Genomic DNA, 56465 nt, shown 5'->3' with positions numbered 1-56465 from the left:
AAGGCAGAGGCCGTCAGCCTTGTGACAGCAAAACCACTCATCTTTTTCTATAAAGTCATGTACCCGTTTATTAAGGCATTAAATGGTGCAGCACGAGGCATTGTGAAATTATTTGGTTTTCATTCTGTCAAAGAACATGAAGTGGCGATCAGTGAGGAAGAATTGCGTCTCATTTTATCTGAAAGCTATGAGAAGGGTGAGATTAACCTATCTGAGTACAAATATGTGAATAAAATCTTTGAATTTGATAACCGAGTGGCGAGAGAGATCATGATTCCGCGTACAGAAATTTCAGCTATAGAGATTGAACAGACCCTGGATGATGTGACTCATTATATGCTGAACGAAAGGTACACGCGCTACCCTGTTATTAAAGAAGACAAAGATCATGTGATAGGTGTTATTAATAGCAAAGATGTATTTAAAGCGAGTTTTCTAAATCAAGATGTATCTATTGAAGACTTAATGCGTCCGGTGATCCGAGTCATTGAAAGCACCCCTGTTCAAGAATTGCTCATTTTGATGCAAAAGGAGCGAATCCATATGTCAGTGCTCGTAGACGAATACGGAGGTACAGCGGGACTTGTCACAGTGGAAGACATATTAGAGGAAATTGTTGGAGAGATTCGAGATGAATATGATCAGGATGAAACACCTCACATTGTTAAAAAAGGTGATTTCCATTATGTGATGGATGGGAAAGCATTAATTGATGAAGTAAATGATTTATTGGATTTAGCCATTGAGAATGATGATGTTGATACAATTGCAGGCTGGATGATGACGCATAAATTTGATTTTGACATTGGAGATACGATTGAAGCAGAAGGCTGTGAATTTACGATCATTGATGCTGAAGACCACCATATTCGAACCATTGAAGTCAAAAAGGTTCACTTTTCTTAAAAACCTCGTATTGCTTGACGAGGTTTTTTTGCTTGGTAAACTTTAGGTGAGAAGATTTGTTTCATTTAAAAAGGGTATGGATTTATAGAAACGTCAAAAAGGGGCAGCTCATATGAAAAAAATCAATGTACAAACAGACAGACGCGATGACATGATCGACGTCACAAACGAGGTTCTCCAATATGTCAAGGAAACAGGCATACAAAACGGAACTGTCATCGTCTATTGTCCACATACGACAGCGGGGATCACCATTAATGAAAATGCGGATCCAGATGTGAAAGGGGATATGCTTCGCCGGCTCGATGAAGTCTTTCCATGGGAACATCCAAAGGACCGCCATATGGAAGGAAATACGGCAGCACATATGAAAGCGAGTTATATGGGGGCGTCTCAGCATGTTCTCATTCATGATGGAGATCTTGTACTTGGCACGTGGCAGGGAATCTATTTCTGTGAGTTTGATGGGCCGAGACATCGTCATTTTTATGTACAAGTGTCGTCAAACGAGTAAGAGATGGGGGAAGTAAATGGGGGATATCAAAAAGTTACTGGAACATGGAATCATCCAAGCGCCAATGGCAGGAGGAGCTGTGACACCGCAGCTGGCAGCCGCTGTTTCGGAATACGGAGGGCTTGGCAGCCTGGCAAGTGGATATGTGCAGCCTGACCATTTGAGACAGCAGATTAGAGAGGTCAAACAACTGACATCTCGCCTGTTTCAGGTCAATGTGTTTGTACCAGAGCCAATTCCAGAAGTGAAAAAAGAGGATGTGGCATTTTGGGAAAAGAGACTGCCTGCACGCCCGTCAGCAGATAGGATGCCAAGCGAAGAAGAATTGTGGGATGATTTTGAACAAAAAATCAACATTCTTCTGGAAGAAGACGTTCCGATTGTTTCCTTTACCTTTGCTTGTCCAAATGAACAAACGATTCAGCGCTTAAAACAAAAGGGGATTCTTTTAATCGGAACGGCGACTACAAAAGAGGAAGCACTGCTTTTAGAGGATAAAGGAATGGATGCCATTGTTTTGCAAGGAAGTGAAGCAGGCGGGCATCGCGGCACATTTTTACGTGCAAAAGGAGACGCGCTGCTGGGACTGATCAGTCTGATCTCTGATGTCAAATCGCTCTGCCGCGTGCCATTGATTGCTGCCGGAGGTATCACGGACCGAGCAGGTGTGAAAGCAGTGCTGGCGCTTGGAGCAGATGCGGTTCAAATCGGCACAAGGTTTTTAGCCAGCAAGGAAAGTGCTGCGGCAGAGGTATACAAGCAGGCCATTTTACAGGCAGAAGGCAGTGAAACAAGGGTGACAAGGCTTTTTTCTGGGAAAAGAGCGAGAGGCATTGTGAATCAGTGGATGGAGGATGAAAGCCTGCATGAAGATAGGGTTCTTCCTTATCCGGTTCAGCATGTATGGACAACACCGATGCGAAAAGCAGCCGCTGCCGGCGGTAACCCTGAACAAATGGCTCTGTGGGCAGGACAGGGCGTTGGGCGTATTCGCTCGATTTTAACCGTTGAAGACATCATGCACGAACTGACGCAGATATAAAATCATGACGGGTGGTGTGACGGATGGACATCTTAAAACATTCCTACCGAAAAAAAGGTCAGATTGAATTTTGGTTTGATGATTTTCCTCATTCTCCTGCCGTCCTTACGCCCATTCGTCATTACTATTTTGTTCGATACGTGAATTGGAGCCGGCACGATCCACCGGTCACAAGAAAAGATTTAGAAGAAATGGAGATCCTTGCGAACACGATGCTTGGCACACTCCAAAATTATCGTAAACGCAAGGCATACAAAAGCCCCTTGTCATAACCAATAGACAAGAGGCTTTTTTTAGCTGCCAAACATTTGCCTGAGATAAATCACATCCATGCGGGTAGTCTGCGGTAATAAATAAGCGGATTGAACCGCACCTGGCCGTCTTCTCTTATTCAGTTTGTCGATAATTTCTGCCGCTGTTAAAATTCCAAGCCCATGACCGTAATATTGATCTTCTCCTAAGTAAATCACATTTTCCCCGCGCCATTGCGACTGCTGATAGCTAAACTCTGGATTTTCAAAATATAAGCAATCCCCATAGATAAAATCATTTCCGCGCTCTGTATAAATTGACAAAGTATCATAGTGCCAGTCATACAGTGTTAAACTGCGAAGTCTTCGATTAAACTTCTCCTCGCCTACTGTTTGCAAGACCCCCATATAAAACACAATGACAATCGCCGTTGCACATTCAAATGCATATTTTGAACCATTTTCAAAAATGTCTTTAATGCCTCTAGAAGGCTCCACTTGATAGCGCAGCTCTAGTGCTCCTGCTTCTGATACACGCCAAAACGCATCATTTGCACGCGATCTTTGAAAGATGGCAAATGAGGCACCGCTTTTATTCAAATCTCTTGCAGCATTCATAATGTTCGATCTTAAAGTGACTTCAAATAACAAATCAGATGCTTGCCTATAGCGGAACGTATCATTCGAGGCCTGTAACTGCATCAAAATGATCCGCTTTTGTCCTTCTAGCTGAAACGATGCCAGCTGCTCATTTGTCACTGGCTGTCCTGAAAGGATAATCATATGAAAAGCGCCCCCTTTTGTATTAGCGTATGCAGGGTGCTTGGGCAAGGAATCAATTTGTGAAAATAAACAAAAAGTCATCCTTTTTATTTGAAAAACATGAAAATAATATCAAGCCGTCCGATATATAAAATAACGTTTAAAAGGAGGAAAAACATGAAAAGTGTAATAAAATGGTTGAAAAAACCATCGATTTCTAAAAGATTGATTATTTCATTCACACTTGTTCTCGTCTTGCCCATTATTACACTCAGTACGATTTCATATCAGATTGCCAAAGAAGAACTAGATCATGAAATCATGTACGGAGCAAATGCAAGAGTCAATGAACTGAATGACATGATCGAGCAAAAGCTTTCGAATAAGGAAAATGCGGTGAAACTTTTTACTGAAACATCTACTGCTGCAGACTTTAAAAAGAAAAACCAGGACGAACTGTATGAGCATCTTGAGATATACAGCAAAATCAATGAAGAAGATGTGGTTGGTTTTTATGCAGCAAGTAAAAATCGTGATTTCATTCAGTTTCCTAATGTAGACATGCCAAAAGGCTTTGATCCAACAACACGCGATTGGTATCAGCAAGCGATGCAGAATGAAAAAGGAGAGCCAGTTGTCACCAATCCATACATCTCTGCTACAACAAACGGCATGGTAGTCACGATTGCCCAGCGCCTGAAGGACGGGTCGGGAGCGATCGGAATTGACATTGATGTGCAAGACATTGTAGATAAAATAAAAGATATTAAAATTGGACGAGAAGGGTATCCAATTATTGCAAATAAAAACAAACAAATTGTAGCCCATCCAGAAGAAAAATCAGGATCTACGGTCACAGAAAATATTTCATCTATCCTTTACAGCGGCAAAGAAGGAACATCAACTTATGAGAATAAAGGAGAACAAAAACGTATCGTTTTTGTAACAAATGATTTAACAGGTTGGAAAATTGCTGGAACGATGTTTGTATCAGAAACAGAAGAAGCAGCACAGCCAGTTTGGAATTCTGCCATTATTCTTTTAATTTCTTCATTTATCCTTGGCGGTGTCGCTATCTTCTTCATCGTTCGCTCGATCACAATTGGACTGAGAAGGCTCGTTGATTTCTCAGAAAAAGTGAGTGAAGGGGATTTAACAGAAACCCTTGAAACGAAATCGAAGGATGAGATAGGAGATCTCACAAGAAGCTTCAGCAAGATGAGTGAATCACTTCGTGACGTCATTCGTGCTGTACAGCAATCTGTCGACAATGTGGCTTCGGCTTCAGAGGAGCTGACGGCAAGTGCCAGCCAAACGAGTCAAGCAACAGAGCATATCACGATGTCGATTGAACAATTTTCAAATGGAAATGAAGCACAAAACGAGAAAGTCGAATCTAGTACGAATCAGCTTGTGGCAATGAACGAAGGATTACAAGATATGTCACAAACCTCATCTGAAGTGGCTGCCGTCTCACTTCAATCAACAGAGGCGGCTGGTCAAGGCGGACGAATTGTTGAAAGCACAGCGAGCCAAATGAAACATATTGATACATCTGTACAAGAAGCAGAACAGGTCATGAAAGAATTAGAATACAAGTCTAAAGATATTACGAGTATTTTAAATGTCATTAACGGCATTGCGGATCAAACGAATTTACTTGCGCTTAATGCAGCAATCGAAGCAGCAAGAGCAGGTGAATCGGGACGCGGCTTCTCCGTCGTTGCAGAAGAAGTGAGAAAACTAGCTGTCCAATCCGCAGATTCAGCGAAAGAAATTGAGAAGCTTATCCAAGAAATTGTGTTAGAAATTGCTAAATCTCAAGATATGTTCAAAGCAGTCAATCGAGAAGTAAACGCAGGACTCGGTATGACAGAAGAAGCAAAAGAAAGCTTCCGGCACATTTATGAGGCGGCAGAAGGAATGTCGAAAAAACTGTCTCAATTAAACGATACAGCAATTGACCTATCGAGCGGTTCAAAGCTTGTTTCACAAGCGATGCAGGAGATGCGCCAAGTCTCTAGAGAAAGCGCAGCAAACATTCAGGACATTGCGGCTTCCGCAGAAGAGCAGCTAGCATCTATGGAAGAAATCACATCTTCTTCTGTGACACTTGCCAACATGGCAGAGGAACTAAAAGAGCTCACAAGTCAATTTAAAATTAATTAAATAATGATGAAAAAATATCCAGAATTGTCTGGGTATTTTTTTTATTTTTAAACGACATTTCCAGTCTCTAAAAATAAACCTTTCATCCGATAATAACTTTAGAGAAGTAAAGGGGGAAAGTTAAAATGGGAAAAATGATCCAATGGTTCAAAAAACCATCCATTTCAAAGAAATTAATCATTGCTTTTTTGGTAGTCCTAATCCTGCCAACCGTTGCACTGACAATTAGTGCGTTTTTCACATCAAAGACAGAGCTAGACAAACAGATTATGGGCAGTGCGATGAGTCAGGTCAATGCATTTGATACTTTAATCAATGAGAATATTGGAAACAAAGCAGATGCTGTGACACTGTTTGCAGACTCACTCAAAGCGTCTAACCTTCAAGAAAAAAATAGAAATGCGACCATTAAAGAATTACAGCAATTTGGAAAAATTAATGAAAAAGATGTTTCTGCGATCTATGCAGGCTCTGAAAAGGGATTGTTTATGCAATACCCAGTTCAAAAGATGCCGGATGGCTACGATCCAAGAGAACGTCCTTGGTATCAAGAGGCATTGAAAGCAGAAAACGGCAAACAAGTCATCACAAAACCATATGTAGCAGCATCCACAGGCAAAATGGTGATCACAATTGCCCAAAAGATGAAAGATGGTTCAGGAGTCATTGGTCTTGATATGGAAATTGATAGCCTGCTCCAAAAACTTAAAGAAATCAAAATTGGGCAAAAAGGCTATGCTTTTATCATGGAGGAAGATAAAACCGTTTTAGCAGATCCAACCCAAAAGTCAGGAAGTCAGGTCAATGAGAATCTGGCCAGTATTATTTTTAAAAACAAAGAAGGAAGCGGCAGCTATACCCTCAAAGGAACAGATAAAAAGGTTGCATATGTCACCAATGAATTAACCGGCTGGAAAATTGGTGGAACGATGCTCGTATCTGAGGTAGAAGAAGCGGCAAAGCCCGTTTTCAATACAGCCATTATCGTATTCAGTGTCACACTCATTGTAGCAGGAACCCTCATTTTCTTTATCGTCCGCTCAATTTCAAAGAGATTATCCAATCTTGCCCGCTTCTCGAAAAAAGTCAGCGAAGGTGATTTACGCGATAAGCTTCAAATCCAATCAGATGACGAAATTGGACAAGTTGGTAAAGGCTTTAATACGATGATTGACTCATTGCGATCTCTCATTGGAGCCGTTCAAGCTTCAGTCGAAAATGTCGCATCTTCATCAGAAGAACTGACTGCCAGCGCAGGACAGACAAGTAAAGCAACAGAGCATATTACACTAGCCATTGAACAATTCTCCAGCGGAAATGAAAGTCAAAATGATAAAGTCGAATTGAGCTCAGTCGAGCTAGAAGAAATGAACCGTGGTCTTCAAAATATGAATGAATCGGCCGAATCTATTACTGCTTCATCGATCAAATCAACAGATATCGCAGGAGAAGGCGGACAGCTTGTTGAAAAAACGGCTTCTCAAATGAATGTCATTGATCAGTCCGTGAAAAAGGCAGAGAACGTCATCAGTGCGCTTGAAAGTAAATCTAAAGACATTACCCAAATTCTTGGTGTCATCAATGGAATTGCCGATCAAACGAATTTACTTGCACTAAATGCAGCAATTGAGGCAGCAAGAGCTGGTGAATCTGGCAGAGGCTTCTCCGTTGTAGCTGAAGAAGTAAGAAAACTGGCTGTTCAATCTGCCAACTCGGCAAAAGAAATTGAGAATTTGATCAAAGAAATCGTGCAAGATATCGACGTATCACAGGAAGTATTCACTGCGGTGAATCGAGAAGTTCAATCAGGCCTAAGCTTCACTGAACAAACGAAAGTAAGCTTCCACAATATTTTCGAAATGACAAAAGAAATTTCTAACCAGCTTCAAACAATGAATCAAACCGTTGTCCAGCTTTCAAAAGGCTCTGCACATGTGTCAGAGGCTGTTCGTGAGATCGCAGACGTATCACGTGAAAGCTCGGCAAATATTCAAGACATTGCTGCTTCAGCAGAAGAGCAGCTGGCATCAATGGAAGAAATCAGCTCGTCCTCTGCCACTCTCTCTTCGATGGCAGAAGAATTACGCGATTTAATTAGCAAATTTAAGGTTGAATAGACAGGAAGAAAAGAGCCTCCAGCTAGAGGCTCTTTTTCATTGGATAAATCAAAAGGAATGGGTAATTATACTTATTTTTTGTTTTTCTTGAACATTATTCCTTGAAAAATAATTCATATTACCTAAGAATAGAAGAGAAAGATCACAAAACATAAATCAAAAGGAGTAGAGTCATGAAAAAAATCAACTTTTTTAAGCACTTTACGATGTCGAAGAAATTAATTACTGCATTCTTAGCGATTCTCCTAGTGCCAATTCTCGTATTGGCTGCATTTTCTTATGAAGTGGCATCAAAGTCTCTTAATGATGAGATTATGTCTAGTGCTGCAAATGGTGTTCAACAATTAAACGAACTCATTAATAAAGATATACAGCCTAAAATTGACATTGTTTCATATTTATCCAGATCGGTCAAAAAGGAAGAATTGACTGCTAAAAACAAAGATTTACTCAAAGTGAAATTAGAGCAATTATCGGAAACAGATGACGATGTAGTAGAAGTATTTGTTGCAGATCAAAATGGTAAACTAACTGAATATTCCAAGATTCACAAAGGTAATGCAAAGAGCGCAAAAAATGAACCATGGTTTCAGCAATCGATGGGAGAGAAGAAACTCATCATTTCAGAACCTTTTGCCGACAAGTCATCAGATGACCTGCTCATCACAATATCAGAACAGTTAGCAGATGGATCTGGTGTGATTGGGGTGAATGTACGATTAAATACGGTTGTAAAAGATACAAACAGCATCAAAATTGGCCAAGAAGGCTATGCGTTTATCGCCACCTCAGATCAGCGTTATGTGGCCCATAAAACCGATAAGGCGGGAACAAAGCTGACTGGTGACTTCATCTCAAAACTATATGATAAAAAAGAAGGCAGCTTTGAATATGAATACAATGGCCAGCCGAAGCAAATGTTTTTTGACACAAATGAAGCAACAGGCTGGAAGCTTGCTGGAACGATGTATGTGAATGAAGTAAAAGAAGCCGCACAGCCAGTGCTCGATTTAACAATGATCATCCTTGCGGCTGCGATTGCCATTGGCGGAATCGCGATTTATTTTATTATTAAATCGATTCGAAAGCCACTGATAGAGCTCTCTGAATCGGCTGAAAAAATTAGTCAAGGTGATTTGACCCAGCATATTGAAGTTCGTACGCACGATGAAATTGGTAAACTTGCACAAAGCTTTAACGACATGTCAGCAAAGCTGAAACAAGTCATTCAAGCTGTCCAAAATTCTATTGAAAATGTGGCTGCTTCGTCTGAAGAGTTAACGGCAAGTGCAGGACAGACAGCTCAAGCAACCGAGCATATCACATCATCTATTGAACAGTTCTCAAACAGCACTGAACATCAAAATGATATGATCGAAAAAAGCTCAGTCCAGTTAAACGAAATGGATCGCAGCCTATCGCATATGGTCGACACGACCTCTCATATGATGGAATCGTCGATTGAATCGGGCAAAACCGCTCAGGCTGGAGGAGAACTCGTTCAAAAAACAGCAGGTCAAATGCAAACCATTGAGCAGGCAGTAAAAGAAGCAGAGCTTGTCATTGCAGGATTAGAGCAGAAATCAAAGGATATTACAAACATTCTGGGGGTCATCAACGGTATTGCTGATCAAACGAATCTCCTTGCTTTAAATGCTGCAATTGAAGCCGCACGAGCAGGTGAAGCAGGCAGAGGCTTCTCTGTTGTCGCAGAAGAAGTCCGCAAGCTGGCGGAGCAGTCAGGAAGCTCTTCAAAAGAGATTGAAAGTCTGACGAATGAAATTGTTGAGGAAATAGAAAAATCGCAGAAAATGTTTAAACAAGTAGCAGGTGAAGTACAATCTGGTTTAAACATTACAGATGAAACGAAAGTGAGTTTTGAGAGAATCAATGATAAAACATCAGAAATAACAGAACAAATGAAACAAATGAACGGATCAGCTAAAGAACTATCGCACGGCTCAAACGATATTTCACATGCGGTGAATCAAATCAAAGAACTCTCAAGAGAAAGCTCAGCAGGCTTCCAAGATATCGCGGCTTCAGCAGAAGAACAGCTTGCATCTATGGAAGAGATCAGCTCATCCTCTGCCACTTTATCCGAAATGGCAGAAGAACTAAGAGAGCTTATTAAACAATTTAAAATGTAAGACATTAGCGAAGCACCTGACGCCAAAACGTCAGGTGTTTTTCCATTCAATGCATATAAATTGGGTATTTTGGACTTATTTAGACTTTAATAAGTTAAAAAAGTAAAGAACATAGTAGTACTTCCGATATATATACTATCTTACTAAAAGGAGTTTTCTTTTTTATGAAATTCATACAGTATTTCAGAAAGCCATCTATATCAAAAAAGCTTGTATTCTCTTTCTTATTTATTCTTTTATGCCCAATCATCGTATTGGCATTCTCTTCATACCATACGGCAAGCACCTCCTTAAATGATCAAATTATGCAAAGTGCAAAGGAAAACGTAGAGCAGCTAGATAAAAATATTACGAAGGTTGTAAAAGTGAAAACAGACGCAGCCGATTTCTTTAGCAAATGGATCACGGAGAAAAAGCTCAAGCAAAAAGGAACGACCGATATTCAAGGACGCTTTGAGCAGTTCATGAGTATGAATGATGACACAGAAGGCATTTTTGTCGCTTCAAGTGACGGCAAAGTGTTTTCAAGATATCCTAATCAAAAAATGCCTGCCGATTATGTCGCAACTGAGCGGGATTGGTATAAAGACGGCTGGGCGAAAAACGGTGAGCTGTCTGTTTCAGCACCATATGCAACGGCTTCAACCGGTACACTTGTGGTGACCATCTCTAAAAAATTAGAGGATGGATCAGGCGTCATCGCGATGAACCTAAACATTGCGAATCTCGTAAAAGAGTCGAATAGCATTAACATTGGGAAACAAGGCTATGCCTTTATTGGAAGTCCGGACCGCACATATGTGGCACATCCAAAGAAAAAAGCAGGAACGAAATTATCTGGTGAATGGTTAGAAAAAATGTACTCACAAGATAACGGAGCTATGAGTTATATGTTTGAAGGGAAAGAAAAGCAAATGGAGTTCACGACAAACAAGGCGACTGGCTGGAAGATTGTCGGGACGATGTTTGTCAGTGAAGTAGAAGAAGCTGCACAGCCAGTTTTTAATATGGCCGCCATCATTTTAGCAGGCGCGCTTATCATTGGCGGGATTCTGATCTTCTTTATCATCCGTTCCATTACAAAACCACTTTCCACTCTTGTCTCTTCTTCGAAGAAGATCAGTCAAGGAGATTTGACAGAAAAAATTGATGTCCGCTCAAAAGATGAATTTGGACAGCTTGGCACAAGCTTTAATGAAATGAGTGAGTCCCTAAGAGACGTCATTCAAGCTGTACAAACATCTGTTGAGAATGTCGCTTCATCATCTGAAGAACTAACGGCAAGCGCAGGTCAAACAACAAAAGCAACCGAACATATTACATCATCTATTGAAACATTCTCAAACGGCAATGAAAATCAAAGCGAAATGGTGGAGCAAAGCGCAGTTCATTTAAAACAAATGAATGAAGGACTGAACGAAGTTGCCGAAACGTCTGATGTCATCACAGCGTCATCTGTTCAATCAAAAACAGTCGCAGAAACAGGCGGACAGCTTGTGGAGCAAACTGTTGGCCAAATGAAGACGATTGACCATTCAGTGAAAGAAGCAGAAGGCGTGATCAACGGACTAGAGCATAAATCAAAAGATATTACAAACATCCTAGGCGTGATAAACGGCATTGCGGATCAAACGAATTTACTTGCATTAAATGCCGCCATTGAAGCAGCACGCGCAGGCGAGTCAGGCAGAGGCTTCTCTGTTGTTGCCGAAGAAGTGCGTAAACTAGCGGTTCAATCATCGGATTCAGCAAAAGAGATTGAAAAGCTAGTGAATGAAATCGTCACTGAAATTGAAACATCTCAAAATATGTTCAAAGCAGTGAATGAAGAAGTGAAGAATGGTCTTACAATTACAGATCAAACGAAAGAAAGCTTCTCACAAATAAATGAACAAACAGCGGAAATCGCAGCAAGAATGAATGAAATGAATACAACGGTGCGCGAGCTGTCGAAAGGATCTCAGCAAATTTCTAAAGCAGTGAATGAAATTGCAGATGTATCAAGAGAGAGTTCAGCAAGCGTCCAAGATATCGCAGCATCTGCTGAAGAGCAGCTTGCTTCGATGGAAGAGATTAGTTCTTCATCCACGACTCTTTCCCAAATGGCGGAAGAATTACGCGATTTAATTAAAAAATTCAAGATCAGCGAATAAGGTCAAGTGGTTCTCTTCGAGGGGAACCGCTTTTCTTTTTAAGAGATCATCTCGTACAATAGAGGAAATTGAAAAAAGAGGAGAGATAGTATGCGTTTATCAGATAAGAAGGTCATTGCGTTTGTCAGTGATGATTTTGAAGATTTAGAGCTGTGGTATCCGGTTTTGCGTTTAAGAGAAGAAGGGGCAACAGTCCATCTTGTAGGTGAAAAAGCAAATCATGAGTACATCGGGAAGTATGGTGTGCCGGCGGTATCCGATGCAGATTTTTATTCCATTCAAGCTGATGATTATGATGCTGTGCTTGTTCCTGGCGGATGGGCGCCTGATAAACTGCGCCGTTATCCAGAAGTATTAGACATCGTCCGTACATTTGATGCGAAGTCAAAACCAATTGGGCAGATTTGTCATGCAGGCTGGGTGCTGATATCAGCAGGAATCCTAAAAGGCAGACAAGTGACAAGTACACCTGGTATTAAAGATGATATGACAAATGCTGGTGCGGACTGGTTCGATGAGGCAGTCGTCACAGATGGCCACCTCATCTCCAGCAGACGCCCGCCGGACCTTCCGCCGTATGTGAAAGCATTTGCGGATGTGTTAGCGGCAAAATAAGCGACTGACACGAAACGTAAAAAACAAAGGGCGAACAAATAAATCATTCGCCCTTTGTTCATCATTTCATGCCCTATACATTTTGTCTGTCGGCAGGATACATTACGCCCATTTGTCTTCTCGCTTCGTCCATGACGGACATGGTTTGAACAGATAGGGCAAATGTATTGACCGGAGACTGACCTATTCCTTGCTGAATACACTCAATAAAATGATTGATTTCATAAGACATAGCTGGCTGATCATCTTTGAGCGAGATGTCAGTTTGATGTCCGTCACGGTCATGTATCGTGATTCGTGAAGGACGGTGGAATTGATCAATCACCATCGTGGCATCCTCGCCTTGAATTTCAGCCGATAAATGAGACGTTGAAATTTTAGAATGAAAAAGAAGTGCTTGATGCCCGTCATACTGTAAAAGAACTGAACCGTTCCCATCCACACCAGAAGAAAGCTTATAGCCTTTCGCCGTGATTTGATTTGGCAGACCAAATAAGGATATGGCTGGGTAGACGAGGTACACCCCGATATCCATTAAAGAACCATTGGATAACTCCGGCTTAAAGGCATTTGGAAGCTCGCCGCTTCGATAGGCATCGTATCTTGAGGAATATTTACAGTAATGCGCGACCACTTGCCTGATAGGTCCAAGCTGATCAAGGTGCTGTTTGATTTGCAGAAAGTTTGGCAGAAATGTCGTTTTCATCGCTTCCATCAAACACACTTGATGTTTTTTCGCTGCGGCAATCATTTCTTCCACTTCTTTTCGATGAGAGGCGAATGGTTTTTCGCATAAAACATGCTTTTGATGCTCCATCATCAACATGGCTTGCTCTTTATGAAGGGCATTTGGACTCGCAATATACACGGCATCAAACGTATTACTTTCCGCCATTTGTTGTAAGTTCGTAAAAACCGTCTCAATTCCGTATTTTTCGGCAAAGGCCTGTCCTTTTTCAGCGGACCGTGAATAGACGGCTGTACATGTAAAGTCAGCGATTCCTTCACCAGCTTGTAAGAACCGATCTGTAATCCAGTTCGTTCCGATGACAGCAAATCGAATCATGTGATTCCCTCCTTCTACTTTCCTCTGATTATACATGCTTTGAAAGCGTTTGTATGAAAGAATATTCTTTTTATTGAAAAGCGGATGAAACCTTTATATAGGCTGATGCGTCTTACATAAAGGATATAAATGTACGAAAAGTGGGTAGTTTCTTCCTTCTTCGGGTAATACTCTGGATAGAAGGGAGAGGAGGAAACATGAAGCGCGTCCTGCATATAGGAAGTACATACACCTTTGCGCTTTTATTCATAACGGCTGGTATTTTTCATGTGATAGAGCCGAGTGGCTTTGCCCGCATGATGCCAGGCTGGCCATTTCCATATGTAATGGTCTATGCGACTGCATGTCTTGAATGGCTGCTGGCCGTGCTGCTGCTTTTGCCGAATTCCAGGATTGCAGCGGCAAAATTCATTGCTGTCTATCTTGTACTCATTTTCCCGGCAAACTTATTTGCTGCACGTGAGGGAATACCATTTCCAGGTCAAGAAAATACAGAACAAGCTTTGCTATGGATAAGACTTATTGGACAGCCGATTCTCATTGTATGGGCGATGTCTATTGCAAAATGGGAAAAAAAGCTGAAACAATGATCACCATATCATGATCAAGTAGTGTACAATTTACTCATAAAATAGCCCGTGTTTGGAGGAACGATATGAATTCTATGCAAATGTGGAGCAGTCGATTTAGAAAATTTTTTCTTGATAACAAGTTTGTTCTCTTTTTACTCGTCCTGCTATTAATCGGATTGAATATCCTTGTTTTCATGAAAACATCATTTATTTTCACACCGCTCATTGTACTCGTCAAAACCATTGCCTTACCAATTATTTTAACGGGGGTCGTGTATTATTTATTAAATCCAATTGTCAACTTGTTAGAGAAAGCAAGAATCAAGCGGATCTATTCCATTTTGCTTTTATATATTGTCATTATTGGGATTATTACAGTGACCATCGTGTCTATTATTCCTTTTTTACAAGCTCAAACCATGAGTCTATTTCATAATCTTCCGAAATACGTCGATACGGTAGAAGATCAAATTAGACAATTAACAGGAAGTAACTTTATTAATCAAGTGCAAAAAACGATGAACTTTAATGTGTCTGAATTGGTAAGTAAAGCATCTAGTCAAGCGACGAAGATTTTGGAAAGCACCTTTACCGGTGTAGGAACATTCTTAGGGGCGCTCACAGAAGTTATCATCTCGATCGTGACTGTGCCGTTCATCCTGTTTTATCTATTAAAAGACGGCAAAAAGCTGCCTGACTATTTCTTGAAATTCATTCCAAATAAAATGAGAGAACATACACATATCGTGCTTCACGAAATGAACCACCGTCTGAGCTCGTATATTCGCGGACAGATTATTGTCAGCTTCTGTATCGGTGTTCTTCTGTTAATCGGCTATATGATTATTGGACTTGACTATGCGCTGCTGCTCGCTATCATTGCGGCATGTACAAGCGTAGTGCCTTACCTTGGTCCAACAATTGCGATTACACCAGCGATTGTGATTGCACTTGTGACGTCACCAGTGATGCTGTTAAAACTCATTATTGTTTGGACAGTGGTTCAGCTCATAGAAGGGAAATTCATTTCTCCTCAGGTGATGGGGAAAAACCTTCATATTCACCCAATTACGATTATTTTTGTTCTATTAACAGCTGGTAAATTGTTCAGCGTAATCGGCATCATTGTCGCTATTCCGACGTATGCCGTTCTGAAGGTCATCACAACCCACTTGTTTGATTGGTTCAAAATGCGGTCCAATTTGTATAAAGAAGAAAAGGTTTGATGTCATAATCTTTTTTTGAAAAAAATATAGTATCATAAAGACGAGCTTTCGATAAAGGAAGCTTGTCTTTATGTGGACATAGATGTTTGGCGTGTTCAAAAGATCAGAATTGAAAGGAAAGAAAATCATGAATCTATGGGATTTATTCGTGGCACTGGTTTTAGGAATTGTCGAAGGATTAACAGAGTATGCACCTGTTTCATCTACAGGTCACATGATCATTGTCGATGATCTTTGGTTAAAATCAAAGGAAATAATTACGCCAGAAGCGGCTAACACATTTAAAGTCGTGATTCAGTTAGGCTCTATTTTAGCTGTCATGATCGTGTTTAAAGATCGTATTTTAAACTTATTGGGCTTAAAGAAAAATATCACCGAAGAACAAAAGCGCAGCGGGCATAAGCTGACCATCGCCCAAATTGCTGTTGGACTTGTTCCAGCCGTCATTTTAGGATTCTTATTTGAAGATTATATTGATAAATACTTATTTGACGTCAGAACGGTCGCTGTCGGTTTGATTTTAGGGGCAGTGCTGATGCTTGTCGCTGACTGGATCAATAAACGGAAAACAGATACAAGCTCTGTCGATAACATGACATACAGACAGGCGCTTTATATTGGACTGTTTCAATGTTTGGCATTATGGCCAGGCTTCTCGCGCTCAGGTTCGACGATCGCAGGCGGGGTTATTCTTGGTTTGAATCACCGTGCTGCGGCAGACTTTACATTTATCATGGCGATGCCGATTATGGCGGGAGCAAGCCTGTTAACCCTTTTGAAAAATGCCGAATATTTAACAACAGACATGCTGCCATTCTTTATCGTCGGTTTTGTGAGTGCGTTTGTTGTGGCTCTCTTTGTAGTTCGATTCTTCCTAAAACTGATCAATAAAATCAAACTGGTGCCTTTTGCGATATACCGAATTATCCTAGGTGTGATTTTATTTATCCTGTTCATGTAATACTGGAAACTACTCTTTTATAAAGAGTAGTTTCTTTGTTATTTCGCCTAATTAAACAGTAAAAACACCTTCTTAATTGGTAGAATAAGAATTTTTTTCATAAATTAGTGTTTAAGTGACAGATAAAGGGGTAGTACATAAACATACCAATTAAAGGAGGAGTTAGAAAATATGAGAAAAACAAGTAAAATGTTTGTTGGTTCTGTCATCGCTACGTCAATGATTGCTGCCCCTCTATCTCTTACGACTTTTGGTCAAACGGCTGAAGCTGCTACAACAACAGGTGTTGATGGAAGTGTCTCTATTGATCCAGTAGCCATTGCCGATAAAATTGAACAAGCAGTAAAATCATCTCAAAATCGTGATGGATTCGTAAAAAATGCGGCATATAGTGCGTTCTATGAAGCAGGTCAAAACTACAACGTAGTTGTCCAAAACTTAAGCCAAGATCACGACTTTAGCGGTCTGAACAATGTTGTCTACTATGATAGTGTTGAATATGACGGTATTACGTTTGGTATTTGGGTATTTGAAGATGGTACGTTTGTCAACAATGGTGACGGTGGATATATTAACTGGACGTTTGTTGGCAGCTTTGACCGAGAAGATGGAAGCGGAACTGTCGATTTTCATAAAAGATTCTAATCTTAGAAGTCTGCCGGTGAATCGGCAGACTTTTTTATAACGCACATTCTTCTATTTCAAACCCTAAATCTTCAATGATGTGATGATCCGTTTGGACTTGCTGGCCTTTTGTTGTTAAATAATCACCAACGAAAATCGAGTTTGCCGCATAAAGTGCGAGTGGCTGGAGTGTCCGTAAATTAAACTCTCTACCTCCGGATACCCGAATTTCCTTTGTTGGATTGACAAATCTCATCATTGCCAGCACTTTCAATGCTTTGATCGGATGTGTCCGTTCTTGATGTTCAAGCGGTGTTCCCTCGATGGCATGAAGAAAGTTGACTGGAATTGAATCCGCATCAAGTGCTCTGAGCGCTAAAGCCATTTCTACGATTTGCTGATTGGTTTCACCCATTCCAATAATGACCCCTGAGCAAGGTGACATGCCAGACTGTTTGACCTGCTCGATGGTCGACACGCGGTCATCGTATGTATGAGTTGTCGTAATGTGAGCATGATGATCATGATGTGTATTGATATTGTGATTATACCGATGAACACCCGCTTCCTTCAGCCGCTTCGCTTTGTCTTCGTTTAATAACCCAAGACAGGCACACACCTTCAAAGGCATCGTTTCAGTGATCTCCTTGACTGCTGCTGTGACTTCATCTAATTCCCTATGAGAAGGCGCTCTCCCGCTTGCCACAATACAATAAGTCCCGGCTTTTCTTTTGAGAGCCTCACGCGCACCAGCTACAATGGTCTTTTGATCAAGCATTGTATATCTTTCAACCGGTGCTTTTGAAATCATCGACTGTGAACAATATCCACAGTTCTCAGGGCAATATCCACTTTTTGCGTTAAAAATCATATTTAATTTCACCTTTTTTTGAAAAAAATGAAATCGCACTTGATAGGCTGCATGCATAATAGGTAACAATTCACTATCGTCAGCTTCAAGAATGTCTAAACCCTCTTGCACCGTGATCGGTTCATTTTTCATGGCCTTCTCCGCTATCGCTTCCCAAGATAAAGATATGTGTTTTATCATCATCAGCCCCTTAATATGTAAACTTATTATATTAAAAAGTTAACATATTGGTTGGTCTATAGCAAGAATTGAATGTCTAGCTGGTTTTAGAGGATTGTCCATTATTAAAGGCGATGATATGATATCATCGCCTTGAGTTTAATAAATTTAAAAGAGTTTTAGTAGGTAATTGTATAGTTGTTAACTACAAGTTCACCATCTGAATTTAGATAAGATATTTTAACAAAGCCAGGTTTTACAAAGTAAACCCAAGTGAAATTTGGAGCAGTTTGTTTCAGTTCAACAGCATCTGTACTACCGGACAAAGTTATTTTACTGATTGGAATTGAAAAAGCACCAGACCATCCTACCTTAACTTTACGGTCGATCGTAATTACTTTATTCATAATAGGAGCTTTTGCTAAGACTGGTTCTTTTGGCTGTGCAGCTGCATGAGCACCTTCAGTTTGGGAGAACGTAAGAGCACCTAAAGCAACTAAAGACAATGTACAGACTTTCATGAATTTTTTCATCGGTAACACTCCTTTTTTTGGTATATACATATATTAATATTAATAGAATTATATGTCAAATTAATTATGTGAAAAAAGAGTAATTATGGAGAAAATTGTCATATATTTGTTGGGAAAGACATGATTTTTTATTCATATGCTATTTCTTTTTTTAGGGGAAAAGAAGGTATAAAAAAAGCTGGGTTCGCCCCAGCGTAAAGCAGATGAAAAGAGATGATCAATGGTCGTCTCGCTTTTTTGGCTGACGGCCTTTTTGCTTCTCTTTCTCTCTAATGTAGTTAATAAAATCGATGGTTTGTCTTCGTGCTTCTTCGGAAAAATCTGAGGCGGCTTTAAACGCAATTTGCAAATCAGGATCGTCAGCAAGATCGTCATCGTGTCTGCCTTTGTCCTTACCTGTGAGAAGATAATCGGTTGAGACCCCATATAACTCAGCAATTTTCACAATCATTTCACCGTCAGGCTTTCTCAAGCCGTATTCCCAGTTTGCATAAGTGGACATCGCCTTTAATCCGAGTTTTTTAGCAACTGTTGACTTGCTCCATCCATGCTTCTCTCTTAATTCAGTTAAAATCTTCCCAGTCAAATTATCCATCAGAAACACCTTTTTTCATGTTATGAGTAAATTTTATCATGAATTACACGGAAAAGATAAATAAATACACAAAAAGAATAAAAATGTGGTTGACTTACTCGTTTTGTGTATATTATCATAATGAATATAACTTACACATATTGAGTAAGAGGTGGAAAGATGAAACTTGAAAATTTACGAGAAGAGCGCATATTGCAAGGAAAAACACAAACCTATATGGCGAAAAAATTAGGTTATAAGTACACAAGCGGCTATGCGAATATAGAAATGGGCAGAACGAAGCCAAGCTTAGAAATAGCAAAGCATATTGCAGATCTGCTGAATACCGGTGTTCAAGAGCTTTTTTTTGGTCAGAAGTTACACAAAAAGAGTAATTATCTAGAAGAAGATCAGTTCTTAGAAAAGGAGAGACGAGCAGAGTGAATATTGAACATCCAATGGTGACACAGATGAGTGACTTTGGTTATCCAAAAAGCTACTGGTCATATGACATGAAACGATATGGATACCAAACAGAAATTGATGACAGTTTGGAGGGATCTGAAGAAGATGAGACATCAGCTGATGTTTGATGCTAGAAAAGAAGCGCAGCTTTGTTTAGACCAAGCTGGCGGCTGGATCGCCTTTTTTCAACAGAAACCGATGTTTGTTTTTGCCACAGCAGAAGAGAAAGAGACATATATGACCCTCCTGAAAGCTAAGTCGATGACAAAAAAGGAGGAATCAGGGCGACGTGAAACGATGGAAGCAAATCATGACATTTTTGAAATGCTTGCTCAAAGCGAGTAAAAACGAACAAGACATCCGCCAGTGGGCAGAGGATGATGGGAGATCATAACATGGTCATCCATTTAATCATTGAACATGAGCATTTGTTAACAAAAGAGACATTGATGAAAAGAATACGATCAGCTGCAAAAGTACAATGCCCGCAAAAATTAGAAGGTGCACTATCACTTGAAATTCGTTTATTTGATCACATGCCGCTTGACATAGCTGACTGCCAAAAAAAGCGTACATACGCAGAAAAAGGGCTGATACGCCCGATACACGTCAGCATCTTACAGCCAAGTCTACAGCATATTCAAGAAGCACTTCATTCTATAGCCGATCAAGTCCCTCTGCAGATTGTCGATTTAAGAGTTTCCCAGTTTTATAGTATGTGTGAAAGAGTTGAAATCATTATCAATACGGTAGGTGGTGGCACGAGGCCATCACCAAAAAAGGAGACAAGCATATGAACGAGCCAAAACAACTAGTCATTCAAGATAACCAAACATTTGTCGGTGAGATGGAAAAAGGAAAAATTCAAGTCATCGTGTTAGATGGAAATGTAGGAACGGCTTATCAAATGGATGTACCTGAACATGGAAAAACCATTATTCAAACGGCAAAAGGTCATTTTGCAAGAGTAGATCACGAGATTGGTTTTAAAATCAGCTAACTGACTAAACACATCAAATCATAATATGTCCAAGACGGAAAGCCTGCGGACACTGATCAAGACCCTGTTAAAAGGGGACCTGATTGGTGTCCGTTTTTTATTTTCTTAAAAAAGGGAGAGAGCCAATATGCAAGATTTACTTATTGAATATAAAAGAGCCTTAAAGAATGCTAGAAAACAATATGAACCATTTAAAGAAAAAGAAGAACATCAGCTGTCCGTTCAAGACAAGCATGATAAAAAAATGATCGCCAGTATGGTGAGCGATCTAGAATACGTAGTAGAATGGCTACAAATCGGAAGAGAGCCAGGTGCGCGCAGAGGGTTAGACAGACGTTCAGTCTATCAGCGCACCATTCTTGCAAATCCAGAAGTGTTAGAGGCTTTATCACATGAATATACCCTTATTCAAGAGAAAGAAAGAGAAGTCAGTGAGAGAGACAAAAAACGAATTGATGAAGCTTTGTCTGTTTTAACAGATCGAGAAAAGGACGTATTCTTTATGCACACAACACAAGGATTATCGTTTAGCGAGATTGCGGTCATGCTGGATGTCAAAAAAGGAACTGTGCAAAAACATATGGAAAGAGCGCGGACGAAGATGTCCAAAAAAGTACAAGAACGCCTATTCAGAGCTGCTGAATAGGCGTTTTTTCTATCCAAAATAAATCAGCTAAAGCTTGTCTTACAGTTGCCACCTATAGTTAGAAAGACCAAACGAATGTTTGCTAGCCCTACACAAATGATTCCTTCAAAGGGAATCATTCGAATTAAAAGGAGGCGGCAGGTGAATGTAAATGAAAGACAAACGGATAGAGGCCAAGCAGGATTATATGAAGGGGATGACGTACCAGCAAATTGCTGATCATTACAATGTCTCGATCCATACCGTCAAATCGTGGAAAAGGCGATACGGATGGCAAAGACAAAAAACTTCGCCTAAGCAAGCACACTCGATCTTCAATCAATTTCTTTCAGATGAAACGATTGAAATCATGGAGAAAATGGATGGACGCACATCGCTTGATTTAATCTGGGATCAAATTCAAATTCAATATGCAGCCATTATTCGGGCGCAGCGAATCATGTATGTAGCAGATCAAGAGGACATGATCAAAGAGCTGAAAAAGGCGGCATACATGCCTTCTTCATTAGAAGAAACAGGAGAAGGCATTCAGCCAGAACTAGACATCACCTCAGAAGAATATTCGTTTCAATTTTCATGGGATCGGCATGCGACGTTTCTAAATGCACAATCCCGTGCAATGGGTGAACTCAGGCGTTTAATAAAACAGTTTGAAGAGCTCGCACATGCGAAGGATGAACGAAGATTAAGGCTGAAGCAAATTGAACTGACGATCGAAAAAACAAAAAAAGCAGTGCGTGAAGAAAAAGAGGAAGATCTTCAAATCATGATCAAGCGAAAAGAGGACGACTCATGACGCCATTGATTGAAAAAGAAGTCAATCCTCACTTTGAACACTTTCTATTCGATTGGAATCAAAAGTTTCAATTTTTAGTTGGAGGCTATGGCTCCTCTAAAAGCTATCACATTGCTTTAAAGCTCGTCTTAAAGCTGCTGGAAGAAAAGCGGACAGCACTTGTCATTCGAGAAGTGTATGATACGCACCGCGAATCAACCTTTTCTTTATTACAAGAGATCGTCAGCGACCTCGGCATCGACCATGTGGTGAAGTGCCGAAGTTCGCCGCTTGCACTGACGTTTCGAAACGGCAGCAGCATCTTATTTAAAGGGCTGGACAAACCTGAAAAATTGAAATCAATCAACAACATCTCGATCATTTGGATTGAGGAATGTTCAGAGGTTTCTTATGAAGGCTTTAAAGAGCTGCTTGGAAGGCTAAGGCATCCATCCTTACCGCTTTATATGATGTTATCGACCAATCCTGTTGGTCAGGATAATTGGACGTATAGACATTTTTTTCGAGATGAACAGCTGAAGCGTTTTGTTTTAGATGATGAAACCTTATACAAAAAGCGAACTGTTGTTATCAAGGATACGTACTATCATCACTCCACGGCAGAAGATAATCTATTCCTTCCTAAAAGCTACGTGAAGCAGCTGGATGAGCTGAAAGAGTATGACCCAGACCTGTATCGCATTGCGAGGAAGGGATATTTCGGCATTAATGGCACAAAGGTTTTTCCTCAATTTGAGGTGAGAAGCCATTCTGATGTATTAGAAGCCATTCAGCAGATTGACAGACCGCTGAAACGAGCGGGCATGGATTTTGGATTTGTTGAATCGTACAATGCGCTCATTCGGTTAGCTGTCGATCATGAAAAAAAGTACTTATATATTTATTGGGAATATTACGACCGCGGGAAAACAGATGATGAAACAGCCCTTGACTTGAAAGAGTTTATTGAATCAAAAGAACTGATTAAAGCCGATGCAGCCGAACCTAAAACCATTCACTATTTTCGGCAGTGCGGCTTTCAAATGGTGGCGGCACATAAGTTCCAAGGCTCACGTTTGCAGTATACAAAAAAGATCAAACGGTTTAAGAAGATTATTTGTTCTGATGCATGTCCATATACCATCTATGAACTTCAATCACTAACCTATAAGGCAGATAAGGATGGACGTCTAGAGGAAGATGAATTTCAAATCGATCCACACACATTATCAGCCATCTGGTATGCGCTGGATGATTATGAAGTGACAGATTTGAAACAGACTGCCTCGGAGCGTGTCCGTCCAAACAGAGAGAGGAGGTCCATACAATGAAACAATTGAAAGCAACCATTATGAAGGCAAACATGTCTGATCATACAAAACAAATGTATGCAGATGAATTTTCCTACGAAAAGGATGACATTGTTCCCCCGCCTTACAATATCAACGAATTAAAAAGTATGGCAGAATATTCAACCATTCTTCAGCAATGTATTGATGCGTATAAGACCAATATTCTAGGCTTTGGATTTGGTGTAGAATATGCCTTTGACTTTAATGCAGAAGGCGTGAAACCGGCAAAAAAGAAGGCCGCAGAGAAGGAATGGACAAGACTTGAAGAGTTTACGAAATACATGAACTATGATGAGTCTGCTGATGTGGTGCTTGGCTATGTCATCGAAGACCGGGAGAAAACAGGGAATGGTTTTTTAGAAGTTCTCCGAGATGGCCAGGGAAAGCCGGCAGGAATCGAGTATTTAGATGCGCTCCATATCCGCATTTGCAAGCTGAGTGAGCCAGTCGACGTCGAATTTCGGTATACAGAAAACGGCGAATTGAAAACAATGAATCGAAAGAAGCGATTCCGTAAATATGTGCAGGTGATCAATGAAAAGAAAGTCTTCTTCAAGGAGTACGGTGATCCGCGCATTTTACATTGTGAAACAGGTAAATACGATGACACCACCCCAGAACCGCTGCGCGCAACAGAAGTGATTCATTTTAAAATCGGCAGTGGAACGTATGGGATTCCCCGCTGGATTGGCAACATCGTCAATATGTATGGGGCACGCAAGGCAGAAGAACTGAACTACCTTTATTTTAAACAAGGGCGGCACGTACCTGGTGCCATCATTGTCGAAAATGGAATGCTGTCTGAGTCATCCTATCAGCAGCTTCAAGATTATATGGACGATATTGAAGGCTCTGATCATGCACATAAGTTTCTATTGCTTGAAGTCGAAGGTCTCCCGACGGAAAAAGGATTAACTGGAGAAGAAGATGTCTCAAATGTCAAAGTGAACTTCAAATCCCTAGCTGAGATCTTGCAAGAAGATGCACTCTTTTTAGAATACGATGAAAAAACAAGGAACAAAATCCGCTCTGCTTTTCGCCTGCCGCCGATTTACACAGGTGAGTCTCAAGACTATAACAAAGCGACAGCCGATACGGCGCGGAAAACAACAGAAGAACAGGTATTTCAGCCTGAACGGCATCTCATCACAGGGAAACTCAATACCCTTTTCCTGCCGGATCTTGATATTTGGCATGTCCGTTTCCTATTAAATGGTCCTGACTTTAGAGACCCATTAGAGATTGCCAAGGTTCTGACACCATTTATTCAGGCTGGGGCAGTGTCACCTAACGATTTACGAGATCTCGCGGGACGTATCCTTGGGAAAACGTTAGAGGAATGGCCAGAGGATCTCTATCACAGACCTTTAGAAAGCCGCATGACATCAGCTGAACTACAGCCTCAACGAGAGCCAGATCAGTTGAAAGAATAAACCGAAGCGCGTGCGCTTTCTTGAAAGGGGGTGAACATATGCCAAGAGAATTAAAAAACGCAAAAATTACGCATGTTTCCTACGTGGACAGAGCCGCGAACAAAAAGAAATTCTTTTTGATGAAGGCAAAGAAAAGCCAGCCTGTCTTTCAAAAAGAGGTCAGTGTGCTGACAAAGGCAGAAGATGCTCATCGCCTTGTGTATGGTGTCGTGTATGAACCGAATACACCTGATGCACACCAAGACTTTATGTCTGCCAAAGAAATTGAAAGAGCAGCACATGGTTTTATGAAGGATGCCCGCCACATTGACAAGCAGCATGATTTTCAACATGGTGTTGGAGAAGTGGTTGAATCATACATTGCACCAGCTGATTTTGAAGTAGGCGGTGAGCTGATTCGAAAAGGATCTTGGGTGCTTGTAACAAAGGCTTCCCAAGAGATTTGGGATCAAATTCAGAAAGGCCACATTACAGGATATTCAATGGCAGGAACGGCGGACATCGTAGCAATTGAAGAACAAGATCAGCTCCTATCTCAAAGCACGAATGAGAGAGGGCTTTTTTCTTTGCTGAAAAATTTCTTTTTGAAAGAGGAAGGTGCAAACATGTCACAACAATTTTGGAGCGTTTTAGACCACCTGCTGGAAACCTTACAGTCAAGTGATGGTGATGAGGCGGGTGTAAGATCAGCGCTTGAGCAATTGCTGCCAATCGTGCAGGAGATTTTGAAGACAGAAGATGTGCTTCAAACGATTGGTGAAAGGCCAGCCTCCGTACAAAAACAAGACGCCGCTTTGACGACGGAGCAAGTACGAGAGCTTGAAAAAGCAAAAATGGCCATCGAAAACGTCTTACAACAGGCTGAACAGCAGGAAACAGATCAAACAGGGGAAGAACCTGTCCAAAAGGTGCTTGAGCAAGTCGTTGCACCAATTCGTCATCAGCTTTCTTCCTTAGAGAAATCAGCCAGCAGAGAAAAAGCAGCGCTTGAGCAAGTGCTTCAGCAGCAGCTTTTGCCTATTTCAGAGCGGATTCACATGCTTGAAAAAGCGCGTGGTATGTCAAAACAAACAATCCATGATACACAAAACGACAGTACAAAGCCCATATGGGATGGCTTACTATAAGCCTAAATAAGGAGGAAACAGTGTGAGAAATCAAGAGTTGATTCGCAAGGCCGAAATGACACTTGCCAGCTTAAAAACCGGCGGTCTCATGAACGCAACCCAATCCAACACATTCATTAGAATGATGCAAAATACACCAACCGTTTTAAATGATGCACGTATCATTCCGATGGAAAGTGATTCACAAAAAATCGAAAAAATCGGCTTTGGCCAGCGTATTTTGCGCCCAGCAGAAGAAGGCAAAGCGCTTGATGCAAAAGACCGTGTTGTCCCAGCGACAAGCACTGTCCAGCTAAATGCGAAAGAGGTCATTGCAGAGATCCACATGACCTACGACAGCATTGAAAACAATATTGAGAAAGACGGCATTCAGCAGACGATTATGCAAATGCTCGCTGAACGAGCAGCCGTTGACATTGAAGAGCTCATCATCAATGGCGATACGACTTCAGCAGATCCATTTTTAGCTCAAATGGATGGCGTGAGAAAACAAGCAGTATCTCATATCGTAGATGCAAATGGTGCGGAAATTAGCCGCCAATTGTTTAAGCAAGCTTATAAAGCAATGCCGTCAAAATATTTACGTGTCCCTCAGGATTTCCGTTTCTACACATCCCCAAGCTTAGAAGTTGAGTGGAAGGATCAAGTAGCAAACCGTCAGACGGGCCTTGGAGATGCGGCCATTCAAGGCGGACTTTCTTCTGCATTCGGTGTGCCGGTCAAAGGTCTTGCCAATATGCAGTCATATGACGAAGCGGGAACAGACGTATCAGATATTTTGCTGACACATCCTAAAAATATTATTGTAGGTTTCTCTCGAAATATTCGAATTGAAGTAGAAAAAGATATTCGCAGCCGTAAATTTATTATTGTCCTCACAGCGAAGCTAGACAGCAAATTTGAGGAAGAGGATGCTGTAGCAAAAGTGATGAAAGTGAAAGAGTAGGTGACGGCAGACCATGATCATTTCTACTGAAGAACTGCAGGCCTATTCTGTATTTGATCGTGTGAAAAATCGATCTGTAGAAAGACTGACAGCAGATATTATCGAAGCAGAAGCTGCGGTATTTCAGATCGTAGGTCACGATTTCACAAGCGAAAAATATCAGCCTCTCCCTGAAAAAGCAAGAATCGCATTATTAAAAATGGCTCAATATTTTGCCATGCTGAATGATGACGAATCTATGATGAAAGGCTTTACGGCAGAGAAAATGGGCGATTATTCATATGCGAAGGCAGCTGATCAAGTGAAAGGCAGACCCTATGTATATGCCCTGCTTGTAGATTACATTGAACCAACATTGACTGCCGGCAGTGCCAAACTAAAGGTGAGATCATTATGAGCTATCAATCTCTATTAACAGATCGCTGTGATCTTTTTCACCTTGAACATAAGGAGTCTGCCCGCGGGAAATTTGGAATTCCAGCTGATGATTTACAAATGACACTTTCCTATCCCGACGCTCCCAGCCTGACCGATCTAGCTTGTTATGTCATAGAAAAGAACCAGTCACTTGTGCAAGAAGAGCCAAATACAGTCATTTATCAATCTTATCTCGTCCATTTTCCTTTAAAAAGTGATATTCGCCTGCATGACAAAATGGTGTGGAATGGCGTGTCACTCAAATTACAGCAGCCTAAAAAAGTGGAAAATCATCACATCGAAGTGATGGCAGTCAGGAAGGAAAATCTATGAAAATTGATGGACTTGACCGGCTGCTTTCACAGCTGCAGTCAGCGTGTGATGGCGGCTTAAAGGCAGAATATCAAGAATGGCTAGAGGACATGGGCTTACAGCTTTTAGACATCATTCAAGATGAATTGATCAAGGAGAATGCTGTTGATACAGGACGGCTTCTAAGATCCTTTACACAAGGCGACAAGGAGAATCATTTTCTCATGTCAAAAGGCGGTCTCACACTTGAAGTGGGAACGCAGCTTGAATATGCCTCCTATGTTAATGACGGACATGCCACTTCTTCAAGTGGAGAGCGAAGATGGGTGCCTGGCAGATGGACTGGCAGCCGCTTTGAATATGATCCGAATGCAAGTACAGGAATAATGCTTGCCTCTCAATGGATTGATGGCAATGGCTACTGGGATCATGCTGTCATGCTCTATGAGCAAATGTTTGAACAGTCACTGGATCGAAAGCTGCAAAGCTGGTTCGATCGACATTTTGGGAGGTGATGGAATGAATCAAGAAGTCGGGGCAATCATGCATTATATCTACACACACTTTCCTGTGACAATGTATGATCGTCTTTTGCCAGAACGCTTTCAAGTGCCATCTGTTTATGTGCCGCCTGTGACAGTGATCAGTGGTCCAGATACGGTTTCTACCTTTATGAAATCTTATTCGCTGCAAGTGAAAGTCTTTCATATTGATACAGAAAAAGCACATGATGCGGCAGAAACAATCGTTGATGCATTGCTTGCTGATCGTCAAATCATTCAGATGATGAGTGAAGACGGAGAGGTGCTTGATGATTATGTCCGCATAAAAAGAGTGGAAACAAGAATGATAGATCAAGGCGTAGCAGCGATTGTCCTGACGTGGAATAGCAGCTATTGGTACAACCGGGACAAACAGGCAAGCCTTGAAGATATCAACTTTTCAGATGGGGTGATCAAACGTGAGCAAGACTAAAAATGCACAGCCCGCTCAAACAGCCGGCGAAGAAAAAGAATTTGGCTTTTCATTTGAAGCCTTAAAGGAGCACAGTAAGGATCTTTTTGGGGTCAAACCAGAAATCCTTGAAGGTGCTCTTTTTTATATCAAACATCAACCAATTACAAAAACAGAAGCGAAAAAGCACATTGATGCTTTTTTGTCCAAGGAGGTTTAAAGGATGAACGGAGGCACATTTACACCAGGTACAGAGAAAAAGCGTCCTGGCATTTACTTTAATTTTAAAACAACAGCAGAGCAGCGAATTACTTTAGGGGATCGAGGTACGGTGGCACTTCCCCTTGTGATGAGCTGGGGAGAGCCAAAAACCTTTATTTCCGTTTCAAATATGGAAGATTTAAATAAAAAGGTTGGACTCAACATTGATGAAAAGTCACTTCTTCTTTTCCGTGAAGCAAAGAAAAAAGCGCAAACGGTCTTGCTTTACCGCCTAAATGAAGGAGAACCGGCCAAAGCCGAAATTGCTGAAAACTTTGTCGTCACAGCAAATTATGGCGGCCAAAAAGGAAATGAGATTACAGTACAAGTCGCAGAAAATGTACTTGATAGCACAAAACGCGATGTTATCACTTATCTTGGAACAGATATTGTGGATAAACAGGTCGTTACTGATGTCAAAGACCTTGTGAAAAACAAATACGTTCAATTTTCTGGTGAAGGTGCAGTCGTCATTACAGCTGGCGTGGCACTAAAAGGCGGGAAAAACGGCGTGGCAAGTGTCGCAGATTATACAGCTTTCCTAGAAGCAGCAGAAACAGAATACTTTGATGTCATTGCACTTCCAGTCAATAATAGTGAGCAATTAAAAGCAACCTTCGCTTCATTTATTGAGCGTTTACGTGATAAGCAAGGACGTAAGGTGCAAGGGGTTGTGGCGAATTATGCAGCTGACCAAGAAGGAATCATCAATGTGACAAGCGGTGTTGTACTCGAAGATGGAACAGAACTAACACCTGCTCAAACAACAGCATGGGTCGCAGGGGCAAGTGCCGGGGCAAACTTTAATCAGTCACTGACCTTTGTTGAATACGAAGGAGCAGTCGATACATTAGAACGCCTTGACAACGATCAAGTAGAATACCGATTATCACAAGGGGAGTTCCTCTTCACCTTTGATGCGAGAGATCGTACCGTGAGTGTTGAAAAAGATATTAACTCCTTGACAAGCTTCACAACTGAAAAGAACCAGCAAATGGCGAAAAACAAAATCATTCGTGTACTTGATGCGATCAACAATGATTTAACATTCGAATTAAAAAATCTGATTAAATTACGCAAAGCCAATGGAAATGACATTCCAGCATCAGATGATGGTGTGCAGCTTGTAAAAACACTGATTACCCAGTATCTCACACAGCTTCAAGATGGCAGTGGCATTACAGGCTTTAATTCAGAAACAGATATCGTGATCGGCCTCAATGAAGATCGTGATGGATTTATCATCGATTTAGCGGTTCAACCAGTAGATGCAGCAGAAAAATTCTATTTCAATGTGGAGGTGAAGTAAGATGGCTTTTAAAGCGCAAAATACAATTTCAGGTAAAGAAGGTCGTCTTTTCTTAGAAGGTGAGGAGCTTGCATTTATCAAAACCTTCGAAGCAAACGTGGAGAAAAACAAATCAGAAGTGAACGTCATGGGCCGCCGAATGACTGGCCATAAAACAACGGGAGCAAACGGAACAGGAACGGCAACCTTCTATAAAGTTACGTCCCGTTTCGTTCAATTAATGCTCAATTATGTGAAAAAAGGAGAAGATCCATATTTCACTCTTCAAGCTGTCATTGACGATAAATCATCAGGCCGTGGCACTGAGCGTGTGACATTATTTGATGTCAACTTTGATTCAGCTAAAATCGCTGGGTTAGATGTTGATTCAGAGGCGCTTGAAGAAGAAGTTCCTTTCACATTCGAGGACTTTGATCTGCCTGAAAAGCTGAAGAATACATTCTAAGAAAAGTGAAGGAAATTAGCTAATTAATTAGCAAAATAACAACTGAATATGCTATAATGCAGTTGTAATACAACCGTCTTGAAGCCGTCTTAATTTCGTCTGGTAACGTCTTGTATTCGATTAATTAAAATATGTTTACATGCAAAGCATTTTGCATAAAATAAAAAGAAGCCAGGATGCTCTAACATCCCGGCAATGTACAATGAGGCCCTTTAAGGGGCTGGCTTATCGAATAGGTACTTTAGGTAGACTTCCCTTTAACCTTCCACAGCTCAAGGGGGAGTCTATTTTTTGTCTATATACGTCAACAAAGTAAAGATAAACATCCCGAATAAAAGCATAAGGGAAATCGCTTCAAATGTTGACATATGCATCACCCCCTTCCTATTGGGGATGAGCCAGACGCCCTTGAGCAAGCCGTTCAATTGTACAATTTAAATTATACATGAAAAGATTGGAAAGCACATTCAAAAAATGGATGTGCTTTTTTGCATTCAAAAAAACATAACAAAGGGAGTTTTTAAACATGAGTGAAAAACAAACATTTGATCTTTCATTTTTTATGCCAGGACAAACAGTAGAAGCGGAAGAAGTCAAAGTACCAATTTCTAAGCGTTTTGTTGATAAAAAAGGGAATGTCATTCCTTTTGTCTTTAAAGCTATTACAACTGAACGTATTGATGAATTGGAAAAAGAAAACACAACCTTCAAAAATGTCAAAGGCAGAGGACGTGTAAAAGATTTAGACAGCCAGCGCTTCTATGCACGTATTGCGATTGAATCGACGATTTATCCAGATTTCCGTTCAAAGGAATTAAGAGAAGCCTACAGCACACAAGATCCAGTTGAAGTAGCAAAACGTGTCCTGTCAGTCGGCGGTGAATATGCGAACTGGTTAAACAAAGCGATCGAAATCAACGGATTCGAAGATGAAATTGAAGATTTAGAAGAAGAAGCAAAAAACTAATAAAAGATGGGGATAAAGAAGCCGTGTTTTTATATTACGCGATGCACGAACTTCACTACTCCCCATCTGAACTCCTTGAGTTATACGAATCACCAAGACCATTCAAAGCATTCCTTTTCGGACTCATCAGCTATAAGCTAGACATGCTAGAAAAAGAAGCAAAGAAAGGAGGTAAATAAATGGCAAAACTTACAGCGCGATTTGAATTAGAAGACCGGGTGTCGAAGAAGTTATTACGCATTCAAAAACGATTTCAAACGTTTGAGAAGCAGCTCAAACCATTCAGAAAACCAGTGAAAATAAGTCTGGAAATGGATGAAAAGAAGCTGAGAAATCTCACTTTATCACTCCGGAAAATTTCAGCTGTTTCCATGAGGCTAGATCAGGGAATCTATCGTGATCTAAAATCATTAAAAAATCAATTAAATATGTTACCGAATCATATGGTCATATCCATTCAAGCAAAGGGACTGGATGTCATTAAAACCAGCATAGATCGTTTGAAACAAGTGGGGACAAGTCCCATTATGCTGACGTTTAAATTGAACGATCAATTGTCAGGTAAAATATCATCAATCAAAAAATCAATCCTTCAGCTCATCAACAGAACGTACTATATGAGATTAAACATGGTTGACCAAGCCACCGCTGCAATTCAACGAATCAAAAAGACACTCAAAAGCTTGACGATGTCAAAACACGAAATCAGAGTGTCAGTTCAAGACAATGCCAAAAGTAAGCTGAAAAAACGAGATCAGGCAGAGTCTGTTGTGAAAGAGAAGAAAGTAAAAAAGCAACCTAATGCAACTGCTGCTACAAAAACGAATGAAAACAAACAGAGCTGGTTGGGGAATTTGGGGAATAAGGCACTAAAAGAAATTGAAAAATATGCAGGTGACGTCTCAGATAAATTGAAAGAAAAATTGAGTCCTAGAAATTTTTGGGATAATAATGCACTCCCTTGGATTGAAACGAAAATCGACGCATACAAGCAAGAAGTGATCGGACGAATTAGTGAGAAGATTAAAATTAATCCTGAGGAGTATTTAGATAAATGGTTTAACAAAGGCTTAGATTTGATCCTTGGCCCGAAAAATCCATCAAGCGAGAACAACAGTAACTCTCCAGCTCAAAGTCAAACGACTGAAGCATCAACAAATCCAACTCCTAATACGCAGCCAAATAAACAAAAAGGAAAAGGTTTGTTTCGTAATAGCTGTTGCCCTTGTTGTGCTCGAGGTTTAAGCAGGCGTGGTTCTAATAGAACTAGAAATAGAAATGGCCGTGCTCAAAGGCAGCCCACAAATCCTACCGCTACTTCTAGAGCTGAAAGAAATAGAAGATCTCCAGGTAGACTAGGAAAACTGAAAACAAATGCAGGTAAGATTTTTGAAAAAATCCCTAGTGGATTGAAGAAAACTACAGGCATCGTAGCCTCCGTTGCGGGACTTGCTGGACTGATGAAAGGTAGCGGCGGGTTAAGTAGTTTAGGCGATTCATTAAAAAATATAGGTAGAGGAAGTAGTAAGTTATTAAAAAGAGTGCCTGTATTGGGGAACTTATTAAGTGCAACAGATTTAATAGGAACAACGAAAGAAAACGTTGGGGAAAAAGTAGGTGGTTTCTCTGGAGGTCTTGCAGGAGGAGTTAGTGGAGCTGCAATTGGTCAGGCTCTAATTCCAATACCATTTGTAGGAGCTGCAATTGGTGGTGTTGCTGGAGGCATGGCTGGCACTTATGGTGGATCAAAATTAGGGGAGATATTTGATACTTCAAAACTTAAAGAGAATATTTCAAACACTTTATTTAATGGCGAATGGTGGAGTGAAAAGTGGGGGAGTGTTAAAACTTCTGCAGAAACGTCTTTAGGAAACTTAAGTGAGAAATGGGAAGATATAAAAACTACAGCATCGAATACACTGTTCAATTCAGAATGGTGGGCAGAACAAGCTGGATACGTTACAGGAGTTTTAGAATCTACTGTCTTTAATGGCGAATGGTGGAGTGAAAAATGGGATGCTATCAAGGACTGGACTCAAGAAAAGTGGGATAGTGCCGTCGAAATATGGGATTCTATTAAGGGGAAACTTAGTGAGACCGTTTTTAACGGAGATTGGTGGGGAGAGAAGTGGGATAATGTAAAGGAATGGACCAAAGAAAAATGGGATGGTGCCGTCGAAATATGGGATTCTATTAAGGGGAAACTTAGTGAGACCGTTTTCAACGGAGATTGGTGGGGAGAGAAGTGGGATAATGTAAAAAAATGGACCAGAGAAAAATGGGATGGCGCAGTCGACATATGGAATTCAATTAAAGGGAAAATTCGTGAAACGGTCTTTAACAAAGATTGGTGGGGGGAGAAGTGGGATAACGTAAAAAGTTGGTCAAAAAGTAAATGGGAACAATCAAAAACAATTTGGTCAACTGCAAAAGCAACTATTTCTTCAACTCTATTTAATAAAGACTGGTGGTCAAGAAAGTGGAGTAATGTTCAATCTTGGGGTAAAAATATTTTAGGAGATTCATGGGATTTAATCAAAAGTGAAGGCGCAAAATTCGTTGGTAGACATATTGTGAAATTTGAAAAAGGTCGAGAAAACGGGAAAAAAGATTTTAAACCTGGTAAAAAAGCCACAGGCGGCTATATCACCCAGCCAACCTTATCATGGGTCGGTGAAGCAGGTAACGAATTTGTCATTCCAACTCAAAATAACCGAGGACGCGGAAAGATGCTGCTGGCACAGGCCGCTTCTCAACTTGGAATGTCTGTTGTACCGAGCGGAGCGGCAGGAAATTCAGTGTCAAGCTCTCCAGCTCCTACAGCAGTAGCTGCATCATCTTCTGTCGGTTCAATAGACGGATCGGTCTCGATGACTGGAGACATTCAAGCCTCTAGCATTGGCGAGCAATTTAATAACGATTTTGAACAAGGGTTAAACCGCAAAGTAATCTCCCTTGATCAATGGAAACAAAAGAATATTCAGCAGCCTTTTGGTCAATTGACATCAGACTCAGGAAAGTATGGTCAACAAACGGTTTCAGCCTTTGCAAATGGTCAGCAGATGACACCAACAGGAACAGCCAGCTTCTTACAAAGTCGTGTAAAAACACCATACCAACAAGTCATGACCGCATCACCAACTTGGGGTTCTGGAACGGTGAGTGGTTTTGCAACAGGCCAAAATGCCACATCAATTGGCACGAGCCAATACGTAGATCAACACATCAAACAACCATTCCTGCAAGCAAAACAAGAATCACCAAGCTGGGGTTCAGGAATGATTGACGCCTTTAACAGCGGTATGCGTTCCAAAGGAAGCGAAGTCACGCAAGCGGCCAAAGAAATGGCGAAGAAAGTAGAACAGGCGTTTAGAGAGGAATTAGACATTCATTCCCCTTCACGCGTCATGATGAGTCTTGGGAAATTTGCATCGATTGGTGTCGTCAAAGGGCTCGATTCAGTTGATGTGAAAAAATTTGCTGAAAATCAGGCTGGTTCATTAATTGGAGCCTTCAGCGGCATGGGAGCTTCAAATCTTAATGTGAAGCAATGGCTCATGGCGGCCATCATGGCAACTGGCACATCTATGAGCTGGCTTCCAGGTCTGATGACCATCGCGCAGCATGAGTCACGTGGAAATCCGAGAGCGATCAACTTATGGGATTCCAACGCCAAAAAGGGAACACCTTCTAAAGGCTTAATGCAAACCATTGGAACGACGTTTAACGCCAATAAAGGCAAGGGCATGAATGACATTTGGAACCCAATTCATAATGCCGTTGCAGCCATTAACTACATTAAGGGCAGATATGGAACAGTCTTCAATACGCCGGGATTACGAAGTATGAGAAGAGGCGGCCCTTATAAAGGCTACGCAAATGGCGGATTGATTACTCAAGAGCAGGTGGCTAGAGTCGGTGAAGGAAACAAACGTGAATGGATTATTCCCGAGGAAAGAGGCATTCGCGGAAGGTATTTATTGACGCAGGCAGCTAAGGCACTTGGGATGCAAGTTTATGATCCATCAAATGCATCTGCTCCTTTACCAGAAGCACAGATGCATCAAGTCACCTCAGCTGAGTCTACTGGTAGTACAACATCGTCAGGTAATAAACAAATCACGATTCAATTCAATGGAGATCAGCATTTCCATAATGGACAAGATCAGCAATCGCTAGTCGAAAAAATTAAACAAATGCTTGTAGATGAACTGGAAGTAGAGCTTCATACAGGAACAAAGGGGGTCGTGATCGATGGGTAAATCAGTGTATCAATTGTGGATTTCCCAAGGAAAGGACAAGTTGCGATTCCCTGTCCTTCCATCCGAACTCGAAATCACAAATAACGTACAAAATGAAACGGTAAAGGTCGCCTCTTTTGGAGAACTGACCTTTATTGACGTACCATCGGCGAAACAAGTATCATTCACCTCATTATTTCCTAAGAAATATTCGCCGATTGCTGAATATAAAAACATTCCATCACCAGAGAATGCGATCGCGAAAATTGAACGAATGATGCGTTCAAAGAAATCCGTGCGGTTGATTGTAACTGGAACAAAAATCAATATGACGTGCAGCATTGAAAGCTTCACACACAAGGAAGGGTCATATGATATTGGAGATCGTGAATTTACGATCGAGTTAAAGGAATATAAAACCGCATCGCCTAGGAAAATCAAACGAAAGAAAAAAGCAAAACAAACGAAAAAGAAGCGGCCTTCAAAAACACCACCAAAAATGTACACCGTCAAAAAAGGGGATACGCTATGGGCCATTTCTGGCAGGTTTTATGGCGACAGTACAAAATGGCGGCGTATTTGGAATGCCAATAAATTAGCGATGATTAAACGTAGCAGACGCAATATTAAGCAGCCGGGGCATTGGATTTTCCCTGGACAAAGGTTAAAAATACCACAATAGGGGGGCTGGCATTGATTGAGCTTTTTGCCATCAGAAGCGGCACCATGTATGAGCTTGTCACAGAGAGTGTGACACTTCAGGGGCAAAGGTATCAAGCCCCTCGCTCTATTCAGGCAAATATTATCACAAAGCAAGGCAGTCAAACGTATTACCGTGTCTCGGAAGGAGACACGGTTCTTTTTAAATGGAAAGGAAAAGAGCTTTTTAGAGGCATCGTTTTTTCCCGAACTCCTGTTGAAGGGAAGATGACCTTTACCGCATACGATATGCTTCAATATTTGGTGAAAAACCAAGATGTCTATGTTTTTTCAAATCAAAGAGCAGATCAAATCTTAAGGCGGATTGGAGCTGACTTTCAAATTCCAATGACTTCTATTGCCAATACAGGACATGTCATCAAATCACTAGTCTTTAAAAATGACACGAGCCTGTATGACATGATATTGAAAGCATTGAAAGAAACGAAGCGGCAAACGGGAAGAAACTATCAAATCTATTCTGCTAAAGGCAAGATGGGACTGAGAGCCTGGCCTGACCCAGAGGACGTATGGGTCATTGAATCAGGCGTCAATCTCATCAGCTATCAATACAGCACCTCGATTGAAGAGACAGCCACTCGTGTTAAGATGCGTACGTCTGCTGATGAACAGGGGAAAAATAAGAAAAAAGGCAGTAAATCCGAGATTGTTGTGATCGAACAGGATAAAGCCGGTCAGAATAAATACGGTATTTTACAGCATGTTGAGACAGTCACAGGGCAAATCAACAAGCCACAGCTGCAAAAAAGAGCCAAAGTACGGCTGGCAGAGAAAAAAGGCGTCAAACAAGAAGTCAAAAGCATCCAAGCGCTAGGAATTCCTGAGCTGCAAAGCGGTCTTCCAATATATTTGAAAATTCCTGAAATCAACGTGAAAAAAACTTACTGGATCGATCAAGACAAACATGAATTCAGTGGGGTGAAACACACCATGACCATTGATGTTGTTGAGAAAAATTCCATGCCAAAGGGTGATCAAGCGTGAGATTAAGTGAAGCGATTAAACGATTGGCAGTGAATGCAGTAGACGCAGAATCGCCAATCGATCTTGTCATTGGAGAAGTCACGGCGGTTTCCCCGCTGAGCATCCGATTAAATGAAAATCATAAGCTGATCATTCCAGAAGAATTACTGATTTGGCCGAAGCGCTTAAATAAGGGTGAGGATGATGAGCTGAAAAGGGGAGATAGTATTATGGTGCTTGCAATGGCAGGAGGGCAGTCCTTTTACATCATCGACAAATTGTAAGGGAGGTGATGAACGTGGCACTTTCACCAGAGGAAGAAATCGAGGAAATAGAAGAAGACGAAGAGGTCGAAACCTCGACGACGTATCGAATAGATTTTGAAACTGGCAGACTGACAGGCGAAACCATTTCAGGTATTGAAGCAATCCGGCAATTTATTTATATGACACTTAGGACAGAGCGGTATGCACATCCTATCTACAGTCACGACATTGGCACAGAAATTCAGGAGCTGTTGACGGATACAGAAGCCACGGATGAATACAAAGAAATGGAGATTCCAAGGCTGCTAGAGGAGGCACTGCTCGTTGACGAGCGGATTGATCATATTGAAGAGTTAGAGGTCACAAAGCAAAATGACTCGTTTCATGTCAAATTAGCTATTGTCACAGATGAGGGCACATTAGAAATAGAGGAGGTGATGGAGGGCGATGTTTGAGGAACAGACGTACGAAGCATTAATGGAAAGAATGCTGGACAGACTGCCAGATGATATAGATAAAAGAGAAAACAGTGTGATTTGGAATGCCTTGGCACCTGCTGCTGCTGAACTGGCCCAATCCTATATTTGGCTTGATCAAGTGTTTGAGCTGGTCTTTGCAGATACAGCACAAGGAGAGTTTCTAGATCGGCGGGCTGCTGAAGTAGGGATTGAAAGAAAACCAGCCACTAAAGCGGTTTGGTCAGCGGCCATTCAGCCAGAAAATATCAATATTCCAGCTGGCTCACGTTTTTTTATTGAAGACGTTTATTTCCAATATTCGAAGGATGGCACGCTAGAATGCGAGACACCTGGTAAAGCCGGTAATGTTCAATTAACAGATCAGCCGCTGCTGTCACTTGATATAATTCCAGGACTTGAATCGATTAAGATGAAAGAACTGGTAATACCAGGTCAAGAGGAGGAAGATGACGCTTCATTATACGATCGATATTTAATACGTGCGAGGCGAGAGGCTGTCAGTGCCAACAGGGCGCATTATAAAAAATGGGCTGAGGAAGTAGCCGGTGTTGGCAGAGCGAAAGTGTTCCCGCTTTGGAACGGAGAAGGGACGGTCAAAATTGTCATCACAGATGGCAATTTTGATGTTGCATCAGACCTTCTTGTCAAAAGGGTACAGGAATATATCGACCCAGTGCCAGGTGAAGGAGAAGGACAAGCACCTATAGGCTCAAAAGCAACCGTTGAAAGCGCCAAATGGCTGGATATCGACATAGAAGTGGCTGTCGAACTTCAAATGGACTGGACCCTTGAAGGAGCTCAGAAAGAAATAGAAGAAAAGGTCAAGACGTTGTTGAAATCAATCGCATTTGAAAAGAGTACCATTCGAATGTCCGCCTTAAATGATATTCTGTATCATTCAGAAAGTGTGTCAGATTATGCAGATGTGTTATTGAATGGCGAGTCGAAAAACTTAGTATTACAGGACATTGAGATTCCGCGTCTTAGGCAGGTGAAGGTTATTGAGCAAACAGGATGAAATGAAAAACTATTTGCCGCCATATTTTACAGAAATTTATGAAGTGGATCACCTGCTCAAGACAGAGGCGCCGGAATTTGAGCAATTGGACGGATCCATTTTCGATTTAACGGATCAGTTCTTTCCTTTAACAGCGACATGGGGATTGAACAGATGGGAAAGAATGCTGAAGGTGCAGCGGGAATCAGATGATTCAATTGAACTGCGCAGGGCGCGCTTACTCAATATGATGTCAAATATTCCACCAATCACGTATCTTTCATTAGAGAAATCAGTGAATCGCTTTCTCAAGAATCCAAGTGCTGTCATCCGTCTCACAACCAATCGCTATCACTTCGCCTTACGTGTGAATCTAGATGATCTGCAAAACACGAGATATATTGTAGAAATTCTTGAAACGTTAAAGCCTGCTCACTTGGCTTATACGTTCACTGCTTTTCATCATACCGACGTACATGAAAAAAATGATCATCACGTGAGGCTCACACTGCGCAGCAGGGTGGGTTTTTTCGATCATATCCCGATTTTACTCAATGGTGAATTTGTCTTAAATGGTACGTTTTATCTCAGTGGAACACGAGGTACAACGGATGTACCTGCTCGTTTTCGGCATTCATTAAACATGAGAATGCGGCTTCAACATCAGTCAGAAACAGCACATCGCATGAACTATGTCATGACTGGAGCAGTACATGAAACGAAGCAAGGAGCGGCATTGACTTTACGCACAAAAAATCATCTTCAGCATCAAACCAAAAAGAAGATGACATTCCGTCTGCCTGTACATGTCCAAACTGAGCAGGGTGGAAGCTTACTGATCAAGGACCATTACTGGATTCTTGATGGATCTGTTCCGCTGGACGGATCAAAAATGCTCGCAGCAACTTCTAAAAAAATAGAGTTATAAGGAGGATCACAATGGCTGATCAATTAACCGTAACAACACTGTATGCACGTCAACAAATGGCAAAGGCAAGAGCAGAAGGAACAAAACTCACAAAAGTCGTCAAAATGGCATTTGGAAATGGGGGAACGAAGGATGGAAAACCGATCTCACTAGACGGCACGGAACAAAAACTTAAAAAAGAACTAGTCCAAAAAAATATTGATTCATTTACCTTCATGGAACCAGCAAAAATCCGCTACACCTGCACGATAGCCGAAGGAGAACTGGCAGGAGAAGTGATCAACGAACTAGCACTAGTCGACGAAGACGGCAAATTCACCGCCATCCGCACCATGACAGACAAACAAAAAGACGGCGACATCGAATTCGTTTTTGAGATTGATGATATTTATTAATGGAGGGATTTTAATGGAAATAAATTCACCGAAAACATTTGAAACTAGTGACAAAGCTCATGCTGATTTATTCAATGAAATGGTCCAAACCTTGCTTGAAAACGACAATGGACTGTTAGAACAGCTTACGAGTCACACTCAAGATATGAACTTACATGCATCTGAAGAAGAAAAGAAAAAATGGAATGACTCGCAAATCTATAAAATAACTGCAGATAATGGTATGCAGCTTATCAATGTCTCAGCGGATTCAAAAATATTTGATGCGATTAAGGATAAAGGAACATGTACATTTTATGCAGCTCCTGGAGTAGAAGATTCTCCATCATCTTCAAATATATCACTAAGAGGTATGCAGATAGTAGGCCAAAATAACATAGGGGCAGGCTTTGCGGTAGATATAGCAGGGAAGGCATACAGCTTTTACTACAATCATGGGCATACAACTATTACTTGGACACCTCTTCCGAGTATAAACGATTTAAATAAATGGAATGGAAGTCAATTAATTAAAATTACTAATGACACAGGTGGTGTTCGTGTATCTGTAGATGCAGCAGATAGTCTTCTAGATAAAATATCTGAAACTGGTAAAACATTCGGCACTTTTTATTCCGTGGCTGGTGCAAAAGATAATCCCTCTGAGTCTTCTGCCAGAGGATTTTATCATTTTACTTCGTCTGATAGTAATAATAAAGGAACTTATGGATGGGTCATTGCTATTGATAACAAAAACAACATGTATACGAATTACCTTGATCTAAATTTAGGCTGGCAAGGCTGGAGACGTAATTTGAGTGAGGCTGATCAACAAATTACATGGACCACACCAAGACTTTTAAACGGATGGAAAGAATATAGTTCAAGTGCGCTGCCTATTCGTTTTGGTAAAAATGCTTTGGGAGAAGTGGAGATAAATGGTGCTGTTAGAGATGGTGCCTTAGGTGAAATTCCTGTTTTTGTCCTTCCAGAGGGATACCGCCCGAAACATTCTGTTTATTATGTGGGGGTTGCTTCTAGTCTTGGTACATCTGGGATACCACAATATCATCGAACATTTATCTCAAATGACGGAAGAGTATGTGTACAATTTTCCTCTAACTCTGTCAACCCTACAGAATTCATTACGTTTTTAATTAAATTCAGTACATTATAGGAGGAACTAAAATGTGGATTTATAAATATAATGATCAATTGATTTATATGCCTGGTGAAGAAAAACTCATCAATGAACATGAAAAAATTCCTGAAGGGTTTACCGATGTACCTCCTCCTGTTGAATCGTATATTGCAAAATTTAATCCTAAAGAGCAGAAATGGGAGGAAACAGCTACGCAAGATTATATCGATAGCCTAAAAACAAAACCATTACCTAATGATCTTGAAATATTAAAGGAGCAAAATGCCTTTTTAACCAAACAAATGACACAGATATTACATGACATAAAAGAATTAAAAAATCACTTTAAAACTTTATAAGGGGGAGAAATATGGTTTTAAAAACACCGCGTTCTTTTGAGATAAATGACAAAGCGCATGCAGATTTATTTAATAAGATGATACAGATCTTGATTGAAAATGATACAGAACTATTAGCTCAAATTCATCATCATGCAGAAGATACAAACCCTCACGTCTCTAATTCAGAAAAGAAGAAATGGAATGAATCACAGCTATATAAACTAACAAATGATAACGGGTCCCAATTGATTAATATCCCTGCTGGTGGCAGTATCTATGAGGAGATTAAAGCGATAGGTGCTTGCTCATTCTATGCCCCAGGAGGTTCAGGAGTAGTTGATTCTCCTGCTATTGGGAACGCTGCATTAAGAGGCTTCCAGCTTGTAGGACAAAACAATATTGGTGTAGGAATCGCAATTGACACATTAGGCAATGCATTTTATTTTTCCTATTATGTAAAAGACATTGGAATCAACTGGGTGCAAATGCCGACTCGAAATGAAAAAAACAAATGGGATGCAGGACAATTATCTAAAATCACTGCTGATGATGGAAAAGCTTTTGAAAGAATTAATGCGGATGATCCTAGCATTTTAGATAAGCTGATAAAATTGCCGGGAGTTCACTCATGGTACATCCATGAAGCACATCCAGATCTTCCGACAAGAAGTTCCATGAGGGCTTTGTCTGTTTTTAGTGAAAATACCTACGGCTGGGTCATCGGTGCAAACAATACAGGAGATGTCTATATTAATCGTTCAACAACTGATGTAACAGGTACTCAACAAGAGTGGAGCGGTTGGAAACGTCTCAATGACCATAATCTATTAAACTCAAAGGGATTAAGACTTTCAATGCCAATAGGTACCGATATTTTAACGCTGCCATCCGGATTTTACTTTGCTGTTGGATCTAATGTTGTAAATATGCCTGTCGATAATGATTCTTCTTGGTTTAATATCGATATCTTAGAAACTGTAAATGGTAGAAAGACTATTCATATCATTAGAAGTTATGACAACACTCATTGGTTTGGTACGGTTCATACTGACGGTGTTTTCAAAGGGTGGAAAAAAATAGTAACTGATGCTGATTTTGAAAGTGTCAAGTGGCTAGATGTCACACTAGCCAATGGTTCCTCTATTGGAGACAGACCGGTCCAATATGTTAAATGGGGAAACTTATTATTGTTAAGGGGCCATCTGAAAGCAAATAGAGAAGTGATCTGTGGAAGTATTCCAAATACAGGCTTACCAGATAAAGGCATAGTAGTATCAGTCCCAGTATCAGGCACAACAGGTCATAGTAAACTATATATATATAAGACAGGAGAGCTAAAACTAACTGGTTTACATGCAGTGAACAACAGTGCAGTAACTGGCTATTATTTTGACACAGTCGTCCCATTAAATTAAGGAAGTGATAAAGATGATACAAGCCTATGAATACAATCATCAAAATGAATTGGTCAGACCTATCGAAGTGTTCGAAAGGGATGATGAAGGCAATTATGTCATTCCAGAGCAATGCACAACAATTGCACCACCCAATAATCCTTCATTTTATAAAGCAGCATTTGATGTGGAAAAACAACAATGGTATGAATCAGCGACACAGGAGTATATAGATAGCTTAAAATCAGCCCCTCTCCCACCAAGTGATATAGAACTTTTAAAGAAACAAAATGCTTTATTATCAAAACAATTAACGAAGCTATTGGCTATGCAGAAAGGGGGGACTTCAGAATGATGTTTCCAACTGTAGCAGATATCAAACAATTTTGGGACTGGCAATGTTACGGCCCAGAGGACATTGCATTTTATGTAAGCATTGGCTGGATTTCGGCAGATGACTATCAAGACATAACAGGAGACAAATACGAAGCCTAATGGCTTTATTTTTTTGCCGGAAAAAAGGTGATTCCGATGGCGTTAAAAAACTATTAAATCATAAATTATTCTCAATCTCATTGAAACAAAGGAGAGAACAAATTGGATATAAAAACTCCTCGTTCTTTTGAAACGAGTGATAAAGCTCATGCTGATCTATTCAACGATATGTTGAAAATACTGATTCATAACGACACTGGTCTATCAGAACAATTAACTAATCATATCGATAATTCGAGACAGCACTCTTCAGAACTAGAAAAAAAGAAATTGAATGAGTCGCAGCTGTATAAAATTACAGGAGATAATGGAGTACAACTTTTAAATATTCCTGCCGGCTCAAAAATCTTTGATTCAATTAAAGACAAAGGGACATGTACATTTTATGCGCCCAGTGGAATAGAGGATAGCCCTTCACAATTCGCCATTAGAGGGATACAGACAGTGGGACAAAATAACATTGGAACAGGCTTTGCGATAGATACATCAGGCAATGCATATTACTTCTACTATAATTCTAGCCATTTGTCTATCACTTGGACTCAGATTCCGACAGCAGCTGAAAAAGATAAATGGAACAACAGTCAGCTTCATAAAATAACAAGGGATAACGGTCAACCCTTTTATAAAGGTACAAGTGAGACCACCGACTATAACGAAATTACGGAAACAGGAATGTATCTCGTTTATAATGCAGGTCTAAATGGTCCACAAGGGATCAAAAGGGCATTTATGATTGTTATCAGTTATGGGAATACCCTGCTACAAGCTATCTATGATGCAGTCAATGGTCTGAACTCTTTTTATAGAATTAGGAAGACTGACTATACATGGACTGAATGGGAAAGGCAGCTCACAGCTAAAGATTTAAATGCTGTTCAATCGTTTCCTATTACTGATATTAATGGACAGGGGAAGGTTTATATCAGAAATACGGAAGATTTCCATGAAGTATTACCAAAGTATCGAGGATTCGTTCATTTTGTATCTGCAAATGCACCAACCAATGGCCCGGGTAATGCATTAAGGGGGATATGGACTTGTAATAACACAGGTACGTACGGGCAGGCAATTGGCTTTGACAACTTAAACCGCACGTGGCGTAAGACTATAGCAAATGGCGTATGGTCAAAATGGGAACGTTTGTTAACCAGCGAAGAGCAAATAGATTGGAAATCCCCCACAACAATAATAAACGGATGGAAACAATACGGTACTCAAAAAGTGCAATTTTATAAGAATCCATTTGGAGAGGTAGAGTTAATTGGTTCTATTACAGGGGGTACTATCGGTTTTGCAGTACCTGTTTTTACATTGCCAAGTGGTTATCGTCCTATACAGGGAATGCATTTCATAGGGGTAGCATCTAGTATTGGTGCTGGTTCAACACCGCAAACACACAGGACACATATTGATACTGATGGTAATGTGTATATACAAAGTGTCTCCAATTCAACAAACCCAAATGAATTTATTACTTTCGGCTTTAAATTCATGGCGGCACAGGAGGGATGAAAGTGAACTGGATATATAAATACGACGAAAAATTCAATTACCTTCCAGGGGAAGAAATAGAAATTGAAGGGGACGCAGACATTCCAAAAGGATATACAGATGTAAGACCTCAAGATGGCTTGTACAAAGGTATCTACAATGAAGCGAAAAGAGCATGGTATGAGTCGGCAACACAGGAATACATTGATAGCTTGCAGCCAAAAACGCTGCCACCAACAGAAATTGATCTATTAAAACATCAAAATGTTGACCTGCTTCAGCAGCTTACAGAGTCAGAAAAGAGAGTAGAAGAACAATCAAAAACAATATCAGAACTTATCATGTTGCTGAATGAAAAGGGGGTCATTTAATTGGATTGGTTCCGTAGTATTTCATTGTTCTATCAATGGAAGTGTTATGAAAATGAAGATGTAGCAAAATTTGTTCGTTTCGAGAAGATTACGTCGGAACAATACAAAGAAATAACAAAAGAAGAATATCCAACAAACGCTGAATAGGCGTTTTTATTTTGCCTTCTTTAAAATGGGCAAAGTGAGGGAGTAGGTGAGTGCAGTGGAAATGGATTTGACTCAATATTTAATGACACAAGGACCGTTTGCGGTGTTGTTTTGTTGGGTGCTGTTTTACGTATTAAACACAACAAAGGAACGAGAAAACAAGCTCAATGAGCAAATCGAGGCGCAAAATGATGTACTAGCAAAGTTTAGTGAAAAGTATGACGTCGTGATCGACAAGCTCGACAAAATAGAACGAAATTTAAAATAGGAGGAAAACTCATGAAAACATTCGACAAAGGCACTGTGATTCGCACAGTGCTTCTTTTTATTGCTCTGATCAATCAAACGCTTGTCATGTTTGGACAGACGGTGCTGCCGATTAGTGAGGAGCAAGTACAAACCGCAGGTGAAGCACTTTATGTGGCAGGTTCTACGATTTTTACTATGGTCACAGCGGTAATAGCTTGGTTTAAAAACAATTATGTGACCTACAAAGGCCAATTACAAAAAGATGCTCTGAAACAAAGAGGGCTAACAAAATAATACTTGAAGGAGAAACGACATGGTGAAAATCATTCAAGCATTGATCCCAAAACAACATCGCAACAGACCAGGAAACACAATGAAGCCGCTCTATATTACAGTGCATAATACGTCAAACAGTGCAAAAGGTGCTAATGCGGCCAGTCATGCAGCGTTTGTTGCACGTTCAAGTACAGGTGTCAGCTGGCATTACACTGTTGATGATCAGGTGATTTATCAGCATTTACCGTTAAACGAAAACGGCTGGCACGCAGGGGATGGCAGAGGCACCGGCAATATGAAGTCAATTGGAATTGAAATTTGTGAAAATGCAGACGGTAACTTTGAACAAGCAGTCGAAAATGCCCAATGGCTCATTCGCAAGCTGATTGGAGATTTGGGGATTCCTTTATCAAATGTAGTGCCTCATAAACATTGGAGCGGGAAAGAGTGTCCAAGGAAACTTCTTGGACGATGGGATCAGTTTAAAGCTGGCATAGCCACAGCACATACCGGCAGCAAAAGCACAAGAAAACCAGTTCAGGCAGAAAGCTTGAGCCACAAAGCACCCGCTTCCAAACAGAAATCGTCAAACCTGCCGTCGGGCATTTTAAAAGTAACCAGGCCCTTAACAAAAGGCCCTCAAGTCACAGCCGTCCAAAAAGCCTTATCTTCCCTCTATTTTTACCCAGACAAAGGGGCAAAAAACAACGGGATTGACGGCTATTATGGACCGAAAACAGCGAATGCAGTCAAGCGTTTTCAGCTTATGAACGGCTTAGCTGCAGACGGAATTTACGGACCGAAGACGAAGAACAAAATCGAACAATTGCTGAAAAAGTGATGATGTATAAAAAAACTATCAGCAAGTGAGGAAATGCCTCCTTGCTGATAGCTAACAAAAAATAACATCTTTTGTGATATAATCAACCAAATCACTATTGTGAGAGGAGAGAAAAATGAAAAAAGAACTGTTCCAGATCATCATGCTGTCAGCGTTGCTCATCTATTTCATTTATCACGGAATGACGAGTGATTTTCCTGTGTCCTATACAATCATTCTCATCGTTACTTATCTTTCTGTGATTACATACCGCATCATAAAGTTATTAAGACTAAGAAAAAACAAAGAACAAACAGAACTGTAGAAGATATGTACATAAAAAAACCATCCTTGATTTCTCAAGAATGGTTTTTCGTATGGAGCATAGCGGGATCGAACCGCTGACCTCTACGCTGCCAGCGTAGCGCTCTCCCAGCTGAGCTAATGCCCCGAGGTATGACGACATAATTTATTATAATCAATCCTCCTGTGAAATTCAAGCTGTAAAACGTAAACACATCGTCTATTTTTCCTTCTGCTCAATTGGAATATAATCAAAAATTTCACCAGAATGAACAGATTGGGCTAATCGTCTCAACCAGTCATAATAGGCTTTTGAGCTTTCAAGCTGCTCAATGAGCTGCTGAGCTTCCTCTCTTACATGTTCCTCTAGCTGATCATCATGCGCCACCTCTTGAAGCTGCTCTTGCGCTTCTTCAATTGCCGTTAAATTCACCTCAACCTCTCGTTCCCATTTTTGTGGAAAAAAGTTCGTGAAAAACTTAAAAAAGTCTTTTTCAGCAACAAAGCTGTGTTTTCTTCGGCCACGGTGAAACGTCTTTTTGACAATATTCATGTCTTGCAGCTTTTTCACACCTGTGCTCATACTCGGCTTACTCATTTGCAGCTCTTCACGCATTTCATCCAGCGTCATTTCCTCATTTAAATACATCGTCCCATATAGAATACCTGCACTTCGTGTAATGCCATAGAGATCCATCGTTTCAGCTATGGAATCAATGACTAGATCTTTAGCAGCTAAAATACGATCTTCTGCTTGCGGCTGTTCCTGCTTTTTCATTTTGTCCCTGCTTTCTATTAAGAAAATTCAATCCGTTCAAAAAAATCTTTATGGACTATATGTTAACGGAAGAATACAAAATGTCAAAATAAATGAAGCATATCTCCCTTTGACAGAAAAATTTGAACATGATAAGTTAATTATGTTCAAAACGTTAAATTTTTATTTAACAAACTTACTAAAGAGAATCAGAGGAGGTTCCTTCTATGAGTCAAACGCTATTTATAGACGGACAATGGGTTGGCGCTAAAAGTAGCGACACACGGGATATCATCAATCCGTTCAATCAAGAAGTGATCGCGACAGTCAGCGAAGGATCTAGAAATGACGCGCAGCTAGCCATTAAAGCAGCGAGAAAAGCCTTCGATCAAGGGGACTGGGCAAACCTGCCTGGACTTGAAAGAGGAAATATTGTGTTTAAGATAGCTGAATTGATTAGACGTGATCTTGATGAACTAGCCAAATTGGAATCGCTTGATACAGGCAAAACATTAGAGGAAAGCAAGGCAGATATGGACGATATTGCGAACGTGTTCCAATATTACGCAGGGCTAGCTGATAAAGAGGGCGGGGAAATCATTGCATCGCCAATTCCAAACTCGAAAAGTGAATTAGTCAGAGAGCCTGTCGGTGTATGCGGACAAATCACTCCTTGGAACTATCCATTGCTTCAAGCAAGCTGGAAAATCGCTCCTGCACTTGCGGCGGGAAATACAATCGTTCTAAAGCCAAGTGAAATCACACCACTCACCACAATAAAAGTATTTAAACTCATGGAAGAAGCGGGCGTTCCAGCAGGCGTTGCAAACCTAGTGCTTGGACCTGGGGCAACTGTTGGTGATGAGCTTGCTGTAAATGATCAAGTAGATCTGATTTCATTTACAGGCGGTATTGAAACAGGGAAGAAAATTATGCAGGGAGCCAGCGGGAATGTGAAAAAAATAGCCCTTGAGCTTGGCGGAAAGAATCCGAATATTGTGTTTCAAGATGCTGATTTAGACGTAGCGGTTGACCAGGCAATGAATGCTGTGTTTTTCCATGCAGGGCAAGTGTGTTCAGCGGGGTCACGTCTGCTGGTGGAAGAATCCATTCATGATGAATTTGTAGAAGAACTGGTGAAGCGTACGAAACAAATCAAGCTAGGCAACGGCTTTGATGAAGTGACGCAGAGCGGACCGCTCATCTCAGCTGAGCATCGTGAAAAAGTAGAAAAATACGTCAGCATCGGTTTAGAAGAAGGCGCTAAGTTAGAGACAGGTGGAAAAAGACCTGACGCAGAGGAGCTGCAAAATGGGTTCTTCTACTTGCCGACCATTTTCTCAGGCTGCACGTCAGATATGCGGATTGTGCAGGAAGAAGTCTTTGGACCTGTCCTGACAGTTGAATCCTTCCGTACAGAGGAAGAAGTCATTAAGCTGGCAAATGATACGATTTATGGATTAGCAGGAGCTGTGTGGTCTTCGGATATCAGCAAAGCCGAAAGAGTGGCTCGGCAATTAAGATTAGGCACGGTTTGGATCAATGACTTCCATCCTTATTTCGCTCAAGCACCTTGGGGTGGCTACAAGCAATCAGGCATTGGGCGTGAATTAGGACACACGGGACTTGAAGAATATACCGAGGTGAAGCATTTATATCGAAATACAAAACCTGAAGCGGTTCATTGGTTTAAATAAAAATTACGCATTTGGAGGAGATTCTATATGACACTAAATATGAAAATTGAAAGCATGCAGAAATTCCATACATTTGAAATTCCGACTGTCATCAAACACGGCATTGGTGCAGTTAAACATGTAGGGGAAGAAGTAAAAGCATACGGCGTTTCAAAGGTATTGCTTGTAACAGATCCCGGCATTTATCAAGCGGGCGTGGTGGACCCCGTAATTGCTTCATTAAAAGAAGCACAAATTGATGTCGTTCTATTTAATAAAGTAGAGCCAAATCCGCCAGTCCGTCTAGTGAACGAAGGATCTGCTTTATATGAAAAAGAAGGCTGTAATGGATTAATTGCAGTAGGCGGCGGCAGCTCAATGGATACAGCAAAGGCAATTGGAGTAGAGGCGACTCATGAAGGCTCAGTCCTTGATTACGAAGCGGCAGAGGGGAAAAAACCGCTTGAAAACAGAATCCCGCCATTAACCACTATTCCGACAACAGCTGGTACAGGTTCAGAAGTGACGCAATGGGCAGTCATTACTGATGAAGAAAGAGAATTCAAATTCAATACTGGTGGACCTCTTATTGCAGCTCATCTTACAGTGATTGACCCAGAGCTTCATGTATCCATGCCGCCTCATGTGACAGCAATGACTGGAATTGACGCGCTTGCTCACGCGATTGAATGCTATACGATGAAATTTGCTCAGCCGATTACAGATGCGGTAGCGCTCATGGCCATTGAATATGCAGCTCATTATATTCGCCGTGCCTTTGCTGATGGTGAGGACTTAGAAGCCAGATATGGAATGGCACAAGCTGCGATGCTTGCCGGGCTTTCTTATGGAAGTGAATCAGCTGGCGCTGCACATGCGATGAGTCAAACACTCGGAGGCATTATTCCTGTCGCGCACGGTCAGTGTGTTGCAGCGATGATGGGACCAGTGATGGAGTATAACTGGAAAGGGTATCCGGAAAAATTCGCTCGAATTGCGCAAGCGTTTGGGATTGATACAAGCAGAATGTCAATAGAGGAAGCAGCCAAATCAGCCGTGAACTGGATGTATGATTTAGTAGAAGATTTAGAAATTCCTTCATTAGAAGAACAAGGTGTATCAAAAGATATGATTGATCGTTTATCTAAAGAAGCGATGAAAGATCCGCAAACAGTAGGAAACCCAAGAGATCTAAACGAAAAAGCATACAAATGGATATATGCGCGCTGCTTTGAGTTAACACCTAAAACAGTGTAACAATGAAAAAAGGCTCCCAAAAGGGAGTCCTTTTTATGTTTTAAAGTTGTTCTTTAATTTCTTTGATTTGATGAATATGGCGTTTTTCATGTGCGCCGATGAAATCAAGATATTGCTTAAGGGATAGCTCTTTAAACACAGGGTGTGCAATGACACGTTTGAAATCTTCCTCAGTAAATGTTGATAAAATTTGATTGAGCTGCTCACGAGCTGTATCGAGCTCATCCTTTAAATGTGTAGGTGTCGCATGCTTGCGCTCAGGCGCAACAATACTAGGCGCAGTGGCTTTTTTTGAACGATCCTCTGCCATTTCCACCGGCTTTGGTTCATATTCTTTGATCGGTGCTTTTTTTCCCTCAGCAGCGAGATGTTTTGCTGCAACTAGGTCCATTTTCTTTAAATGATCTGCTACCTCTTGAATACTCCAAGTATCATCAGATAATTTTTGGTTCAATTGTTCTTCGCTCAAACCTTGCAGCTCGTGCCACAATTCTTGTCTTGCTTCATGTAATAAACTCATTTTCTTCATCACCTCAAGATCAAATTTTAACATAATGGTACATGACAATCATTCTTGAGCTATCCGAAAATCCCTTTGAAGAATTGTGATGAAATATGAAACCTTTACAAAAGTGGTTCGTATTACCTGTTAGAAGGAATACATTGGAGGTGGGTGAGCTCTAAATGAAACAAAAGATGTTCATTTCATGAAGAAAGGATGAGGAAGATGGATGTGTTCGGGCTGCCTCTTCAGACGCTGTATTTATACATATTAATGATATCAGGAATCCTGACACTTGTTTTCGTCTTTTTCGGCGATGTATTTGATGGATGGTTTGAAGCGATCCCTATTCCATTCCTTCAACCAACATTGATCCTCGCATTTCTTACCTTTTTCTCGGCTGGAGGGTTTATTTCTGAAAAAACAGCAATTGTAGGAAGTGGACTTGGTGCACTATTATCTGCCATTCTCGCAGTGATCCTTGTGACCTGTTTGAATGTATTTGTATTAATCCCGCTTTCCTCTGCTGAAGAATCTCTCTCATATACGGAGGCCGATTTAAAAGGAAGAACTGGGGAGATCATTGTATCTGTTCCAAAAGACGGGTTTGGAGAAGTGCTGTTAATCAGTAACAGCGGGAAAATCTCAAAGCCAGCTGTCAGTTTCGACCAAGAGGAGATTCCATACGGGACCCGTGTGCTAGTTGTCGAAGTGAACAAAGGCGTCTTATCTGTTATACCAAATGAAGAAATCTAGGAGGGAATGCAATGCCAGGAACAACTATTTTAGTGATCATTGGAATTGTGCTTGTCATTCTTATTGCACTTATTGGTGTATTTGTTTCTAAATACCGGACAGCAGGTCCAGATGAAGCATTAATCGTCACAGGAAGTTATCTAGGAAGTAAAAATGTCCACGTGGACGAAGGTGGAAACAAGATTAAGATTGTAAGAGGCGGCGGTACCTTTGTCCTTCCAGTCTTTCAACAAGCAGAGCCGCTCAGCTTACTATCTAGCAAGCTAGATGTTTCAACCCCTGAAGTCTATACCGAACAAGGTGTACCGGTCATGGCGGATGGAACGGCCATCATAAAAATTGGTGGATCAATTGAAGAAATAGCTACTGCTGCAGAGCAATTTTTAGGTAAAACAAAAGAAGACCGTGAAAACGAAGCGAGAGAAGTATTAGAAGGTCACCTTCGTTCCATCTTAGGGTCAATGACAGTTGAAGAGATTTATAAAAACAGAGAGAAATTTTCACAAGAAGTACAACGCGTTGCTTCTCAAGATTTAGCGAAAATGGGTCTAGTCATTGTTTCGTTTACGATCAAAGATGTTCGTGATAAAAATGGCTATTTAGAATCTCTAGGTAAACCAAGAATTGCCCAAGTAAAACGCGATGCAGATATTGCAACAGCTGAAGCAGATAAAGAAACACGGATCAAACGTGCCGAAGCAGATAAAGATGCGAAGAAATCTGAGCTTGAGCGCGCTACTGAAATCGCTGAAGCAGAAAAGATTAATGAGCTGAAAAGAGCAGAATTCAGACGTGAACAGGATACAGCAAAAGCAAGTGCTGACCAAGCGTACGATCTAGAAACAGCTCGTAACCGTCAGCACGTAACTGAACAAGAAATGCAAGTCAAAATCATAGAGCGTCAGAAACAAATTGAATTAGAAGAAAAAGAGATTCAGCGTCGTGAACGTCAATACGATTCTGAAGTGAAAAAGAAAGCAGATGCGGACCGTTATGCTGTTGAGCAGTCGGCTGCGGCAGAAAAAGCGAAACGTCTTGCTGAAGCAGATGCGAAGAAATACAGCATTGAAGCAATGGCAAAAGCAGAAGCTGAGAAAGTCCGAATTGATGGGCTTGCCAAAGCAGAAGCAGATCGGGCGAAAGGGGAAACAGAAGCTGAAGTCATTAGACTAAAAGGACTTGCAGAAGCAGAAGCGAAAGAGAAAATTGCGGAAGCATTCGAACAGTATGGTCAGGCAGCGATCCTTGATATGATTGTGAAAATGCTACCTGAATATGCGAAGCAAGTATCTGCACCACTTTCTAACATTGATAAAATTACTGTTGTGGATACGGGTGGTAACGGAGAAGGCAGCGGTGCCAATAAAGTTACAGGCTATGCCACAAATCTCATGTCTAGTCTTCAAGAGAGTCTGAAAGCATCCTCTGGAATTGATGTGAAAGAAATTATCGAGAACTTTTCTGGCAAAGGCAATGTCAAACAAAGCATTCAAGAGCTGACAAATGAAATCAAACAACCAAGAAAAATCGAAAAAGCTGACCATCAAATAGAAGAATAAAATCAAGAGACACCTTCCACCAGAAGGTGTCACTTTTATATAGAAGAAGATTTAACTATTGAATGATGTGCTGACAAAACGCTGGCCATTGATCTATGTAATAGAAATTTATCATAATGAAGATAAGGTGGAAAAAGCTAAAAGGAGTGGAGCGGATGAATGTAAGACATGCTGTACATCAAGATATTCCAAAAATCGCCGAGATTCATGTGAAAAGCTGGCAGACGACTTATCAAGGGATTATTTCGCAGGAATATTTAGATGGTTTAACCATTGAAGATCGGGAAGAGAGCTGGAGAAAAAGATCGCTTGAAGGCACGTTTGTCGCAGAAGATGAGGATGGCGTATTTGGTTTTGCCACTTTCGGAAAACAACGTGATGAACGTTATTCTACATATGATGGAGAGCTATATGCCATCTATTTATTCCAACAGAAACAGAAATCAGGTGCGGGTATTGCTCTAATGGAAAAAGGAGTGGAATATTTAATAGAAAAGGGTTATCAGAATATGCTGCTATGGGTGTTTGAACAAAATTCGGCGAAACAATTTTATCAAGAGCTTCAACCTAGTTTTGTCGTTACCAGCCAGTTCGAGCTGGCTGGCGAGAACCATAATGAAATAGGGTATGGATGGGAGCTGTCTAGATTGAATAACCATGTAAAACGAATTAAATCGTCAGCTTCCAGTAATAATGTGAGAAAAAAGTGAAAAGTACAGCAAGCAACATATAAGAAATAAACGGTGAAGCTTCTACTTTTCCTTTCACGCCTGCTATTTTTAAAGCTTCATAGAAACCTGCCAAAAAATAAGCAAGACTGAGAAAATAACAGCAAAGCATAATGGAGTAAGGGCTCATTGTCGTACCTCCAGCATGAAATCTTCTATTATTAATAGATTCCATAGAGCAGAAAATTATGCATAAAAAAATAACCAGCTGTCATCAGCCGGTTATTTTTGATGAGGAAAAACCAAACGGGACGCACTTGGAATGAGTATACAAAGAACAATACTGCAAATAATAAATGAAGGAACCATATATGTGCTGTTATAAATTAAAGAGTAGACCCATCCTGGTGTTCCTTTCGGTGCATAGTGAGAAAAGAAAACGACGCCAGAAATAAAGAACGTCAGTAGCCTGAAGAAACTAGCAACAAAAACAGCTAAGGTAATATAGAAAAATTGCTGCTTTCGCTTTTGATCCTGAATGGCCTTTTTGATCAATCCAGAAAACAAGCCGCTTAAAGAAATGACAACAGATGCAACGAAGTAATCGAGGAATCCTTGAACAGGTGTAGTGATGATCGGGCTATTCATCAGCTGAAGACCTGCGATTAACACACCGATGATAAATCCGGTAGATATCCCCCATCTAATAGACATGAGAATGACGGGAATCATAATCAGAGCAAGAGATCCGCCATTCGGCATTCTTAAAAAGAGACCTGATAAGTAATCTAATACAAGTGCAAGTGAAGTCATAATCGCGATTTCCATCAGTCGTACCAATTGATTTGATTGCTGCATAAAAAAATCTCCTTTTTCATGAATTGAGCAAGGAGAGACCGTGTAAGGATGAGTATGTTATTCATAGAAAAACATATCGATTTGAATACACCATATGTATCCAAGTGATTCCACATTCCTACTTCAGTATTAACTGACAGGTTCAAAGGGTCAGAACAACGAATGTTCACTCTCAGCACAAAGCTCCCCCTGCGGTTATTTAGTTTCAATCTATTATAAATATACTAAAGACCTGCAGGATCAACAATAGACAATTCCCGAGATGAGCAGCATTTGTATCGATATATAGGAAGAGATAAGGAAAAATAAATTATTTAGAAAAAATACTTGTTTCTTCTTTCAAAAGGTGTTATATTTGTATTCGCCGCTGAAACAGCGCGGTTGATAAATAACATTAAGAAAAAAGTTGTTGACTTTATCTTGATAGAATGTTATATTAATAAAGTCGCCTCTGAGAGACGACGAAAATGATCTTTGAAAACTAAACAAGACAAAACGTACCTGTTAATTCGAGTTTTTATAAAAAAATCCTATGATACTTCATAGGTAGTCAGTCAAACGCTGGCGAGGCAGGAAATGATCACATGCTAAGTTCGCTACATCGTGTAGCAACGCATGTGTGATATGCATCCTGCATACCTCGGAGAGTTTGATCCTGGCTCAGGACGAACGCTGGCGGCGTGCCTAATACATGCAAGTCGAGCGGACAGAAGGGAGCTTGCTCCCGGATGTTAGCGGCGGACGGGTGAGTAACACGTG

At 40.8% G+C, this 56465-nt stretch carries 67 protein-coding genes, 1 tRNA gene, 1 rRNA gene, 4 pseudogenes and 1 riboswitch (1 of these 74 running past the window's edge); of the genes and pseudogenes, 63 read left to right on the top strand and 10 right to left on the bottom strand.

What is annotated here, in order from left to right; genetic code table 11:
• From ACP69X_RS00365 to ACP69X_RS00350, 4 genes are all read left to right on the top strand, one after another.
• Window positions 1-906: the 3' portion of a hemolysin family protein gene (locus tag ACP69X_RS00365; protein WP_073979092.1), read on the top strand. 387 nt of this gene lie to the left of the window's left edge; 906 of the gene's 1293 nt are visible here — the last part of the coding sequence; its start codon lies beyond the left edge, outside the window; the stop codon is at window positions 904-906.
• 112 nt (window positions 907-1018) lie between these two features.
• Complete coding sequence (locus ACP69X_RS00360; RefSeq protein WP_041088521.1) at window positions 1019-1420, top strand: secondary thiamine-phosphate synthase enzyme YjbQ; 402 nt, start codon at window positions 1019-1021, stop codon at window positions 1418-1420.
• A gap of 16 nt (window positions 1421-1436) precedes the next feature.
• A complete protein-coding gene (locus ACP69X_RS00355; RefSeq protein WP_426052318.1) occupies window positions 1437-2462 on the top strand; it encodes a nitronate monooxygenase in 1026 nt (341 codons plus the stop codon).
• 23 nt (window positions 2463-2485) lie between these two features.
• Window positions 2486-2734, top strand: coding sequence for a hypothetical protein (locus tag ACP69X_RS00350; protein WP_411264041.1), 249 nt, complete (start codon window positions 2486-2488; stop codon window positions 2732-2734).
• 21 nt (window positions 2735-2755) lie between these two features.
• Here the strand turns inward: ACP69X_RS00350 and ACP69X_RS00345 are convergent, their stop codons facing one another.
• The gene (locus tag ACP69X_RS00345; RefSeq protein ID WP_034282523.1) at window positions 2756-3496 is read right to left on the bottom strand and encodes a protein-glutamine gamma-glutamyltransferase; all 741 of its coding nucleotides are present in this window, start codon (window positions 3494-3496) and stop codon (window positions 2756-2758) included.
• A gap of 99 nt (window positions 3497-3595) precedes the next feature.
• On the opposite strand from ACP69X_RS00345, the pseudogene ACP69X_RS00340 reads away from it, so the two are divergent.
• The 9 genes and pseudogenes from ACP69X_RS00340 to ACP69X_RS00300 all read left to right on the top strand — a co-directional run.
• Window positions 3596-4702 (top strand): annotated as a pseudogene (locus tag ACP69X_RS00340) (cache domain-containing protein); the annotation flags it as partial.
• Complete coding sequence (locus ACP69X_RS00335) at window positions 4694-5644, top strand: methyl-accepting chemotaxis protein (protein WP_411257656.1); 951 nt, start codon at window positions 4694-4696, stop codon at window positions 5642-5644. The pseudogene ACP69X_RS00340 and the gene ACP69X_RS00335, both read left to right, overlap by 9 nt.
• 125 nt (window positions 5645-5769) lie before the next feature.
• Window positions 5770-6816, top strand: a pseudogene (locus tag ACP69X_RS00330) (HAMP domain-containing protein); the annotation flags it as partial.
• The gene (locus ACP69X_RS00325) at window positions 6811-7761 is read left to right on the top strand and encodes a methyl-accepting chemotaxis protein (RefSeq protein WP_370333484.1); all 951 of its coding nucleotides are present in this window, start codon (window positions 6811-6813) and stop codon (window positions 7759-7761) included. The pseudogene ACP69X_RS00330 and the gene ACP69X_RS00325, both read left to right, overlap by 6 nt.
• Before the next feature lie 173 nt (window positions 7762-7934).
• Window positions 7935-8972: pseudogene (locus tag ACP69X_RS00320) on the top strand (HAMP domain-containing protein); the annotation flags it as partial.
• Window positions 8964-9911: a methyl-accepting chemotaxis protein gene (locus ACP69X_RS00315; RefSeq protein WP_370333486.1), complete on the top strand. Its 948-nt coding sequence runs from the start codon at window positions 8964-8966 to the stop codon at window positions 9909-9911. The pseudogene ACP69X_RS00320 and the gene ACP69X_RS00315, both read left to right, overlap by 9 nt.
• 164 nt (window positions 9912-10075) lie before the next feature.
• Window positions 10076-11119 (top strand): annotated as a pseudogene (locus ACP69X_RS00310) (HAMP domain-containing protein); the annotation flags it as partial.
• Window positions 11111-12064, top strand: coding sequence for a methyl-accepting chemotaxis protein (locus ACP69X_RS00305; RefSeq protein WP_426052481.1), 954 nt, complete (start codon window positions 11111-11113; stop codon window positions 12062-12064). The pseudogene ACP69X_RS00310 and the gene ACP69X_RS00305, both read left to right, overlap by 9 nt.
• 90 nt (window positions 12065-12154) lie before the next feature.
• Window positions 12155-12679 carry a type 1 glutamine amidotransferase domain-containing protein gene (locus ACP69X_RS00300; protein ID WP_073979098.1) on the top strand — a complete coding sequence of 175 codons (525 nt, stop codon included), beginning with the start codon at window positions 12155-12157 and terminating at the stop codon, window positions 12677-12679.
• A gap of 73 nt (window positions 12680-12752) precedes the next feature.
• Here the strand turns inward: ACP69X_RS00300 and ACP69X_RS00295 are convergent, their stop codons facing one another.
• Complete coding sequence (locus ACP69X_RS00295) at window positions 12753-13745, bottom strand: Gfo/Idh/MocA family protein (RefSeq protein ID WP_426052317.1); 993 nt, start codon at window positions 13743-13745, stop codon at window positions 12753-12755.
• Window positions 13746-13942: 197 nt separating this feature from the next.
• Between ACP69X_RS00295 and ACP69X_RS00290 the strand changes: the two genes are divergently transcribed.
• From ACP69X_RS00290 to ACP69X_RS00275, 4 genes are all read left to right on the top strand, one after another.
• On the top strand, window positions 13943-14335 hold the full coding sequence (locus tag ACP69X_RS00290) for a DoxX family protein (RefSeq protein WP_338527354.1): 393 nt from the start codon (window positions 13943-13945) through the stop codon (window positions 14333-14335).
• Between the two features lie 65 nt (window positions 14336-14400).
• On the top strand, window positions 14401-15543 hold the full coding sequence (locus ACP69X_RS00285; protein ID WP_041088540.1) for an AI-2E family transporter: 1143 nt from the start codon (window positions 14401-14403) through the stop codon (window positions 15541-15543).
• Window positions 15544-15670: 127 nt separating this feature from the next.
• Window positions 15671-16504 carry an undecaprenyl-diphosphate phosphatase gene (locus ACP69X_RS00280; protein WP_269102313.1) on the top strand — a complete coding sequence of 278 codons (834 nt, stop codon included), beginning with the start codon at window positions 15671-15673 and terminating at the stop codon, window positions 16502-16504.
• 171 nt (window positions 16505-16675) lie between these two features.
• The gene (locus tag ACP69X_RS00275) at window positions 16676-17149 is read left to right on the top strand and encodes a hypothetical protein (RefSeq protein WP_024423274.1); all 474 of its coding nucleotides are present in this window, start codon (window positions 16676-16678) and stop codon (window positions 17147-17149) included.
• A gap of 34 nt (window positions 17150-17183) precedes the next feature.
• On the opposite strand, the gene bioB is transcribed toward ACP69X_RS00275, so the two are convergent.
• The 3 genes from bioB to ACP69X_RS00260 all read right to left on the bottom strand — a co-directional run bounded on the left by bioB (window position 17184) and on the right by ACP69X_RS00260 (window position 19286).
• Window positions 17184-18179 carry a biotin synthase BioB gene (bioB, locus tag ACP69X_RS00270; protein WP_041088542.1) on the bottom strand — a complete coding sequence of 332 codons (996 nt, stop codon included), beginning with the start codon at window positions 18177-18179 and terminating at the stop codon, window positions 17184-17186.
• Between the two features lie 158 nt (window positions 18180-18337).
• Window positions 18338-18691, bottom strand: coding sequence for a hypothetical protein (locus tag ACP69X_RS00265; protein ID WP_041088544.1), 354 nt, complete (start codon window positions 18689-18691; stop codon window positions 18338-18340).
• A gap of 217 nt (window positions 18692-18908) precedes the next feature.
• A complete protein-coding gene (locus ACP69X_RS00260; protein ID WP_041088546.1) occupies window positions 18909-19286 on the bottom strand; it encodes a helix-turn-helix domain-containing protein in 378 nt (125 codons plus the stop codon).
• A gap of 159 nt (window positions 19287-19445) precedes the next feature.
• Here ACP69X_RS00260 and ACP69X_RS00255 point away from each other — a divergent pair, with 159 nt between their 5' ends.
• The 18 genes from ACP69X_RS00255 to ACP69X_RS00170 all read left to right on the top strand — a co-directional run bounded on the left by ACP69X_RS00255 (window position 19446) and on the right by ACP69X_RS00170 (window position 30707).
• Window positions 19446-19709: a helix-turn-helix transcriptional regulator gene (locus ACP69X_RS00255; protein WP_073980094.1), complete on the top strand. Its 264-nt coding sequence runs from the start codon at window positions 19446-19448 to the stop codon at window positions 19707-19709.
• Entirely contained in the window at window positions 19706-19858 is a 153-nt protein-coding gene (locus tag ACP69X_RS00250; RefSeq protein ID WP_175297167.1) for a hypothetical protein, read from the top strand. Before ACP69X_RS00255 ends, ACP69X_RS00250 begins: the two co-directional genes overlap by 4 nt.
• Entirely contained in the window at window positions 19836-20075 is a 240-nt protein-coding gene (locus ACP69X_RS00245; RefSeq protein ID WP_117616630.1) for a hypothetical protein, read from the top strand. The genes ACP69X_RS00250 and ACP69X_RS00245 overlap by 23 nt, the downstream gene beginning before the upstream one ends.
• Before the next feature lie 50 nt (window positions 20076-20125).
• Window positions 20126-20527, top strand: coding sequence for a hypothetical protein (locus ACP69X_RS00240; protein WP_041088550.1), 402 nt, complete (start codon window positions 20126-20128; stop codon window positions 20525-20527).
• The gene (locus ACP69X_RS00235) at window positions 20524-20730 is read left to right on the top strand and encodes an XtrA/YqaO family protein (protein WP_041088552.1); all 207 of its coding nucleotides are present in this window, start codon (window positions 20524-20526) and stop codon (window positions 20728-20730) included. The genes ACP69X_RS00240 and ACP69X_RS00235 overlap by 4 nt, the downstream gene beginning before the upstream one ends.
• 127 nt (window positions 20731-20857) lie before the next feature.
• Window positions 20858-21376: a sigma-70 family RNA polymerase sigma factor gene (locus ACP69X_RS00230; protein ID WP_039181011.1), complete on the top strand. Its 519-nt coding sequence runs from the start codon at window positions 20858-20860 to the stop codon at window positions 21374-21376.
• 151 nt (window positions 21377-21527) lie between these two features.
• Window positions 21528-22172, top strand: coding sequence for a phage terminase small subunit (gene terS, locus ACP69X_RS00225; RefSeq protein ID WP_426052316.1), 645 nt, complete (start codon window positions 21528-21530; stop codon window positions 22170-22172).
• An 8-nt stretch (window positions 22173-22180) separates the two neighbouring features.
• Window positions 22181-23482, top strand: coding sequence for a PBSX family phage terminase large subunit (locus tag ACP69X_RS00220; protein WP_175297168.1), 1302 nt, complete (start codon window positions 22181-22183; stop codon window positions 23480-23482).
• A complete protein-coding gene (locus tag ACP69X_RS00215) occupies window positions 23479-24936 on the top strand; it encodes a phage portal protein (protein WP_075611829.1) in 1458 nt (485 codons plus the stop codon). The genes ACP69X_RS00220 and ACP69X_RS00215 overlap by 4 nt, the downstream gene beginning before the upstream one ends.
• Window positions 24937-24974: 38 nt before the next feature.
• Window positions 24975-26063, top strand: coding sequence for an XkdF-like putative serine protease domain-containing protein (locus ACP69X_RS00210; protein ID WP_041088562.1), 1089 nt, complete (start codon window positions 24975-24977; stop codon window positions 26061-26063).
• A 22-nt stretch (window positions 26064-26085) separates the two neighbouring features.
• Window positions 26086-27009 carry a phage major capsid protein gene (locus ACP69X_RS00205; RefSeq protein WP_426052315.1) on the top strand — a complete coding sequence of 308 codons (924 nt, stop codon included), beginning with the start codon at window positions 26086-26088 and terminating at the stop codon, window positions 27007-27009.
• A 13-nt stretch (window positions 27010-27022) separates the two neighbouring features.
• A complete protein-coding gene (gene yqbG / locus ACP69X_RS00200) occupies window positions 27023-27406 on the top strand; it encodes a protein YqbG (protein WP_041088566.1) in 384 nt (127 codons plus the stop codon).
• Window positions 27403-27759, top strand: a complete 357-nt coding sequence (locus tag ACP69X_RS00195; protein ID WP_426052314.1) for a YqbH/XkdH family protein — start codon at window positions 27403-27405, stop codon at window positions 27757-27759. Before yqbG ends, ACP69X_RS00195 begins: the two co-directional genes overlap by 4 nt.
• The gene (locus ACP69X_RS00190) at window positions 27756-28253 is read left to right on the top strand and encodes an HK97 gp10 family phage protein (RefSeq protein ID WP_426052313.1); all 498 of its coding nucleotides are present in this window, start codon (window positions 27756-27758) and stop codon (window positions 28251-28253) included. Before ACP69X_RS00195 ends, ACP69X_RS00190 begins: the two co-directional genes overlap by 4 nt.
• 4 nt (window positions 28254-28257) lie before the next feature.
• The gene (locus ACP69X_RS00185) at window positions 28258-28713 is read left to right on the top strand and encodes a phage tail terminator family protein (protein ID WP_041088571.1); all 456 of its coding nucleotides are present in this window, start codon (window positions 28258-28260) and stop codon (window positions 28711-28713) included.
• Window positions 28700-28912 (top strand): hypothetical protein, encoded by a 213-nt coding sequence (locus ACP69X_RS00180; protein WP_024425900.1) that lies wholly within the window; start codon window positions 28700-28702, stop codon window positions 28910-28912. Before ACP69X_RS00185 ends, ACP69X_RS00180 begins: the two co-directional genes overlap by 14 nt.
• Window positions 28913-28915: 3 nt before the next feature.
• A complete protein-coding gene (locus tag ACP69X_RS00175) occupies window positions 28916-30262 on the top strand; it encodes a phage tail sheath family protein (protein ID WP_041088573.1) in 1347 nt (448 codons plus the stop codon).
• 1 nt (window position 30263) lies between these two features.
• Window positions 30264-30707, top strand: a complete 444-nt coding sequence (locus ACP69X_RS00170) for a phage tail tube protein (protein ID WP_024423257.1) — start codon at window positions 30264-30266, stop codon at window positions 30705-30707.
• Window positions 30708-30991: 284 nt separating this feature from the next.
• Here the strand turns inward: ACP69X_RS00170 and ACP69X_RS00165 are convergent, their stop codons facing one another.
• Window positions 30992-31048, bottom strand: coding sequence for a putative holin-like toxin (locus ACP69X_RS00165; protein ID WP_350223447.1), 57 nt, complete (start codon window positions 31046-31048; stop codon window positions 30992-30994).
• 185 nt (window positions 31049-31233) lie between these two features.
• Between ACP69X_RS00165 and ACP69X_RS00160 the strand changes: the two genes are divergently transcribed.
• The 22 genes from ACP69X_RS00160 (at window position 31234) to ACP69X_RS00055 (ending at window position 47695) form a co-directional block, all read left to right on the top strand.
• A complete protein-coding gene (locus tag ACP69X_RS00160; RefSeq protein WP_041088575.1) occupies window positions 31234-31674 on the top strand; it encodes a phage tail assembly chaperone in 441 nt (146 codons plus the stop codon).
• A gap of 41 nt (window positions 31675-31715) precedes the next feature.
• The gene (locus ACP69X_RS00155; protein WP_095357030.1) at window positions 31716-31853 is read left to right on the top strand and encodes a hypothetical protein; all 138 of its coding nucleotides are present in this window, start codon (window positions 31716-31718) and stop codon (window positions 31851-31853) included.
• Window positions 31854-35936 (top strand): transglycosylase SLT domain-containing protein, encoded by a 4083-nt coding sequence (locus ACP69X_RS00150; RefSeq protein WP_426052312.1) that lies wholly within the window; start codon window positions 31854-31856, stop codon window positions 35934-35936. It abuts the gene before it with no gap.
• Window positions 35929-36597, top strand: a complete 669-nt coding sequence (locus ACP69X_RS00145) for a LysM peptidoglycan-binding domain-containing protein (protein WP_041085438.1) — start codon at window positions 35929-35931, stop codon at window positions 36595-36597. Before ACP69X_RS00150 ends, ACP69X_RS00145 begins: the two co-directional genes overlap by 8 nt.
• Window positions 36598-36608: 11 nt before the next feature.
• Window positions 36609-37619 carry an XkdQ/YqbQ family protein gene (locus ACP69X_RS00140; RefSeq protein ID WP_426052311.1) on the top strand — a complete coding sequence of 337 codons (1011 nt, stop codon included), beginning with the start codon at window positions 36609-36611 and terminating at the stop codon, window positions 37617-37619.
• A complete protein-coding gene (locus ACP69X_RS00135; RefSeq protein WP_024423253.1) occupies window positions 37616-37882 on the top strand; it encodes a DUF2577 family protein in 267 nt (88 codons plus the stop codon). Before ACP69X_RS00140 ends, ACP69X_RS00135 begins: the two co-directional genes overlap by 4 nt.
• Window positions 37883-37896: 14 nt before the next feature.
• On the top strand, window positions 37897-38319 hold the full coding sequence (locus ACP69X_RS00130; protein ID WP_024423252.1) for a DUF2634 domain-containing protein: 423 nt from the start codon (window positions 37897-37899) through the stop codon (window positions 38317-38319).
• Entirely contained in the window at window positions 38312-39361 is a 1050-nt protein-coding gene (locus ACP69X_RS00125; protein WP_426052310.1) for a baseplate J/gp47 family protein, read from the top strand. The genes ACP69X_RS00130 and ACP69X_RS00125 overlap by 8 nt, the downstream gene beginning before the upstream one ends.
• Window positions 39345-40268 carry a YmfQ family protein gene (locus ACP69X_RS00120; RefSeq protein ID WP_426052309.1) on the top strand — a complete coding sequence of 308 codons (924 nt, stop codon included), beginning with the start codon at window positions 39345-39347 and terminating at the stop codon, window positions 40266-40268. Before ACP69X_RS00125 ends, ACP69X_RS00120 begins: the two co-directional genes overlap by 17 nt.
• Window positions 40269-40279: 11 nt before the next feature.
• Complete coding sequence (locus ACP69X_RS00115; RefSeq protein WP_024423249.1) at window positions 40280-40663, top strand: phage tail protein; 384 nt, start codon at window positions 40280-40282, stop codon at window positions 40661-40663.
• Between the two features lie 13 nt (window positions 40664-40676).
• On the top strand, window positions 40677-41819 hold the full coding sequence (locus tag ACP69X_RS00110; protein ID WP_426052308.1) for a pyocin knob domain-containing protein: 1143 nt from the start codon (window positions 40677-40679) through the stop codon (window positions 41817-41819).
• 11 nt (window positions 41820-41830) lie between these two features.
• Complete coding sequence (locus ACP69X_RS00105; protein WP_426052307.1) at window positions 41831-42142, top strand: hypothetical protein; 312 nt, start codon at window positions 41831-41833, stop codon at window positions 42140-42142.
• A gap of 11 nt (window positions 42143-42153) precedes the next feature.
• Window positions 42154-43539, top strand: a complete 1386-nt coding sequence (locus tag ACP69X_RS00100) for a hypothetical protein (RefSeq protein WP_426052306.1) — start codon at window positions 42154-42156, stop codon at window positions 43537-43539.
• 13 nt (window positions 43540-43552) lie between these two features.
• Window positions 43553-43873, top strand: a complete 321-nt coding sequence (locus ACP69X_RS00095) for a hypothetical protein (RefSeq protein WP_041085459.1) — start codon at window positions 43553-43555, stop codon at window positions 43871-43873.
• On the top strand, window positions 43870-44013 hold the full coding sequence (locus tag ACP69X_RS00090) for an XkdX family protein (RefSeq protein WP_034624530.1): 144 nt from the start codon (window positions 43870-43872) through the stop codon (window positions 44011-44013). The genes ACP69X_RS00095 and ACP69X_RS00090 overlap by 4 nt, the downstream gene beginning before the upstream one ends.
• Before the next feature lie 102 nt (window positions 44014-44115).
• On the top strand, window positions 44116-45528 hold the full coding sequence (locus tag ACP69X_RS00085; RefSeq protein ID WP_426052305.1) for a hypothetical protein: 1413 nt from the start codon (window positions 44116-44118) through the stop codon (window positions 45526-45528).
• Between the two features lie 2 nt (window positions 45529-45530).
• Window positions 45531-45878, top strand: coding sequence for a hypothetical protein (locus ACP69X_RS00080; RefSeq protein WP_426052304.1), 348 nt, complete (start codon window positions 45531-45533; stop codon window positions 45876-45878).
• Window positions 45879-46025, top strand: a complete 147-nt coding sequence (locus tag ACP69X_RS00075) for an XkdX family protein (RefSeq protein ID WP_426052303.1) — start codon at window positions 45879-45881, stop codon at window positions 46023-46025. It abuts the gene before it with no gap.
• A gap of 55 nt (window positions 46026-46080) precedes the next feature.
• A complete protein-coding gene (locus tag ACP69X_RS00070; protein WP_008344062.1) occupies window positions 46081-46293 on the top strand; it encodes a BhlA/UviB family holin-like peptide in 213 nt (70 codons plus the stop codon).
• An 11-nt stretch (window positions 46294-46304) separates the two neighbouring features.
• Window positions 46305-46568, top strand: coding sequence for a phage holin (locus ACP69X_RS00065; RefSeq protein WP_019743388.1), 264 nt, complete (start codon window positions 46305-46307; stop codon window positions 46566-46568).
• Window positions 46569-46587: 19 nt separating this feature from the next.
• A complete protein-coding gene (locus ACP69X_RS00060; RefSeq protein WP_338527369.1) occupies window positions 46588-47391 on the top strand; it encodes a peptidoglycan recognition protein family protein in 804 nt (267 codons plus the stop codon).
• A 115-nt stretch (window positions 47392-47506) separates the two neighbouring features.
• Window positions 47507-47695, top strand: coding sequence for a hypothetical protein (locus ACP69X_RS00055; protein ID WP_041085470.1), 189 nt, complete (start codon window positions 47507-47509; stop codon window positions 47693-47695).
• 53 nt (window positions 47696-47748) lie between these two features.
• Here ACP69X_RS00055 and ACP69X_RS00050 read toward each other — a convergent pair.
• Both ACP69X_RS00050 and cudC read right to left on the bottom strand, forming a co-directional pair.
• Window positions 47749-47821 (bottom strand) — tRNA-Ala (locus ACP69X_RS00050).
• 72 nt (window positions 47822-47893) lie between these two features.
• Entirely contained in the window at window positions 47894-48451 is a 558-nt protein-coding gene (gene cudC, locus ACP69X_RS00045; RefSeq protein WP_269104393.1) for a choline uptake/conversion transcriptional regulator CudC, read from the bottom strand.
• 206 nt (window positions 48452-48657) lie between these two features.
• Between cudC and betB the strand changes: the two genes are divergently transcribed.
• Window positions 48658-50127, top strand: a complete 1470-nt coding sequence (gene betB, locus ACP69X_RS00040; RefSeq protein WP_426052302.1) for a betaine-aldehyde dehydrogenase — start codon at window positions 48658-48660, stop codon at window positions 50125-50127.
• A gap of 27 nt (window positions 50128-50154) precedes the next feature.
• Window positions 50155-51363, top strand: coding sequence for an iron-containing alcohol dehydrogenase (locus ACP69X_RS00035; RefSeq protein ID WP_073979169.1), 1209 nt, complete (start codon window positions 50155-50157; stop codon window positions 51361-51363).
• A 40-nt stretch (window positions 51364-51403) separates the two neighbouring features.
• Here the strand turns inward: ACP69X_RS00035 and ACP69X_RS00030 are convergent, their stop codons facing one another.
• Complete coding sequence (locus ACP69X_RS00030) at window positions 51404-51883, bottom strand: DinB family protein (RefSeq protein WP_426052301.1); 480 nt, start codon at window positions 51881-51883, stop codon at window positions 51404-51406.
• A gap of 207 nt (window positions 51884-52090) precedes the next feature.
• Between ACP69X_RS00030 and ACP69X_RS00025 the strand changes: the two genes are divergently transcribed.
• The 3 genes from ACP69X_RS00025 to ACP69X_RS00015 all read left to right on the top strand — a co-directional run bounded on the left by ACP69X_RS00025 (window position 52091) and on the right by ACP69X_RS00015 (window position 54890).
• Complete coding sequence (locus tag ACP69X_RS00025; protein WP_073979170.1) at window positions 52091-52621, top strand: hypothetical protein; 531 nt, start codon at window positions 52091-52093, stop codon at window positions 52619-52621.
• A gap of 11 nt (window positions 52622-52632) precedes the next feature.
• Window positions 52633-54180, top strand: a complete 1548-nt coding sequence (locus tag ACP69X_RS00020) for a flotillin family protein (protein WP_041085252.1) — start codon at window positions 52633-52635, stop codon at window positions 54178-54180.
• A gap of 155 nt (window positions 54181-54335) precedes the next feature.
• The gene (locus ACP69X_RS00015; protein ID WP_426052300.1) at window positions 54336-54890 is read left to right on the top strand and encodes a GNAT family N-acetyltransferase; all 555 of its coding nucleotides are present in this window, start codon (window positions 54336-54338) and stop codon (window positions 54888-54890) included.
• Between the two features lie 240 nt (window positions 54891-55130).
• Here the strand turns inward: ACP69X_RS00015 and thiT are convergent, their stop codons facing one another.
• Window positions 55131-55706 (bottom strand): energy-coupled thiamine transporter ThiT, encoded by a 576-nt coding sequence (gene thiT, locus ACP69X_RS00010; RefSeq protein ID WP_426052299.1) that lies wholly within the window; start codon window positions 55704-55706, stop codon window positions 55131-55133.
• A gap of 98 nt (window positions 55707-55804) precedes the next feature.
• A riboswitch (TPP riboswitch) is annotated at window positions 55805-55906 on the bottom strand.
• Between the two features lie 437 nt (window positions 55907-56343).
• Between thiT and ACP69X_RS00005 the strand changes: the two genes are divergently transcribed.
• Window positions 56344-56465: ribosomal RNA gene (locus ACP69X_RS00005) — 16S ribosomal RNA — on the top strand; the annotation flags it as partial.

The sequence above is a fragment of the Bacillus sp. DC4300-2b2 genome, from assembly GCF_049895685.1.
In the GTDB taxonomy this organism is placed as follows: domain Bacteria; phylum Bacillota; class Bacilli; order Bacillales; family Bacillaceae; genus Bacillus; species Bacillus safensis.
Note: the sequence above shows the minus strand (reverse complement) of the source record. Positions and strands in the feature narration are given on the sequence as shown.

Bases quoted from the DNA above. Each gene is read 5' to 3' on its own strand.
- ACP69X_RS00360 (WP_041088521.1), top strand. From the start codon at position 1,019: ATGAAAAAAATCAATGTACAAACAGACAGACGCGATGACATGATCGAC.
- ACP69X_RS00355 (WP_426052318.1), top strand. From the start codon at position 1,437: ATGGGGGATATCAAAAAGTTACTGGAACATGGAATCATCCAAGCGCCA.
- ACP69X_RS00350 (WP_411264041.1), top strand. From the start codon at position 2,486: ATGGACATCTTAAAACATTCCTACCGAAAAAAAGGTCAGATTGAATTT.
- ACP69X_RS00345 (WP_034282523.1), bottom strand. From the start codon at position 3,496: ATGATTATCCTTTCAGGACAGCCAGTGACAAATGAGCAGCTGGCATCG.
- ACP69X_RS00335 (WP_411257656.1), top strand. From the start codon at position 4,694: ATGAGTGAATCACTTCGTGACGTCATTCGTGCTGTACAGCAATCTGTC.
- ACP69X_RS00325 (WP_370333484.1), top strand. From the start codon at position 6,811: ATGATTGACTCATTGCGATCTCTCATTGGAGCCGTTCAAGCTTCAGTC.
- ACP69X_RS00315 (WP_370333486.1), top strand. From the start codon at position 8,964: ATGTCAGCAAAGCTGAAACAAGTCATTCAAGCTGTCCAAAATTCTATT.
- ACP69X_RS00305 (WP_426052481.1), top strand. From the start codon at position 11,111: ATGAGTGAGTCCCTAAGAGACGTCATTCAAGCTGTACAAACATCTGTT.
- ACP69X_RS00300 (WP_073979098.1), top strand. From the start codon at position 12,155: ATGCGTTTATCAGATAAGAAGGTCATTGCGTTTGTCAGTGATGATTTT.
- ACP69X_RS00295 (WP_426052317.1), bottom strand. From the start codon at position 13,745: ATGATTCGATTTGCTGTCATCGGAACGAACTGGATTACAGATCGGTTC.
- ACP69X_RS00290 (WP_338527354.1), top strand. From the start codon at position 13,943: ATGAAGCGCGTCCTGCATATAGGAAGTACATACACCTTTGCGCTTTTA.
- ACP69X_RS00285 (WP_041088540.1), top strand. From the start codon at position 14,401: ATGAATTCTATGCAAATGTGGAGCAGTCGATTTAGAAAATTTTTTCTT.
- ACP69X_RS00280 (WP_269102313.1), top strand. From the start codon at position 15,671: ATGAATCTATGGGATTTATTCGTGGCACTGGTTTTAGGAATTGTCGAA.
- ACP69X_RS00275 (WP_024423274.1), top strand. From the start codon at position 16,676: ATGAGAAAAACAAGTAAAATGTTTGTTGGTTCTGTCATCGCTACGTCA.
- bioB (WP_041088542.1), bottom strand. From the start codon at position 18,179: ATGATAAAACACATATCTTTATCTTGGGAAGCGATAGCGGAGAAGGCC.
- ACP69X_RS00265 (WP_041088544.1), bottom strand. From the start codon at position 18,691: ATGAAAAAATTCATGAAAGTCTGTACATTGTCTTTAGTTGCTTTAGGT.
- ACP69X_RS00260 (WP_041088546.1), bottom strand. From the start codon at position 19,286: ATGGATAATTTGACTGGGAAGATTTTAACTGAATTAAGAGAGAAGCAT.
- ACP69X_RS00255 (WP_073980094.1), top strand. From the start codon at position 19,446: ATGAAACTTGAAAATTTACGAGAAGAGCGCATATTGCAAGGAAAAACA.
- ACP69X_RS00245 (WP_117616630.1), top strand. From the start codon at position 19,836: ATGAGACATCAGCTGATGTTTGATGCTAGAAAAGAAGCGCAGCTTTGT.
- ACP69X_RS00240 (WP_041088550.1), top strand. From the start codon at position 20,126: ATGGTCATCCATTTAATCATTGAACATGAGCATTTGTTAACAAAAGAG.
- ACP69X_RS00235 (WP_041088552.1), top strand. From the start codon at position 20,524: ATGAACGAGCCAAAACAACTAGTCATTCAAGATAACCAAACATTTGTC.
- ACP69X_RS00230 (WP_039181011.1), top strand. From the start codon at position 20,858: ATGCAAGATTTACTTATTGAATATAAAAGAGCCTTAAAGAATGCTAGA.
- terS (WP_426052316.1), top strand. From the start codon at position 21,528: ATGAAAGACAAACGGATAGAGGCCAAGCAGGATTATATGAAGGGGATG.
- ACP69X_RS00215 (WP_075611829.1), top strand. From the start codon at position 23,479: ATGAAACAATTGAAAGCAACCATTATGAAGGCAAACATGTCTGATCAT.
- ACP69X_RS00210 (WP_041088562.1), top strand. From the start codon at position 24,975: ATGCCAAGAGAATTAAAAAACGCAAAAATTACGCATGTTTCCTACGTG.
- yqbG (WP_041088566.1), top strand. From the start codon at position 27,023: ATGATCATTTCTACTGAAGAACTGCAGGCCTATTCTGTATTTGATCGT.
- ACP69X_RS00195 (WP_426052314.1), top strand. From the start codon at position 27,403: ATGAGCTATCAATCTCTATTAACAGATCGCTGTGATCTTTTTCACCTT.
- ACP69X_RS00190 (WP_426052313.1), top strand. From the start codon at position 27,756: ATGAAAATTGATGGACTTGACCGGCTGCTTTCACAGCTGCAGTCAGCG.
- ACP69X_RS00185 (WP_041088571.1), top strand. From the start codon at position 28,258: ATGAATCAAGAAGTCGGGGCAATCATGCATTATATCTACACACACTTT.
- ACP69X_RS00175 (WP_041088573.1), top strand. From the start codon at position 28,916: ATGAACGGAGGCACATTTACACCAGGTACAGAGAAAAAGCGTCCTGGC.
- ACP69X_RS00170 (WP_024423257.1), top strand. From the start codon at position 30,264: ATGGCTTTTAAAGCGCAAAATACAATTTCAGGTAAAGAAGGTCGTCTT.
- ACP69X_RS00160 (WP_041088575.1), top strand. From the start codon at position 31,234: ATGAGTGAAAAACAAACATTTGATCTTTCATTTTTTATGCCAGGACAA.
- ACP69X_RS00155 (WP_095357030.1), top strand. From the start codon at position 31,716: ATGCACGAACTTCACTACTCCCCATCTGAACTCCTTGAGTTATACGAA.
- ACP69X_RS00150 (WP_426052312.1), top strand. From the start codon at position 31,854: ATGGCAAAACTTACAGCGCGATTTGAATTAGAAGACCGGGTGTCGAAG.
- ACP69X_RS00145 (WP_041085438.1), top strand. From the start codon at position 35,929: ATGGGTAAATCAGTGTATCAATTGTGGATTTCCCAAGGAAAGGACAAG.
- ACP69X_RS00125 (WP_426052310.1), top strand. From the start codon at position 38,312: ATGTTTGAGGAACAGACGTACGAAGCATTAATGGAAAGAATGCTGGAC.
- ACP69X_RS00115 (WP_024423249.1), top strand. From the start codon at position 40,280: ATGGCTGATCAATTAACCGTAACAACACTGTATGCACGTCAACAAATG.
- ACP69X_RS00110 (WP_426052308.1), top strand. From the start codon at position 40,677: ATGGAAATAAATTCACCGAAAACATTTGAAACTAGTGACAAAGCTCAT.
- ACP69X_RS00105 (WP_426052307.1), top strand. From the start codon at position 41,831: ATGTGGATTTATAAATATAATGATCAATTGATTTATATGCCTGGTGAA.
- ACP69X_RS00100 (WP_426052306.1), top strand. From the start codon at position 42,154: ATGGTTTTAAAAACACCGCGTTCTTTTGAGATAAATGACAAAGCGCAT.
- ACP69X_RS00095 (WP_041085459.1), top strand. From the start codon at position 43,553: ATGATACAAGCCTATGAATACAATCATCAAAATGAATTGGTCAGACCT.
- ACP69X_RS00090 (WP_034624530.1), top strand. From the start codon at position 43,870: ATGATGTTTCCAACTGTAGCAGATATCAAACAATTTTGGGACTGGCAA.
- ACP69X_RS00065 (WP_019743388.1), top strand. From the start codon at position 46,305: ATGAAAACATTCGACAAAGGCACTGTGATTCGCACAGTGCTTCTTTTT.
- ACP69X_RS00060 (WP_338527369.1), top strand. From the start codon at position 46,588: ATGGTGAAAATCATTCAAGCATTGATCCCAAAACAACATCGCAACAGA.
- ACP69X_RS00055 (WP_041085470.1), top strand. From the start codon at position 47,507: ATGAAAAAAGAACTGTTCCAGATCATCATGCTGTCAGCGTTGCTCATC.
- cudC (WP_269104393.1), bottom strand. From the start codon at position 48,451: ATGAAAAAGCAGGAACAGCCGCAAGCAGAAGATCGTATTTTAGCTGCT.
- betB (WP_426052302.1), top strand. From the start codon at position 48,658: ATGAGTCAAACGCTATTTATAGACGGACAATGGGTTGGCGCTAAAAGT.
- ACP69X_RS00035 (WP_073979169.1), top strand. From the start codon at position 50,155: ATGACACTAAATATGAAAATTGAAAGCATGCAGAAATTCCATACATTT.
- ACP69X_RS00030 (WP_426052301.1), bottom strand. From the start codon at position 51,883: ATGAGTTTATTACATGAAGCAAGACAAGAATTGTGGCACGAGCTGCAA.
- ACP69X_RS00025 (WP_073979170.1), top strand. From the start codon at position 52,091: ATGGATGTGTTCGGGCTGCCTCTTCAGACGCTGTATTTATACATATTA.
- ACP69X_RS00020 (WP_041085252.1), top strand. From the start codon at position 52,633: ATGCCAGGAACAACTATTTTAGTGATCATTGGAATTGTGCTTGTCATT.
- ACP69X_RS00015 (WP_426052300.1), top strand. From the start codon at position 54,336: ATGAATGTAAGACATGCTGTACATCAAGATATTCCAAAAATCGCCGAG.
- thiT (WP_426052299.1), bottom strand. From the start codon at position 55,706: ATGCAGCAATCAAATCAATTGGTACGACTGATGGAAATCGCGATTATG.